Origin of the sequence: Helicobacter apodemus (assembly GCF_000765745.2) — a bacterium.
GTDB classification, from domain to species: domain Bacteria; phylum Campylobacterota; class Campylobacteria; order Campylobacterales; family Helicobacteraceae; genus Helicobacter_D; species Helicobacter_D apodemus.
Window position 1 is genome coordinate 57672 of the sequence record NZ_JRPC02000004.1, and the last position, 40434, is coordinate 98105.

Below are 40434 nucleotides of genomic sequence, written 5' to 3' on the forward strand. Positions count from 1 at the left end.
TACAGGAGTTACAAGCTCAATATGCCCCATACGTGAGCGACGAACTTTAGAGCTTGTTACCTCAACTCCACATTTCTCACATATCACGCCCTTATAGCGCATTTTTTTATACTTTCCACAAAGACATTCATAATCTCTAGTAGGTCCAAAGATTTTTGCACAAAATAATCCATCTCGCTCTGGTTTTAAAGTGCGATAATTAATAGTTTCTGGCTTTTTAACTTCCCCATTACTCCAACTTCTAATTTTCTCTGGACTTGCAAGGAGTAATTGAAAAGCGTTAAAATCGCTAGGTCTATCCTCCTCTTTAATAGTAATACTTTCGTTAATCCCCTCTTTATTTTTAACAAAAACATTCACATCAAGTGCTAAACTTTGTAATTCTTTAGTTAAAACATAAAAAGTTTCAGGAATTTCAGATTCCTTAACAGCCTCTCCTCTTGTAATAGCTTTATAAGCTTTAACCCTTCCTTCTACATCATCAGATTTAATTGTTAGCATTTCTTTAAGCGTATGGGCTGCACCATAAGCTTCTAAAGCCCAAACTTCCATTTCTCCAAATCTCTGCCCACCAAAGAGTGCTTTACCCCCTACTGGTTGCTGGGTAACAAGGCTATAAGGTCCGGTGCTTCTTGCATGGACTTTTTCATCTACAAGATGGTGAAGCTTTAACATATACATATAACCAACATTAACACGTTCTATCATTTTCTCACCGGTTCGTCCATCATAAAGCTCGGTTTTACCATCTGTATCAATCTTAGCAAGTTCAAAAAGTTTTTCAAATTCTTGCGCATTAACTCCTTCAAAAATTGGAGTAGCAAATTTCACTCCCTTACTCCAATCTCTCGCATAAGCTATTAACTCTTCATCACTTAAATTTTCTAAGAAAGCTTTAGAAATTTGCATATTAGAATGTTTCACAATTTCTTTTATTCTTTCTCGTAAAGTCGTAATCCACTTACTTTTTTCAATCTCAAAAACAGAAGCAATCTGCTCCCCTAATTGCTTCCCAACAAGACCTAAATGCACCTCTAAAATCTGCCCAATATTCATACGACTTGGAACACCTAAAGGATTTAAGACAATCTCAACAGGACGACCATCTTCAGTATAAGGCATATCCATTTCTGGGACAATATTAGAAACAATCCCTTTATTTCCATGCCTACCTGCCATTTTATCCCCAACTTTAAGCTTACGTTTAGTAGCAACATAAATTTTAACAAGCTTTACAACGCCACTTGGCAAAATATCATCTTTTTCAATAATAGAGAGCTTCTCTTCGTGTTCTTGGCTAAGATTCTTCTTTTGCTCTAAGAAATTACCTTTAAGGGCTTCATATTTACTTTGAATATCTTTAGAATAACTCTTAATCAAAGTAGCCATTGCAAAACGATTGACACTTTCAAGTTCCTTTTTAGGAATTACACTCCCTTTTTTATACTCTTTATCAGCAATTTTTGCATTACTTGTTAATTTTTCTTTAGACAAAATAGAGCTTATTCTTAGATTCTCTTCCCTATCTAGCATTAAGAGTTTATCGTGATGCTCTAAATCTAATCGCGCTTTCTCTTCCTCATAAGCAACAATAGCTCGCTTATCTTTATCATAGCCCTTTTTGGTAAAAATCTTGACATCGATAACCGTCCCCTCTAAAGAAGGGGGACAATAAAGGGATTTATTCACAACATGCCCTGCTTTTTCCCCAAAAATAGCACGCAATAATCTCTCTTCAGGAGTTGGCTTCACTTCGCCCTTAGGAGATACCTTCCCCACTAGAATCATTCCTCCACTAACATAAGTCCCAATCCTTACAATGCCGCTTTCATCAAGATGCGATAATTCTTCTTCTCGAATATTTGGAATATCTCTTGTAATCTCTTCTACTCCGTGCTTTAATTCTCTTGCTTCAATCTCTTTTTCATAAATATGGATAGAAGTAAAAGTATCATTACAAATTAACTTCTCACTTACAACAATGGCATCTTCAAAGTTATATCCATTCCAAGGCATAAAAGCAACACGAATATTTTTCCCTAATGCTAACTCTCCTTGGTCCATATTAGGACCATCGGCAATAACATCTCCTGCTTTGATAACATCTCCTGCTTTGATGATTGGTTTTTGCGAAAAGCAAGTATTTTGATTCGTTCTTAAATTTTTCTGTAAAGAATAATGATCAATAAAAGCTCCGCTATCATCTTCACCTAAGATATAAATATTCTTAGAATCCACTTTTTCTACAACACCATCACGTTTTGCTTTAATAGCTTCCCAAGAATCACGCGATACTATTTTTTCAATCCCTGTTCCCACTACTGGTGCTTCTGGAGCAAGTAAGGGCACAGCTTGACGTTGCATATTAGACCCCATTAAAGCCCTATTGGCATCATCGTGTTCTAAGAATGGGATAAGACTAGCCGCTACCCCAACAACCATCCTAGGGCTAAGATCAATTAAATCTACTTTAGAAGATTCCATTAAGATAATTTCACCATCTTTACGCACTTCTATAATATCCTCTTTAATACTATCATCACTCGCTAAAATGGTGCTTGCTGGAGCAATAACTGCACCCTCTTCTTGAGTAGCGGTTAAATACACAATCTCATTAGTTACTTTCCGATTCACAACCTTACGATAAGGTGCTTCAATAAAGCCTAATTCATTAACTTTTGCATAAGTAGAGAGCGTATTAATTAAACCGATATTTTGTCCCTCTGGGGTTTCAATAGGACAGATTCTTCCATAATGTGTAGGATGCACATCACGCACTTCAAATCCTGCCCTCTCTTTTACCAAACCACCCTCTCCTAAAGCCGACAATCTTCTTTTATGCGTTACTTCAGAGAGAGGATTGGTTTGATCCATAAATTGTGAAAGCTGTCCGCCGGTGAAAAACTCTAAAATAGTGCTTGTTATCATTTTAGAATTAACTAAATCGTGAGGCATAAGCTCTTCTAAACCACTACTAATAGTAGAGAGTTTATCACGGATAGCTTTTTGCATTTTGACTAATCCCGTGTGTAACTCATTAGCTAAAAGCTCACCAATAGCACGGATTCTACGATTTCCTAAATGATCCCTATCATCAATCCTTCCTTGCCCATTTTTAACATGCATTAAATAACGCACCGTTTTAATAATATCTTCATAGGTTAAAACCGTTACATAATCAGGCACATTAATATCAAGCTTATGATTCATTTTCATACGACCAACAGGCGTTAAATCATAACGTTCAGGATCAAAAAACAATTGCTGAATAAATTGTTTAGCCACATCTTTAGTAACTGGTTCTCCTGGACGCATAACTTTATAAATACGAATCATTGCTAAATCATTTTCATTATCAATTTTTTCTGTTTGTTTAAGGAGTTTAAGAGATTCTGCATCAGCAATAAAAGAGTTAATAATTGAAGCATCAACTCCAGCTGCTAAGTCATTAGCAATAATAAAATGATTAATATTTAATTCTTGAAGTTTTTTTAATTTACTCTCATCAAGTAAAGTAAGAGTATCAAAAAGAATTTCTCCACTCTCTTTATCTAAAATAGGCTCTGCTAAATAACGATTCATTAAAATATCATTAGGGTATTCAATCATATTGAGCTTTTCCTCCTGAAGAGTCTTAGCTTTTTTAGCGGTTAAACGCTTACCTGCTGCAACGATTAAATTTCCCTTTGCATCTTTAATATCAAACTCTACACGTCCTATAAATTCTTCTGGATTAAAGGGAATAAAATACTTCCCATTTTTACTTTTAATCTCCAAAAGAGGGTAAAACATTTTTAAAATATCTTGTTTAGAGTAACCCAAAGCCCTAAAAAGAATAGTTACAGGCACTTTTCTACGCTTATTGACACGGACAAAAAGCGTATCTTTAACATCATATTCAAAATAAAGCCAAGAACCTCTATCAGGGATAATCTGTCCGGTATAAACAAGCTTATTAGAAGCACTAGAAGACTCTTCTTCTTTGAAAATAACTCCCGGACTCCTATGGAGTTGATTAACAACAACACGTTCTACTCCATTAATAATAAAGCTTGTTCGCTCCGTCATTAAAGGAATCTCTCGGACAAAAATACTTTGCTCTTTTATATCTTTAACCCCAAGCTTCTCACCTGTTTTCTCATCTCTCTCCCAAAGCACTAAACGAATTTTTATCTTTAAGGGAATTGAGTAAGTTAAACCTCTCTCCATAGCCTCTCTAACAGTATATCTTGGTTTACCATATTCGCAACCTGCATACTCTAGACTAATTCTATTTTGCGTATCGTGTATGGGGAAAATAGATTTAAAAACCTTTTCAATTCCGGAATCTCCAGCTTCTTGTGCTTTTAAAAAAGCATCATAACTATTCCTTTGCAATTGCAACAAATTAGGAACGGCAATATTTTGAGGAATCTTTGTAAAATCAACTCTTAATCTATTTCCCGATTTTAAACTTACTGGCATAATTATTACCTCATATATCAATGTAGAATTTTGGAAGAAAAATGTTATAAAGGGACTAAAGCCCCCAAAGACTATTTAATATCGACTTTTGCACCTGCTTCTTCAAATTTTGCCTTGATAGCATCTGCATCTTCTTTTTTAACGCCTTCTTTAACAGTAAATGGAGTATTCTCTACGGCATCTTTAGCCTCTTTTAATCCAAGTCCTGTAACCTCTCTCACTACCTTAATAACATTAATTTTCTTATCGCCACTATTGGTTAAAATAATATCAAATTCTGTCTTTTCTTCTGCGGCTGCACCCTCACCTGCTACTGCAGCACCTGCTACAACAGTAGGAGCAGCTGAAACACCAAACTTCTCTTCAAAATCTTTTACAAGCTCTGCAAGCTCTATAACCGATAAATTCGCAATATACTCTAAAACTTCTTCTTTTGAAATTGCCATAGCATTCTCCTAAAATTTAAATTATTCTGCTTCTTTTTGTTTGCGTAAATTATCCAATCCCGTAACGAAATAACGAGCAGGAGCAGTCCAAATGGACAACAACATACCAATAAGTTCTTCTTTTGAAGGTAATTTAGAAACTGCTTCAATATGTTTTAAATCAACAATAACTCCTTCAAAATAACCTGATTTAATCACAAGTTTTCCATTAATAGAGCTAGAAAACTTACAAATTATTTTTGCAAGAGAAATTTGATCTTCACTCCAAACAAAAATATTATTGTCTTTGAGATCTAAACCTTCAATTCCAGAATTTTTTAAAGCAATAGTCGCTAAAGTATTTTTAATAACTTGCACCTTTGCATTAGATTCTCTTGCACTTTGCCTTAAAGCTTCAAGCTCTTTTACACTTAAGCCTTTATAATCGCAAATAGCAATGGCATTAGAACCCTTAAAATCTGCACTTAATCTCTCAATAAGAGTGGTTTTTTCTACTTTTGTCACTTTCAACCTCCTTTCAGACGAAAGACTTATATAGGGTAGATTTTAAGCAAAAGCCCCTATAGTCATTAGCCTAAGATAAAAACAAGAATAAATTATTTCATATCCATTAACTCTTGAGAATCCAAAGTAAGTGATGGACTCATTGTCAATGATAAAGTTGCATTTTTTATATATTTGCCTTTGGCAGTAGCAGGTTTTTGCTTATTAATGCTTTTAACTAAAGCAATAATATTTTCCTCTATTTTTTTAGAATCAAAACTTGCTTTCCCAACAGGTGCATGGATAATACCTTTTTTATCAACACGATAATTAACCTGACCACTTTTTGCATTACTCACTGCCTTGCTAATATCCATAGTAACAGTTCCAGTTTTGGGGTTTGGCATTAGACCTTTTGGTCCTAAAATCCTACCTACTTTTCCAACCAAAGCCATCATATCAGGAGTTGCAATAACCATATCAAAGTTTAAATCTCCACCTTTAATCTGTTCTGCTAAATCCTCATCTCCTACGACATCTGCACCCGCACTTTTTGCTTCATCTGCTTTTGCACCTTTTGCAAATACCGCAACACGAACTCTTTTACCTGTCCCATTGGGCAAAACAACAGCACCACGAATCATTTGATCAGCGTGTCTAGGATCTACACCCAAACTTAATGCAATTTCAATGGTTTCATCAAATTTAGCAGAAGCTAAATCTTTCACTTTTGCAGAAGCGGTTGTAATATCGTATATCTTTTTACAATCTACTTTATTAAGTAAATTTTGCATTCTTTTTGTTAATTTTTTCGCCATTTTTTATACTCCAACGCGTCTTTTTAATCTACAACTTCAATACCCATACTTCTAGCACTTCCTTCAACGATCTTAATAGCCGCCTCTTGGGAAGTAGCATTTAAATCATCCATTTTTGTCTTAGCAATCTCTAGAATTTGAGTCTTTGTTAATTTACCCACCTTATTTTTCAAAGGATTATCAGAACCCTTTTGAATACCTGCCACTTTTTTAATCAAATCCGTAACGGGAGGTTTTTTAGTAATAAATGTAAAACTTTTATCTTGATAGACCGTAATAATAACAGGAATATTAAAATCTCCCATATCCTTTGTTTTCTCATTAAAAGCTTTACAAAATTCCATAATATTAACACCACGTTGTCCCAATGCTGGACCAACAGGAGGTGATGGATTAGCTTTTCCAGCAGGAATTTGAAGCTTAAGCTCACCAATAATTTTTTTTGCCATAACTTATCCTTGTCTTTAGTGATTAAACAATTTTTTCCACTTGTGAATAAAGTATTTCAATAGGAGTACTTCGACCAAAAATTGAAACATTAAGTTTTAATTTTCTATGTTCCATATCATATTCTTCTACAATTCCTGTAAAATTCGCAAAAGGACCTTCAATAATCCTTACAACTTCACCCGCTTCAAAAATAATCTTTGGTTTAGGTGCTGCACGATTTTTTACTTTCTCGATAATATGACTAATATCTGATTCACTCAATGGCGTTGGTTTTTTTGCTTCCCCAATAAAACGGCTAACCTTAGGTAATGATTGAATAGTATGCCATAAAGCCGTATCAAGATCCACCCTAATAAAAACATATCCGGGATAGAGACTACGCTCACTAATCTTTTTTTTATTATTTTTAACTTCTATAATATCCTCTGTTGGCACGACAATATCTGTTAGTCTTTCCTGAAGATGATGCTCTTTTACAAGATTCTCAATCCCACGTTTTACAGATTGCTCACTACCAAAATATGTCTGAATTGCATACCAATACAATGCCATTAATAAATCCTAATTTATAAAATATTAGAAACAACACTACCAAGAATGAAATCTACCAATGCTAAGAACAAAGAAACTATTGTAACAACGATTAAAACAGAGATAAAAGCATTTCTTACCTGCTCTTTTGTAGGAAAAATTACCTTTGATAATTCCTCTTTAGATACTCTATAATAAGTAATTAATTTTTTCATGGTCTTGCTGTCTCTCTTTATTCCAAAATGGCAGGCCAGGAGGGACTCGAACCCCCAACATTCGGTTTTGGAGACCGACGCTCTACCATTGGAGCTACTGACCTATAAAAAGTTAGAGAAAAACTCTCTAACTTTTGAGCTTTACTTCTTTGTGGATTGTATGTTTATTCAATCTCGGGCAGAATTTCTTTAGCTCCAGTTTTTCCGTCTGTGTTTTTGCATTTTTTATGGTGCTATAATTAATGTCTCCACACTCAGAACATTTAAGTCCAATTTTTACACGATTACCTTTAGCCATTATCTAACCTATTCAATAATCTTTGTAACAACACCAGCACCAACTGTCCTACCACCTTCACGGATTGCAAAACGCGTTCCTTCTTCTAACGCAATAGGATTAATAAGCTCCACAGTAATTTTAATATTATCACCAGGCATTACCATTTCCACACCACTTGGTAATGTGATAGAACCCGTAATATCTGTAGTGCGGACATAAAATTGCGGTCTATAACCATTAAAAAATGGAGTATGTCTTCCGCCTTCATCTTTTGAAAGAACATAAATTTCACCTTCAAATTTTTTGTGAGGAGTAATGGAAGCAGGCTTACAAAGAACCATACCTCTTTCTACTTCTTCTTTCTTTGTTCCCCTTAAAAGAACACCAACATTATCTCCAGCCTCACCAGCATCAAGCTCTTTTCTAAACATTTCAACACCGGTTACCGTGGTTTTTTGTGTTGGACGAATACCTACAATTTCAATCTCATCCCCAACTTTTACAACACCTCTTTCGATTCTTCCAGTAACAACTGTCCCACGACCAGCAATTGAAAAAACATCTTCAATTGGCATTAAGAAAGTCTTATCTGTCTCACGTGCAGGAGTAGGAATATATTCATCAACAGCATCCATAAGCTTCATAACTTTTTCACTCCATTCACCTAAATTCCCTGATTTTGCTTCCTCTAAAGCCTTAAGAGCGGAACCTGCAATAATTGGAGTATCATCACCTGGGAATTCATAGCTTGATAATAGCTCTCTAATTTCCATTTCAACTAATTCAAGCAATTCCTCATCATCTACCATATCTTGTTTATTCATAAATACGACAATATAAGGGACACCAACTTGCCGTGACAACAAAATATGTTCTCTAGTTTGAGGCATAGGACCATCAGCTGCAGAAACAACTAGAATAGCTCCATCCATTTGTGCAGCACCTGTAATCATATTTTTTACATAATCAGCATGTCCTGGACAATCAACATGTGCATAATGCCTTTTTTCTGTCTCATATTCAATATGTGAAGTTGCAATGGTAATACCACGTTCCTTTTCTTCTGGAGCATTATCAATATTATCATAATCTTTCATCTCTGCAAGACCTTTTGTTGATAGAACAGCAGAAATTGCAGCACTTAAAGTCGTCTTACCATGATCAACATGCCCAATTGTTCCAATATTTACATGGGGTTTATTCTTGACATATTTCTCTTTTGCCATAGGTTTCTCCTAAAATTTTAAGTTTAAAATAGTTCTCATTTTACACTACTTTTACCAATTTTAACATTAAAAGAATTGTAACATTTTCTACAATTCTATCACAACTTTTGAAAAACTGGAGCCCATAAGCGGGATTGAACCGCCGACCTCTTCCTTACCAAGGAAGTGCTCTGCCACTGAGCTATATGGGCATTATCAAAATCTATTTTTATAGAATAGTGTTTGCTGATTAGAATGATTTCAAGTAGAATCAGCTCCCAGATATGGAGCGGGAAACGGGACTCGAACCCGCGACCCTCAGCTTGGAAGGCTGATGCTCTAGCCAACTGAGCTACTCCCGCAAGGCTATGGTGGTGAGACGTGGATTCGAACCACGGAAGGTAGAACCAGCAGATTTACAGTCTGCCCTCGTTGGCCACTTGAGTATCTCACCACAGATTGAACTGGTCAAACACTGAAAAATATATGGAGCTGGTAAAGGGACTCGAACCCCCGGCCTGCTGCTTACAAGGCAGCTGCTCTACCAACTGAGCTACACCAGCGACTAAAAAATTGTAATTCTACTACTTTTAAACTTGCTTGTCAATACTTTGTAAATTGTAGTAAAATGCAAAATTCTTAATTATTCATCTAAGAAATACTTAATCAAAATTTTGGAGCAAACTTTATGAAAAAACATAATTTACAACCTAGAGGTTTTCAAAAAAAATATCTTTCTCTTGTGGCTATTTTAGCACTTCACAGCATACTTTTAGCACAAAGTCAAAACGCAACTTTAGAAAATCAATCATCCTCTTCACAAAGACCTTTAAACCTTTCTATCCTACATAATCATACTCTCACAGACAATCAAGATTTTAAAGAAACATTTGATGAAGCAACTATCCGAAAATCCAATACTCAAAATATTTATGACTTTTTAAAATCTCACTCCCTTTTAAATATTAAGACAAATTATGGTAACCCCTATACTCAAAGTGTTGATTTAAGAGGATTTGGCATCAATGGGCATAAAAATCTTGCCATTATTGTTGATGAAATAAGATTAAATAATATTGATTCCTCTGCTATCTCTCTTTCTGCAATTCCCCTAGATTCTATCTCTAAAATAGAAATTATTCGGGGTAGAGGCACTACGAAATATGGCAATGGTGCAGTTAGCGGAATCCTAAAAATCACAACCAAAGCAAAAAATACTCTACATCTAAGTTATGCAAATTACGACACCCTAAACTCGCAATTCTCCTCCCATTATACTAGCGATACTTTAAATATTGGAGCATTTGGACAATACTATCACACAGAGGGTTCAAGAAATATTATGCCAAAATCTGAAGAAAAAGATGGGAGCTATAACAAAAATGGGGGTATCTCGCTTATTTACTATGCCGATAATTCCTTACTACTTAAAGCCCAAACCAACTATTCTAAATATGCGATTAAATACGCTAACCCCTTGAGTAAAGAACAATTTAATACAAATCCTCAACAAGCAGGGAATGGATTCACTCACCAAAGACGTTGGGATACATATTTTAATACGGGTTTAACCTATTTTGCTGATAATGGGTTTATAACAGATATTAATATTGGAGGAAGCTCTAATGAAAGCGAATTTATTAACTCTTCTAGTAAGCACAAAGGAAAGGGATTATATGCAAACTTCAACACCCAATACAAAAATAGCTCTTATTTTACAGAATTTGGAGTCGATGTAAAAACCAATCAACGCAAAAATGCTACTCTGCTTGCTGAAGTCAATGAATCCCTTTTGTATCTTTATGGAGAGAAATACTTACAAGACCTTACATTAAATGCTGGGATAAATACGCAAAGAGTTTCATCAAAAAACACCACCAAGCTTAGCAATAATCTAATAGGCGGAGAACTTGGATTAAACTATGCTTTAAACCCTCAAACTTCTTTTTTCACCTCTTATTCTCGAAGCTTTGTAGTCCCAAATGTAGATTTTATGTTTGATTTTAGAGGTAACCTCAACACCCTTATCCATACAGCAACTTTTGATACTTTTCAAATAGGCTCTAAAACTCTTTTTGGAATCCATGAATTAAGTGGGAATATTTTTTATATTTTAGGCAAAGATGAAGCTTATTTTGAACCCCAAACATTCCAAAACAAAAGCCTTAGTAAAACCCAAAGAATAGGCGGAGAGCTAAAATTCACCACACATTTTAGGGAAAATCTCTCTAGCACTTTAGCCTATGCCTATGTCGATGCTACCACGCAAGATAATGCAGGTTATAACTACAAAGGCAAGAATATTCCGGGCATTTCCAAACATATTTTTAATATAGCTACAAATTATTTTTTACTCCCAAACCTTAATCTAGGAATCTCTTATAAATATGCTTCAAGAGCTTATGATTACAATGATTTTAATAATGTTTTAGAAAAAATGCCAAACTTTCAAAGTCTTAATGTCAGTATCACTTACCGCTTAAAGGATTTTGAAGTTTATACTTTTGTCAAAAATCTTACACAACATAAAAACGCTATCAAAGTCAGCAATAGTTACTATCCTTATGAATTTGAAACAACTTTAGGTACAGGAGTGAAATACCAATTTTAATGGAAAGCCAACAAGAATTTTCACTCAAAGCCTATCTTACCTACAAATTTTTAAACTCCCTCTTTGTAGGGACTGCCTTAGGAACTATTTTTACCATCTACGCATTAATTCCTCCTAAAGTTTATTCTCTAGGTGGAGTTAGTTTAAGCGTTGTAGCTTGGCTTTTAACGCTCCTTTATGTTAAACTCATTAGTATAAAACCCTATAAAAGGATTCTTCTTTTTATCGAAATTCTACCCTTTTGCTATATTTTAGCTTTTCTGCTTTTTCCAAATACTTTTTATGGAGCTTTATTTATCTATGGGATTTATCAAATTAGCTTTATTTTTGGAGATTATCTCGTGCGGAGTGAAACATTTATCTTTTCACAAAAAACACTTTTCTCCTCTTTTGATAAATATAAGCAAGCAGGCTATTTATTAGGATTAATTGTCGCCTTTATCTTTTATAGCATCTTAGAATCTTGGGGCATAGAAGACAAACAAACACAAGTTTATAATATACATTTTCTTTTATTATTGCTACAAATAGGTGTCTTTATAACTTTATGCTTTGCACTCAAGGGTAAGTCTAGTAAAATTTAATGTTTATTCCGCCCTTTATTGGTTTTTTGGGGAAATTATAATAGCATTTTCAATCCCTTAAAAGTATCTCTTAGCAAGGCAGGCTATGGAATCTCAAAAATCTGAATTTCGAAAATATTGCAAAATAAGCTTAGAAAAACTCTCTAAAGCTCAAAACAAGATATTCTTAGATTCTAAACTCCAAAAGAATCTCTTAACAATCTTAAGTCAAGAAATACAGCATTTAAGAAAAAAAACAAAAAGACCTCTTAAAATCCTACTTTATTATCCTTTAGCAATTGAATTTAATGGCAAAAAAGTCTTAAAAACCCTAAGAAAGCAAAAAAATATAGAAATATTTTTACCTTTTATGGGGGATATCAGCTTTAAAATTGTAAAATTTAGGCTTCCATTGCACAGAGAAAAATTTGGAGTTTTGCAACCAAGCAACTCTTATAGAAAAATAAACCTTATAGATATAGCCATAATCCCTGTCATTGGAATAGATAATCAATTTAAACGCATAGGCTTTGGTAAAGGCATGTATGATAGATTCTTTAATACACAAAAAAAGATTCCAAGAATCCTCTTCATTTGTCGTGGGATTTTTTATTCCTCTTTAAATATTACACAATACCACGATATTAAGGGAAATTCCCTTATCACACCCTTTGTTGCTCTATGCCCTAAGGATAAGTATGATAACCTGGATGTTTGTAAGCTCCGCATTATCCGCACTTGTTGCTGGAGGCGGAAGTTACCTCTTTTCACGAAAACTTTTAGCGGCTAATTCTAAAACACTTTTAGAACAATACAAGGCTAAAGCAAAAGCTATAGAATATGAAGCCAACAAACTTTTGCAAGAATCAAAAATAAAAGCAAAAGAAATAGAATTAGAATCTAAACGGAGGTCCGAAAAAGAGAGTGTAAGAATTACCAAAGAACACGAAAACAATCTTTTAGAACTTGAAAAAATCAAAATAAAAGAAAATCAAAAATTAGAGAGGGAATATTATAAGTTAGAGCAAGAAAAAAATCTATTCAACAAAGATAGAAATATATTCAATGAAGAGCAAGAAGCCTTAAAGGTTTTAAAAAGCAAGTATCAATCTATGCTTCAAGAGCTCACACGATTGCTCTGCTCCATTACCCACCTCTCTAAAGAAGAGGCAAGAGAATTACTCTTTGAAAAGATTAAGGAAGAGGCTAAAATAGATGCTGCTAAACTCATACGAAAATATGAGGAAGACGCAAAAGAAGAAGCAAAAGCAAAAGCAAATTATATTCTAGCACAAGCCACGACTCGTTTTGCAGGAGAATTTGCCGCAGAAAGACTTACTCAAATCATTGCCCTACCAAGTGATGATTTCAAAGCTAAAATTATTGGCAAAGAAGGACGCAATATTAAGGCTTTAGAAATGACTTGTGGAGTAGATATTATTATTGATGATTCACCAGGAATTATTACCATTAGCTCCCATAATCTCTATCGCAGGAGTATAGCAGCAAAAGCCATACAAAACCTTATTGAAGATGGCAGGATTCAACCTGCAAGGATTGAAGAGGTTTATCAAAAATGCCTTGAAGAGTTTGAAAATAGTATATTAGAAGAAGGAGAGAGAATTACCTTAGATTTAGGATTAAATGGAATCCATACAGAGATTAAAAAACTCATTGGTCGTTTGCGTTATCGGGCAAGTTATGGACAAAACGCCCTTGAACACTCCTTAGAAGTTGCTAATTTAGCAGGAATAATTGCTGGAGAACTTGGCGGAGATTGTCTCCTTGCTATACGTGCTGGACTTTTACACGATATAGGCAAAGCAAGAACACACGAATATAAAGGCACACATGTAGAATTAGGAGCGGAAATCGCTAAACGTTATAATGAGCATCCCGCCGTCTTAAACGCAATCCTTGCACATCACGGAAATGAGGAAGCTAAAAGTATCGAAGTTTTTGCAGTATGTGCTGCTGATACTATCTCTGCTGCACGTCCTGGAGCTAGACGCGAAGTCTTAGAGAGCTACTTGCGTAGAGTAAGCGAAATGGAACAAATTGCACTTTCTAAAATGGGTGTATTACACGCTTATGCTATCAACACAGGACGGGAAATACGCGTGATTGTAAAATCCGAAGATATTAATGATGAGGAATCTTATCTGCTTGCTAGAGAAATCGCTAAAGAAATACAATCTCAAGTGCAATATCCCGGAGAAGTTAAAGTCAATGTTATCCGCGAAACTAGAGCTTGTGCCATAGCAGGATAATGATAAAGATAATGTGCGTAAAAACATTATTGATTTTCAATCGTTTTACTAAATAAATATAAAAGTGTATTGACAAAATATAAATTAACAAGTATATTAACAATCAAAGATTATTTTATAAAAGTTTCTTAAGGAGATAATTGCTTATGAAAAAGGTTAGCATTTTTTTAGGAGGAGCCATTTTAGCAATAGGGCTTGTAGCTTGTGGAGGCAACAAAGAAACAACATCTGAAAAATTAAAAGTAGGATTTACAGCTTATAAATATGATGACAATTTTATTGCTTTGTTTAGACAAGTAATTAATGATGAGGCAAGCAAAGTTGCTAATACCGTTGATTTACAAATGAATGACTCTCAAAATAGTCAAACCACACAAAACGATCAAATCGATGTTATGCTATCAAAAGGCGTGGATTCTTTAGCTATTAATCTTGTTGATCCCGCATCAGGAGCCACAGTTTTAGAAAAAATTAGGGCTGAGGGAGTGCCTGTAGTCTTCTATAACAAAAAACCTGCACAATCAGTTATAGATTCGTATGATAAAGCCTACTATGTCGGAATTGATCCTAATGCACAAGGAATAGCACAAGGCGAGTTAATTGCCAAATTATGGAAAGATAATCCAAATCTTGATTTAAACAAAGATGGAGTAATTCAATATGTTATTTTAAAAGGAGAGCCTGGACATCCAGATGCTGAAGCAAGGACTGTTTATTCTATCAAAGCTCTTAAAGATTTAGGTATAGAAGTTCAAGAGTTATACCTAGATACAGCTATGTGGGATACCGCTATGGCTAAGGATAAAATGGATGCTTGGCTATCAGGACCCAATGGAGATAAAATCGAAGTTGTTATTGCTAATAATGATGCAATGGCTTTAGGAGCTATTGAATCTATAAAAGCATTTAGAAGGTCTTTACCTGTATTTGGCGTTGATGCCTTGCCTGAAGCCTTAGTTAAAATCGAATCTGGGGAAATGGCAGGCACAGTTCTTAATGACGCTAAAGGACAAGGAAAGGCTACTTTTAATATAGCGATCAATTTAGCTGCTAAAAAACCTGCTACAGATGGAACTGATTTAGTTCTTGACAATAAAGTCCTATTAGTGCCAAGCATTGGGATCGATAAGAGCAATGTCTCCCAATTTAAATAAAACTTTAACAATAAACCACCTAAATTCAATAATGGGGACTGCAACCCCCCCTTTTTTCTCTATAAGATATAAGCTAAAAAGAGTAAATCTATGAAACCGACAAACTACTTATTAGTAATGGATAATATTTCTAAAGAATTTCCCGGTGTTAAAGCTCTTGATGGTGTCAATCTTAAAGTAAGATCTCACAGCGTGCATACTCTTATGGGGGAAAATGGGGCTGGCAAATCCACTTTAATGAAATGCCTATTTGGTATCTATAAAAAAGATAAGGGAAAAATTTATCTTGATGGCAAAGAGATTAACTTTAAATCCGCAAAAGAAGCTCTTAATAATGGCGTTTCAATGGTTCACCAAGAATTAAACCAAGTAACACAAAGAAATGTGCTAGATAATATTTGGCTAGGAAGATTCCCAATGAAAGGCCCTTTTGTCAATGAGAAAAAAATGTATGCACAAACCATTGAAATTTTTAAAGATCTTGATATTGATATAGATCCTCACTTAAAAATTGCAGATCTTTCTGTCTCACAAAGACAAATGATTGAAATAGCAAAGGCTGTTTCCTCTCACGCAAAGATTATAGTTATGGATGAGCCTACCTCATCACTTACCCAAATAGAAGTAAAACATTTATTTAGAATTATCAATAAATTAAGAGATAAGGGCTGTGGCATTATTTATATCTCTCATAAAATGGAAGAAATCAAAGAAATTTCCGATGATATTACCATTATGCGAGATGGCAAATGGGTATCAAGTCAATCCGTTGCAGAGCTTACAACAGAGCAGATTATTAATATGATGGTTGGTAGAGATCTTACAAATCGTTTTCCACCAAAAGACAATAAAGTCAAAGAAATCATACTTAAAGTTGAAAATCTCTCAGCCCTTCATCAACCCTCCTTAAAAGAAGCAAGCTTTGAGTTACATAAAGGAGAGATTTTAGGAGTAGCAGGACTTGTTGGCTCTAAAAGAACGGATATTGTAGAAACCTTATTTGGTATTAGAGAAAAGGCAACAGGCACTATTACCTTAAATGGAAAGCTTGTAAAAAATAAAACACCTAGTGAGGCTATCAAAAATGGCTTTGCGCTTGTTACAGAAGAGCGTAGAGTTACAGGCATATTTAGTATGCTAGATATTAAAGTTAATTCTATTATATCCAATATAAATTCTTACAAGAGCAGATTTTTAGGATTTTTAAACAATAAGCAAATGGCAAATGATACCAAATGGGTAATAGAGAGCATGAGAGTAAAAACTCCTAACCAAAGGACACAAATAGGAACTCTATCAGGAGGAAACCAACAAAAAGTGATTTTAGGTAGATGGCTTTTGACTAATCCAGAGATATTAATGCTTGATGAGCCAACAAGAGGCATTGATGTTGGGGCTAAATATGAAATTTATCAGCTTATGATAGAGCTTACTAAAAAAGATAAGAGTATTATTATGATCTCTTCAGAAATGCCTGAACTGCTCGGTGTTACTGATAGGATACTTGTTATGAGTAATGGTAGGGTTGCTGGTATCGTCAATACTAAGCAAACCTCACAAGAAGAAATACTCTCTCTTGCCGCAAAACATCTCTAAATTCAATATAAATAAAGGAAAGCTATTATGAACTTACCAAGGACGAAAGAAGGAAAAATTGATATTAAAGAAATTTTAATCCAATCTGGATTGTATCTTGTTTTATTGGCTATACTCCTTGCTATCATCATCAAAGAGCCTTCTTTCTTAAGCATTAGAAATTTTCAAAACATCTTAACGCAATCTTCTGTTAAAGTGATTATAGCCCTTGGAGTTGCTGGGCTTATTGTTACCACAGGAACTGATCTTTCTGCAGGTAGGCAAGTTGGACTTGCGGCAGTTATCTCTGCGACTTTATTGCAAGCCACAACTAATGTCAATAAAGTATTCCCCGAATTAGGTGAGCTTCCTATCTTGCTAGTTATCGGTGTTGTTGTTGCTATTGGAGCGATTGTAGGTGCATTTAATGGGGCTGTTGTAGCATTCTTAAAACTTCATCCTTTTATTGTTACAATGGGTTCTATGACAATTATTTATGGACTAAACTCCCTTTATTATGACTATGTTGGGGCTTCTCCTATTTCAGGATTTGACTTAAGATATACTAATTTCGCACAAGGGGCATTTAATATAGGGGGCTTTACTATTTCTTATTTAATCCTTTATGCAGCCATTTGCACGATGATTATGTGGGTTTTATGGAATAAAACAAAATTTGGTAAAAACTTATTTGCTGTTGGAGGAAACACTGAAGCTGCAAAAGTCTCTGGAGTAAATGTCGCGCTAACACTCATTATTGTTTATGCCCTATCAGGTGCATTCTATGCTTTTGGTGGGTTTTTAGAAGCTGGTCGTATTGGCTCTGCGACTAATAATTTAGGTTTTATGTATGAAATGGACGCTATTGCTGCTTGTGTTATTGGTGGAGTTTCATTCTATGGAGGAGTTGGAAGAATATCAGGAGTTATCATAGGGGTTATTATCCTTACAGTGATTAACTATGGCTTAACCTATATTGGTGTAAGCCCATACTGGCAATACATCATCAAAGGTGCTATCATCATCGTAGCCGTTGCCTTTGATTCTATGAAACACTCTAGGAGAAAATAATATTTTGTTTCTAAAGACATTGTTAGGGTTAATTTGCTTGTTTTACTATCACACAAATGATAGACAAAATGCCCTCGTGCATTCTTTAAAAGATTCTTAATTTAGCAAGATAATAATGCAAAGACTTTATACTTTCTTTGTTAATTCTTTAGTCAAACTCTATTTACAAAAATTCCCTATTACCAAGTTACCCAAACCCACCAAACTTGAAAATATAGAAAATATTATTCTTTTTTCCAATACTGCTTTAGGGGATACCTTGATGAGCACCCCTGCTATTATACAAACAAGAAAAGCATTCCCCCAAGCTAAAATCACCCTCTTTATCGCTAAAAAAATCTACCCTCTCTTTAGGGATTATGAGTATGTAGATAATTTTTTAATTTACAACAAAGGCTATAAAGGCTTTATTGGTAATATCCTTAAAATGCGCTCTTTAAAACCCGATTTGATTTTAATGTTTCATAGTAATGGACCACAGGATATACCAACAGCCCTTTTAAGCGGAGCAAAATATATTCTAAAAACTTCAAGAAATAATGCAATGGAGAATCTACTCTCTACTAAATTAACCCACTCTCCTGTGCATTTCATTATAAAGAGATTAGAAACCCTCTCCTTTGTTAGCTTAGAGAAATACGATAATATCCAAATGAAACTCCCTTGCAAATACCATAACTTTGTAGCCAAAAAAATAGGGGGGGGGGGAGGCAGAGAATAGGATTCCAAATGCGAACAAGCAAAGTTACTAGAGAATGGGGGATAGAAAATTTTGCCAACCTTGCAATTATGCTACTAGACTTTCAAGAAGATTTAGAGATATTCCTAAGTGGCACACAAACAGAAAAGAAATATTGCCAAAAAATCTATACCTCCCTTCCCCCAAACTACCATTTAAGAATCCATAATGTTTGCGGATTATACCCGCTTGATGAGCTACCCTATTTCCTTAAAAGCCTTGATTGCTTCATCACAGGAGATACAGGACCTATGCACCTATGTGGAGCATTGGAGATTCCAAGCATTGCTTTATTCTTAGGAGGAGCGCAACCAAAACTTAGTGGAATCCTACAAGATAGAGCAATCCATAAGGAGATTGAGCAACAATCCCCAATCACTCCCCACCAAGTCTTTGAGGCTTGGAAGAGTCTAAACCATAGCTCTTAAATCATTCATCTGGAGCAAAAAACTTGGATATTTCTTCTCTATCCATTCTTAGCTTACGCTTATAGGCGTCATAATCTTTAATACTATGCCCAATATCAAGCACACGATAGCCAAGTTTAAACATCTCATAACCCAAAACTTTACCCGCAGGTCCTAATGCAAAAACAAGCACCCAATCTTTAGGGAATTTAAGAATCTCTTCTTTAAGCACCCCAATGCTCTCATAAGCGTGTTTTGTCGCACCATAAATAGTAGCAATCTCTTGAGCTTCTTCAAAAAGATTGTATTGCACATTTGCCAAAACCTTATCACCGCACACCAAAAGAATTTTCTTATCAGCAAAAAGCTTTTTTAACCCTGCATAATGCGCTTTGAAATCATAATCTTTATATCCTGCATAGATTTGACTTAGCTCTGTTGCGCCATATTCTTTATTAGGAATAAGGTATTTTTTAATAATAGGGTAATTTTTCATTACCCAAGTATATTTAAACCACGGGCTACGAGCATTATCTGGGGGCATACGAAAATAATTATAACCCAAACCTATTAGAAGATTCTCATCCTCTGAAGTAATGATTGTTTCTAACGCCCTAGCAAGATTGGCATCGTATTTTTGGAATCCTATGCTTCCCCCATTCATTAAAATATATTCCCCATCACCAAATCGAATAAAACTTTTTTGCGTTTCTAGCAAAATTTGCAAAGTCTCAAAACTTGTTTTAACAATTGGAGGCTGAATTTTATCAAAATCGTTTTTAATCTCATTGGGTAATAAATCCGCAAAATTACTCAAATTAGGAAAACTTTGAATCTTGCTATCGATTTCTTTTAAATTATACCTTGCAAGATATCTTATATTGTTAATAAAAATTTTTAAGGAGTATCTCATCTACTTACCCCCTCCTACTTCTATCTTAACCAAATCCTTACAAATAATCGCATCACTACCGAGCAACCAAGTGGTTGGAGCGGATGATTTATGCGGATTCTCTACCTTGCTTGCAATAATAGTCACAGCCTTTTTATAATACTCTAAATCTATCTCCCAAGTGTGTGCGAGATAATCTCCTCTCCTAATATGGATAAAAACGCTCAGAGGATAAAATCTGTTGAAGTTTGTGCTTATTTATTTCACTTTTAATGGGGGGGGGGGGCATATCTTGTTTGATTTGTGAAGAAATATTTTGAAAATAAAGGGGATTTTGAAATTGGCTTTAAATATTCTTCCCTATATTCAAAAGCAGAGCTACAAGTGCTTCTAGGAAAACTAAGTCGCTTTAAAATGCTCCTTATTATCTTAGGTTTTTTCTCAAAATAACTTATTTTTTCTTTCACATCATCTATCTGCTCTTATGTGGCATAGGGTAAGCTAATATAAAAATATCTAAACTAAAGAGCATAGAACGCTCTTATGTCTCATACCAAGATTTATCTAGTAAAATTGGTATTTGCAAATGATATTCTAAGCTATTAGCAAAAGCATATTGAAACATCTGATTCCCTAAGCCACAGGTGATCTGCACAATTTTATACTGCATTTACACTCCCTTATTTACGATGGACTATGCCATTATTTCTACCACTTCCATCCTCTTCCATTCTATTATTCGCCCATTCGATGCAACTTTGACAAATCTTAAACTTCTCATATTTCTGCTCTAAAGATTCTTTATGCACATCCCCAACACTCACTTCATTTCTACTGTAAGTGCCTTGCATAGCACAACAAATAAAAACCTTGCCATTAGGTGCAATATACATTCCATTAAAAAAATGGCCAATGGCACACATATCTATTCTCTGGTATTTTTTCTTTATGGAATCCTCTCTCATCTAAAAAAATTTCATTAGAAAAATTGACATAATTAATAAAAGGCAAACAATCCTCCCACTTTTGCATAAAAAGCTCCATTTCCTCTTTCATACCTTCTACAAGCACACAATTAAGGTTAATTTCAACCCTGCTTCGCACTTCTAAAGCGTATTTTATAAATGCCCTTATATGTTCGTCTACTTTCTTCAAAGATGCTCCCTTATTGCCTTACAAGTTTCCTCTACTGCCCCATCAACACTAAATCTTATAAAGGAAATTCCGCTATCTATTAGCTTTTTACTCCTATCTTTAGTTAGCAAAGTAGCATTACTTGTAAAGCCAACCCTAGCTACCCCCTTATCTCTAGCAAACTTAATAAATTCATAAATCCTATCATCTAATAGCACCTCTCCTGGTCCGGTAAAATCAACTGCACAACCATTTTTAGCAGCATAAATAATGGCTTCTTTGACAATTTTAGAATCTAGATTCTTAGGTGTTTTAAAAAAATCGGTGCTTTGGGTAGGTTTATGGATTGGAGAGTGATAATGGCACATAATGCACGATAAATTGCAAGTATTATTAAGTGAAATCCCAATAGTCTGCGGGGCTTTATAAAAATATTTTAGTTTCTTTGTTAAGTCCATAAGGAGCGTATCTTTATCTATGTTATAAGGCTTAAAAGAATAGGAGAGATTAAAGAGCTTTCGGCTTTCTTTAAAAAGCACTTTTTATATACCTTAGCAGGAATCCCTGAAAAATCTCGCAAAAGAGGGTGAATCTTATTCCTTAACCCAACATCTAGTTGATTATTTCTATAAAGGCATTCGATAAAGTAATTATCCAAAGTTAAATCTTTTTTCAAAGAAAAAAACGCAAAACCATCAACTTCTACATACTCATTGGGTTTAGGATAATAATATAAATTATCCTCGCTATGTAGGGAATCATAGAAAAATTTTTCACAGACTTTACGCCCTTCTTTTTCTATTAACGGATAGTTAAAGGCTATCAATTGCCCCCCCCCCCCCGCAAGTAGTTTCTAGGATTCTTTTAATTCCATTATCGCATTTTGGAAATCCCCAAAAAACTCAACTACGCTAAATTCTTGTAAGTTTAAAGGATATTTTTCTAAATTTAGAGTGTCAATAACACTTTCAACACCAGTTTTATTTTTAAAATTTACGATTATTGTTTTCATATTTCTCCCTTTTAAAATCGCACATTATACCACATTCACATTCCCCCTAATTATCCCCTAAAGCCATTAATAGCCTCTACCACCACCTTAACTTCCTCATCATTCATCACAGGACTTATGGGGAGTGATAAGACTTCATTATGAATTTGCTCTGTGAGTGGAAAACTTAAATGGTTATACTGCTTATAGGCTTGTTGCTTATGCGGAGGGATAGGATAATGGATAAGGGTTTCTATACCTCTGCCCCTTAAATACTCTTGCAATCTATCCCTGCTCCCACACCGCACCACAAACAAATGCCACACATGCCCTTCCTCATCCTCACATTGGGGCAATATAATATCGCAATGATTAATATTTTGCCGATAATACTTTGCAATCTCTCTGCGTCTGTTATTATCTGCATCAAGCCTTTTAAGTTTGATATTTAAAAAAGCAGCTTGCAACTCATCAAGCCTTGAATTTAGCCCAGCATAGAGATTTTCATATTTAATATGTGAGCCATAATTCCCTAAGGCTTTTATTTTCTCTGCAATATCTAAAATGTTGGTGCAAACTGCTCCCCCATCACCCAATGCTCCAAGATTCTTACCCGGATAAAAGGAAAATCCACTTATATCCCCTAATGTCCCCACCCTTTTGCCTTGGTACATCGCCCCGTGGGCTTGTGCGCAATCTTCAATAATTTTTAAATGATATTTTTTAGCAATCTTCCACACCCTCTCCATAGTGACAACTTGCCCATAGAGATGCACGACCATAATCGCCTTTGTGTGTGAAGTAATTGCTGATTCTATCCTCTCTACATCAATATTATAAGTTTGCAAGTTAGGTTCTACCAACACAGGCGTGCAACCATTATCCGTAATTGCTAAAATAGAAGCAATATAAGTATTAGCAGGGACAATAATCTCATCCCCCACCCCAAACCCAAACGCCTTAATAGCAAGATTTAATGCATCTAATCCATTAGCACAACCTATAGCATATTTACTCCCACAATAATCCGCAAACTCTTTTTCAAAAGCATTATGTTGTTTGCCCTTTATATACCAACCACTTGATAATACCTCTTTAAAAGCTTTTTGAAACTCTGCTTCAAAGCGATGATTAATCTTTTTTAAATCTAAAAAGGGTATCACTTAAGCACTCCTTTGGCTAACAATTTGCTTCTTAAGCGATAATAAAGCCATAATCGGAATTTGTTTTTGGCAGATAGTGTGGGGGGGGGGAATAAGAAATTGTAGAATTTAATTCTAAAGGTTGTAATTGCATTGCTTCCCCCCAATTCACAAACATCACATTTGGTTCTTGTTTAAATAACCAATCTCTAATTTTAGGGCAAATCAAAAGTGGATTATGCGGTGAGAGGAGTTTAGCATACATAGCCAAAGACCCCTGAGAGCCAATAAGATTCTTACAAAGACTAAGGAGATATAAATCCAAATAGCCCTCACTTGGTGTATTAACATCACAGATTCTATACTTCCTATCTTTTAAAATAGGGGGGAAATGTTGCTTTACCCATTTTACATCATCACTAAAGATATAAAAGACACTTTCTGGTTGGATACTTTCTATAAGAGAAATTGCCTTTGTAAAATACTCTAAAGCAGTAGGCTCACCATAAACAGGATGAAATCCCGATAAATCTCCCCTACGCACATGCACACCACAAGCCATAGAGGAACATATCTCCTCTTTCACTTTAGCAAAGGCAGTGTCTCTTTGCTCACTCTCTTTGGGAATAAAATGTTGCCTAAAAAGCTCTTTAAAATACCCATCAAAATGCCGTCCCAAATATCCCCCCACATACAAAGGCGGGGAGAAAGTAATAATATTATCATTATTAGCAAAATAAAATCGCTTATAATGCTTTGCTTCCGTTTTTTCTGCTATTTTTATAGGGAGTGTAGGGAAAGCCTTAGGTATATCAAAACTCACATTATAGACTTTATCATAGCCATTGCTAGGATTATAAGCCCCTATTCCTTGCTCTTCAAACCAACTTAAATCATATTGCACTTCATAACCCTTAGCTTCAAATGCACTCCCAAGTGCAACAAAACTTATTTGACTACATATCCCCCCATCCACACGAATAATCACAAGATTATCTCTCACTCCTACCCCCTAAATACCCACAATACTACATTAAGGGCTAAAGATATTCCTAAAGCCACACAAGCAAAATTTAAAGATTTTTTATATTTTTGGTATTTATCAAAAACTTTGTCCGTCCCCATATATTGCATAAGGGCTAAATAATCCTTAAAAGTAAAATTATAACGCTCTTTTAAAACCCTAAAGCCCGCAGTATTCAAAAAACGCATAATTTGATGATACCCCCAAACTTTCCTTACATAATGCGGGGATTGCAATGCCATAAACCCTAAGAAAAATTCCAAAGTATCCTCATAAGGCTCTAATCCTAACTTTCCAATCTCCTCCTTAAAGACTTCTTTAAGTAACCCTATATCCTTAAAGGCTAAAAAAGTATCCATTAATAAGCCTATCTCTAAATCAACTCTTCTTAAGGTTATATCATCTTTAACGCTAATATTTTTCTCTTTAGCTTTAGGACTCATTCTCCGATATTGCACCAAAAACTCTTTTACAAACCCTACTTCACCTTGCAAAAGCAGTAAAATATGCATTTGGCAATCCTGTTGATTACACATTGCCTCATTAAGAGGATAAAGAGGAATAAATGCTTCTCTTTTAATACACATTCCCGGAGATGTTAAACAATTATCCTCCATAAAAAGATAATGTAAAAGCCCATATCGTGAATCTTCTCTAGGGAGAATAGTTTTATCTTTGAAATGGTTGTTTTCATCAATAACTTGTAATTTGGTATAAAGTGCAAGAACATTTTGTAAGCACATTTGGCGATACATAACCTCTAAGGCATTGGGATATAATTTATCATCACTAGCACAAAAGAGCAAAACTTCCCCATTTGAATGTTTAAAAGCAGTATTTAAACTCGCATTAATACCTTGATTAAATGTATGCACAATGAGTTTAATGCGGGAATCTTTAAATTTCTTTATCTCCTCTACATTCCTATCTGTAGAGCAGTCATCCACAATAATAAGCTCAAAATCTCTAAAGGTCTGATTTAACACAGATTCTATAAAATCCCCAACAAACTTCTCGTGATTAAAAGATGGGGATAAGATAGAGATTTTAGGCATCAACACTCTTGTTTATATTGGAGCAATCTATCCTGCTTAATACAATCAATGATCCCACAATCTTAAACCTTTAATAAGCTTTCTAAGTCCATTGAAGCAGCATTGTAATGCTTTGTATATCTCATTTTGCTTCAAAAGCTCCTTAAAATCAATAGTCATTTAGGGAAGCTCTATCCACTAAATGATTTATGAAGTGTATTTTAACTCTCAATTTTTACTTCAAATTCTCCAAAATCTATAAAGGGTAAATCTAATGGGGGAAGTTTTGCTATAGTTATCATTTGCTCCACTATGGGTTGCAAATAAAACTGCATTATAAGCACAGCATTATTTAATAAAGATTCCTTAAAAGCATTACCCACCTCAACAGTGCCAATCATTACTAGTCTAATATGAAATATCTCCATATCTCCTTGCTTAAAAGACAAATTTACATTTAATTGGATAACATATTCATTTTCAGCATTCTTTTTAGCAACTGCACTAATAGCCGAACCACAATCAAGGTCAATTTCCTCTCTTAATTCCTCTACGCGTTCAAAATCAAGTTTTTTAAACTGAATTGTTTTAATTTGAAAACCATTGGGTTGCATATTTATTGACTCCTTTTTAATCTTTTAATAAAAATATTGCTCTTTAGAGATAAATTTAAAGCAACTTGCTTTAACCTCTATTTATAGCCTAAATCTCTCTAAAATAATACACCATAATACCTTAAATATTGCTCTTTCTTTGCAATAATCTTAAATCCATCAATAAACTATCCCTAATCCTAAACTTAACTACTTCACCGCTAATTTACAATCCCCTAGCTAATAATATTACAATAGCAGTATTTAGCATAATGCCTTTGCATTGAGGCAAAATCTTCTTTAGAAAAGTTAAAATAATAATTCTTAGAATCCTCTCTTACAATCCTTGCCTTACACCTTTGATGAAACGCAACGACCTTTACATTATTTTTACGCACATCAAAATGGCTTTGCCTAAAACCTAGAGTATTGAAAGCAAACTCATAAATACAAAGTGCCGATTCTATAGCCACATAACTTGGTGAGGAATCTTTAATAATCCAACTTCCCCAACAAAAACTATCTTCTTTCAAATCATAGATTCTAATAGTGCCAAGGGACTCACCCCCTTGTATAATAAAATAAAACTCCTGCCCCAAAGCCTCACGCTTTTTATATTCTACTATCCATTGCTCTTGTGCTTGAACACCACCTATAATTTGTGTTAAGAATCTTGCTTTTTTATCATTGCGTAAAGCATAAATAAAAGCCGCATCACTTAGCTGCACCAAACGCAAGGCAATATGTTTGCCAAGGAGGGGAAAGGAATAGGTATTCATCACGCTACCCCTTTAGTTATGGCATTGATAATAAAGTTAAAGGATTTTTCTTTTGGGGATTTAAGAATATTATTTATTTTAGAATCTCTAAGGTATTTTTTAGATTTTTCACCCTGTTGGAAACCATACGCATAAAATAAAGCTTCTTTCTTATCATAGAAACAAATAAATGCACTATAACCAGTAAAGTTTTCAAAGCATTGCTTAGACTTAAGAGCATAAAAGGAATTATTAAAAATGCTTAAAAAAGCAACAAAAAGAGGACTATTTACCCCCCCCCCCCAACCTGCCAATAGGTGCAAGAGTAGTTTCTCTTTTAGAAATAAACTTATAAAAGGGTGGGACATCTTTATTCACAACAGCCCCTGCCCCAATGAGTGCGCCCTCACCAATAGTAACTCCCGGTAATATCACGGCTCCTGCCCCGATACTTGCTCCATTTTTGATAATTGTCCTTAGAAATTCTTTAGGATAGACTTTAGAGCGAGGATATTTGTCGTTTGTAAAGCTTACATTTGCACCGATAAAAACCTCATCTTCTATTAGGATTCCATCCCACACCTGCACACCACATTTTATCGTTACATTATTGCCAATTTTCACATCATTTTCTATAAAACAATGCGAACAAATATTGCAATTCTCCCCAATTACCGCATTAGGAAGCACCACGCAAAACTGCCAAATCTTTGTATTTGCACCTATATTTTTACTCTGCACATCAGAGAGAGGGTGTATCATCACTCCTTGCATTTAATCTCCTTAATGAATTCTATAAACTCCGCATAATCCCTAATATACTCACGCTCATCATAATAATCACTTGCTAAGACTACTAACCTACAATCATAAGAAAAGTTTTTCATCTCCCTCCACATATTTTTACCAATATATAAACCAACTTCTGGGGAGTTAAGCTTGACGCTCTCCCTTAAACTCCCATTATCAAGCACAAACTCACAACTCCCACATAAGCACAAAACAATTTGTTCTAGCTCCCTATGAGCGTGTCCGCCTCTGTCAAAAGAGGGGGAGGTATCAAAGATATAATACATTCTTTTCATCGCAAAGGGCATGTCTTTATAAGATTCTAATACGCCTAGCTTCCCTCTCTCATCACTAAAAATCCGCAAAGGCAATAAAGCATAATTCATTAAGCCACAAGAGGTAATTCTCTACATATTACCCCCCCCCCCCGCACTATCGTGCGGTATTGCTCATAATCGTTAATGTATTCATCTATATTATAATAACAATCGCTAAGCACGAGCAGCACGCAATCATCGCTAAAATCATACATTTGCTTCCATAACATTTTATCTAAGTATAGCCCTTGCTTTGGTGATTGCAAACTTATAACTTCTTTTGTAAATCCATTATCCACACATACCTTACAACTTCCTTTAATCGCAATAAGCAAAAATTGTGAATGCCTATTAGCGTGTTCTCCTCTTATAGTATCCTCACCAACACCAAAGATATAAAACACTCTTTTAATCTCAAAAGGGCAGTTTGCGTTATTTTGAAATGGCACAAGTGCAGAATCTTTATCCAAAAATACATTAAAATCTATAATTTCATACTTCACTACTCCCCCTCCTGATTAATTGTCTTTATTAAGCTTGCCGGATTCCCAGTAATTAAAGAATTAGGCGCAAAAGATTGCGTAACGACACTTCCCGCACCCACAACGCAACCATTTCCTAAACGCACACCTTTAAGAATACTCACATTATTGCCAATAAAGCAATGATTTCCTACAATAATATCCGCACTTTTGACCAACGCTTCATTATTCCTCTCTTGGATACTAAGAGCGTGAAAATCCGAATTAATCGCTTGAAAATTCACACCAATAAAACAATCCTCTCCTATTTCAATTTTACACTTATTGGCAATGAGGCAAAAATTATTATTAAGATAAGTTCCTCTTTTAATCACCAACCCCCCCCCCGCACATCAATGTGATTAGAGCCACTATAAAAGTAAAGTGAGGGGAAATATCCTAAATACACCTCATTTTCAATACAGATTTGCCCCCCCTTTAGGGTATAAAATAAGGTGGGCGAGAGTATCTCAAAATCCCCTTGAATTCTTGTATTAGAAAGTATATATTGGTAATACATCACCCTTATTTTTTGGTATAATTGGGAGATTTTCATTATTCCTCTCTCTTATACTTTATATTTTTGAAAATACCATTTTAAGGTTTTTTCTAATCCAGATTCAAAATTCTCTTCAGGTTTCCAACCTAGCATTTTCTGTATTTTACTAGAATCTATTGCATACCTCCTATCGTGTCCTGCCCTATCTTGCACGAAAGTGATTTGGTTTTGATAACTTTCTCCATTTGCTTTTGGTGCAGTAGAATCTAAAATAGAGCAAATTTGTGTAGCAATCTCTAAATTGGTGCGCTCACAATTCCCGCCAATATTAAAACTCTCACCAAAGTAACAGGAGTGAAACACTGCATCAATCGCCCTGCAATGATCCTCTACAAAAAGCCAATCTCGGATATTATGCCCATCGCCATAGATGGGAATTCCTTTACCCGCTAAAGCATTGCGGATAATGGTTGGGATAAGCTTTTCATCGTGTTGTTTAGGTCCATAGTTATTAGAGCAATTTGTGATAAAAGTCTTTAACCCATAAGTGTGATGATAACTTCTAACTAACATATCACTACTTGCCTTAGAAGCAGAATAAGGAGAATTGGGTGCATAGGGGGTAGATTCACTAAAATAGCCACTCTCTCCTAATGAGCCAAAAACCTCATCTGTGCTAATGTGATGAAATATACAATGCTCTTTGTCTTTTTTGGGTTTATTAGGAGTTTCAAACCAGCTTAAATACGCGGTATGGAGCAAATTAAAAGTCCCATTGATATTTGTCTCTATAAACGCACTAGGATTTTTTATAGAATTATCTACATGCGATTGTGCCGCAAAGTGAATAACAAAATCAATTGCATAATGTGTAAAAATATTTTCAATAAAATCTTTATCACAAATATCACCCTTTATAAAAATATAATTTTCATAATGTTCCACACCTTGTAGATTCTCTAAATCTCCCGCATAAGTGAGTGAATCTACATTGATTAAACGATAATGTGGATATTTTTGCAAAAAATAAAGGATAAAATTACTCCCAATAAATCCCCCCCCCCCAGTGATTAGGATACTTCTCATCACATACCCTCTAAAAGATTGCGTAGATATGCCCCATAGCCACTTTTATCCAAAATTTCGGCTCTTTTTAGAAGCTCATTTTCATTAATCCAACCATTATGATAAGCAATTTCCTCTAAACAAGCAATCTTATAACCTTGCCGCAATTCAATCGTTCGAACAAACTCCCCTGCTTCTAACAAACTATCGTGTGTGCCGGTATCAAGCCAAGCAAAGCCCCTCCCTAAGATTTGGGACTTAAGCCTTTTTGCTTTTAAATACGCAATATTAACATCTGTTATTTCAAGCTCACCTCTTAGGCTTGGCTTGAGGGATTTTGCGATATTAATTGCCTCATTATTATAAAAATACAAGCCCGTAACCGCAAAATGGCTCTTTGGATTTTTGGGCTTTTCCTCTAAATTCACAACCTCCCCGCTTGTATCTACCTGTGCTACACCAAATCTCTTGGGGTCTTTCACACGATAAGAAAAAATCGTCGCAATGCCTCTTTTTGCCTGCTCCCTTGCCTCTGCTAACATAGGGGAGAATCCTTGCCCATAGAAAATATTATCCCCTAAAATTAGGGCTATATCTGCACCCCCTAGAAAAGATTCTGCTAAAATTAGCCCTTGCGCTAAACCATCAGGGGATTCTTGAATACAATATTGTATCTGCATACCAAGAAAGCTACCATCACCAAAAAGATCTTGAAATCGCGCTATATCTTGGGGAGTAGAGATAATCAAAACTTCTCTAATATGGGCTAACATCAACACAGAGAGTGGATAATAAATCATCGGCTTATCATAAATAGGCAAAAGCTGCTTAGAGAGCATTAAAGTTGCAGGATAAAGTCTAGTCCCACTTCCACCGGCTAAAATCACGCCTTTCATTTATGCTCCTTTAAGCTCACATTGAAAAGAATTATAGCTTAAAATAATTCTAAAAAGAAATGCAATACAATAAGCTAAATCATAACAAAAAGGAGTTTTGGTGAAAAATATTTTTATGGTAGTTAAGAATATTTCAAGTGTGGGCGGGATTAATCGTGTTGTAAGCAATCTTTGTTATTTATTAGCCAAAGATTACAAAATTACGATTATTAGTTGCACAACTTTAGAAGAATCCCCAGCCTTTGAAATGCCCATAGGGGTTTGCCTTATTCATTTTAAGAAACTCTATCCCGACTTTTGCACCAAAAGCTTTTTAGATAAACTCAAGTTTTCCTACCGCTTCAACAAACTACTCCCTAAAGATTCACAAAATTTTGTTATCGTTCATCAGCTTTTATTCCCCTTCTTTAAAGCCAAAAACACTACTTATATCCGCCTCTATCACGGGAATTTCGAAACAGGTTTTAAGAAATATCTCCACAAACCCCCACTACTTCCACCTAGAATCCGCCTCTTTGATATTCTTATTATCCTAAGTGCTAAACAAATCCATCTTTTTTCAAAACTCCACCCCAATGTTAAAGTTATCCCTAATTTCTTAAATGATTTGCCTAATACTACCACCAATCACACACAAAAAGTGGTTTTATCTGTCGGGAGATTTTCCGAGGAAAAAGGTTTTTTGCGGCTTATTGATATTTGGTTTACCGTAACTAAAAACCCTCATTTAAAAGAATGGAAACTTCATCTTGTAGGAGATGGGGAGCTAAAAGAAAGAATTGTAGCAAAAATCCATTCTTTGGGATTAGAAGATTCTATTATCCTTAAACCCTTTACCAAAAATATCCAAGAAGAATATCTCCAGGCTAGTATCTACGCACTAAGTAGCCACTATGAAGCTTTCCCTATGGTGCTCTTAGAATCAGGCTCTTATGCACTTCCCTCTGTGAGTTTTGATGTGCCAAATGGTCCAAGTGAGATAATCCAAGAAAAAAGTGGATTTAAAATCCCTGATAAGAATTTGCAAGGATTTGCTCTAAAACTCCAATTACTTATGGAAAATACACATTTAAGAAAAAGGCTGGGGGAGGGGGCAAGAGAAATTGTGTTAGAGAGGTTTAGCAAAAAGGCAATAAAGCCCAAATGGCAAGAAGCCTTAAACATATAAAGAAACTTTCAATGTAGGGAAATCCTCAATGAGAAAATTAAATAAGAGGAATTTTCCATACAAAGGAATTTTATTTTAAAGAGAAATGATGAAAGTTTTATGTATCACCGATAAACAATACCGACAATCTCATAACCAAATCCTTGCTATTTTCGAAAAATACCTTTTAGAATACGCGAAAGTCGAGGTTGTTTATTTCCATAGGGATTCTAAAGCCTTACAAAAAGACTCCCATATCATCTTACCCTATGGAGCAAAACATAGGAATCTTATAAAATTCTTAAGACAATTAAATATAGAGCTTAAGACTTATGACTTTATCATTGTTCGGAATTTCTATCCTGTAGCCAAACAAATCTTAAAAGCCCATAATAAAGTGATTTTTTGGGAGACTTTTCCGCATGACTATCGTAGAATCTATGAAGCAAGAATAGCAAAAAAGGCAGTCTTTCGTAAAAGCCTAGAATATAAAATCAAATTTTTCCTCCACCAAAGAATCCTTAAGCAATGTATCGCTTACCTTACAATGACCCCTCAACTAGCAGAGTTTTTCCAACCTAATCTCCCCATTCCCATTTTCACGCTCCCTGGCGGAATAGACTTCAAAAACTGCGATAGAGAAGCTATAAACAATAATTTGCATACCTGCAATACTCCCCTTAAATTCCTCTATACAGGCACGATTGATAAAAATAGACAATTAGGGGAAGTTTTATTAGCTTTTATTGAAACCCAAGGAGATTTTATCTTAGATATTTTCACAGGAAGCACTAATGCAGAAGTGCAAAAAATACAATCCCTTATCACACAAGACAAACGAATTTCTTTGCATCCTCCCTTGCCACTTCTTGAGATGCTAAAAACTCTACCGCATTATGATATAGGTTTAGGGCTAATCCCAAATACCCCTCTTTATAGCGTTAGCTCCCCTTTTAAAACTATGGAATACGCAAGTGCTGGAATCATTCCACTTATTAATGATTTACCCGAATATGTAAGGCTTTTTGATAGCACTTGTGCGTTTTTTAGTGATTTTAATAAACAAGATATAAAAGCCACCCTCCAAAAGATTCTAAACACTCCACCCTCTAGCTTACAAGCTATGAAACAAGTGGTTTTCCAAAGGGCATTAGAATCTATGGATTATGCCAAACTCACCAAGAAGCTTTATAATTTTTTATGCTCCTTAAAATAGGCAATTTATCCTCTTAGGAATTACCCCCTATGCTATCTTGTTAAACTCTAGGATAAATTCACTCCCTTTTCCTACCTCACTCTTTAGCTCTAAATATGCTTGATGATAAGCAACAGCGGATTTTACAATCGATAATCCAAGTCCTGTGCCTCCTAATTGCTTACTGCGACTTTTATCCACACAAAAAAATCGCTCAAAGATTCTTTGGTGGAGATGCTCTGGGATACCAATCCCACTATCTTGTATGCTAAGTCTTATTTTCTCCCCTAAATTATGCAAAGAAACCCTAATAAAGCCTCCTTTTTTATTATATTTAATCGCATTATCCACTAAATTAAAGATAAGGTTTTCTACTAAGCTTTTCTCCCCTAAGATATAACCCTCTTGTAAATCTAAAAGAATTTCAACTTCATATTGTGTAGCAATCATTTTTAAATGCTTAACAACCTTTAACACATTGCTCTTTAAAGATATTTTTTGCTTTTGTAAATATTCTGCTCCCCCCTCATCAAAGAATGAAAGCTTTAAAATCTCATCTATCATTACAAGCAATCTTGTAGATTCTGCAAGTATTTTGTCGATAAATTGGGGTATATCCTCCTTTTTTACAAGATTGTTTTTCAACATTTCAGAGCTAGCAAGTATGGAGGTTAAAGGAGTCTTTAACTCGTGCGTTACATTAGCGCTAAATTCTTTTCTTAAATTTTGTGCGAGTTTAGTTTGTGTAATATCCCGAACAATAACAACCATTCCTTTACATTTATTTTTCACAAAAATAGGTGTAAAAATCACCTCACATTCAAAATTACAAAGTTGCATTTGCAAAGTCTTGCTTTCCTCTTGTTTATGTTTTTTAAAATCCCTTAAAAGATTAAGCAAGATTTTCAAAAAATGCGATTCTTTAAGCTCATAGATTATAGTGCAAGATGAGAGGTTTTTAAAATACTTATTAACGCTTTTATTGGTAGAGAGAATATCTCCGTGTTGGTTAAGTAAAATTAACCCATCACTCATATGTTCTGCTAATAAAAGCATTTCTTGCTGCTTTTGACGCAAATGCTTGAGTTGGGTTTTGATAATTTTGTTTTGGGATTTGATTTTTTTCACAAAACTATGAAGCTCAAAATACAGCGAATCTTTTTTTAAATCCTCTAAATTAGCTTTCAAAATAGGCTTTAAGATAGCCTTTGCTAAGACTTTAGCTAGAAAGAAACAAAGCAGTAGTGCTAAAAAGGATTCTACAAAGAAAAAGGGTAGGAGCTTAAAAAATAAAGCTTTAACATATTTTTGCTCTTTAGCCACTCTTAAAACAATCTCCCTTTCTTTTAAAAACACCGCATAATAAAGTGTTTTAGCCCCTAGTGTATTAGAATAACGGACACTTGTAGCCCCTCCATTAAGCAAGGCATTTTGGATTTCCTCTCTACTGCTATGATTTTCTAAAACTTTGCTAAAGCTATCGTAGAGAACATTGCCATTTTTATCGATAATGCTTATTCTATAATGGGAATCTTGAAGGGGTTTAACAAGCGATTCTAACTGGGTTAAATCCTGCGGTAATTGCTCTATTAAAGATTTGGATTGATTTTTTAAATCCTCTAAAGATTCCTTTTGAAAAAACGATTCTAAGCTAAAGAGCAAAAAGGCATTAGCAAGAAGCAAAAGGCTTAAACTTCCTATAAAAATAGAAAAAAAGATTCTTCTTTGCATCTTAATCTTTAGAAAACTTATAACCCATACCGCGTATAGTTTGGATATGATGACCAAAATCGCCTAATTTTTGCCGCAATGTTTTAATATGAATATCTAAAGTCCTGCTGTGTGTGCCATAATCATACCCCCATAAAGCCTCTAAAATCTCCTCTCTATTAAAAGCCCTTTCTTGATTTTTCAAAAATAACCCTAAAAGTTCAAATTCTTTTAAGGTAAGGGGAATAGGCTTATTATTAATCTTTACTTGATGATTAGTAATAGAATAGGTGCAATTTTTAAAAACAATTTCATCTTTATCCCCATTCTTCCGGCGCAAAATAGCACGAATCCTTGCTAAAAACTCCATAACACCAAAGGGCTTACTCATATAATCATCTGCTCCATAATCTAAGCCCTTAACTTTGTCAATCTCACTATCTAAGGCTGTTAGCATTAAAACAGAGATTTTTTGAGTATTAGGATTACTTTTTATCCTCTGTAAAATTTCAAAGCCATTCATCCCGGGCAATAAACAATCTAATACTAAAATTTGTGGAATAGAATCTTTCAAAGCAGATTCCAATTGTGTAAATTCACTAAAGCCTTTTGCTTCAATATTTTGAGATTTTAAGGCATAAAGCACAATGTCTAAAATAGCTTTATCATCTTCTAAAACATAAACCAAAGCATATCCTAAGTTTTAATACAATTTTAACATATTAACCAAATCTTCCCTCAATATACTCACGCGTTTTTTGCTTTTTAGCCTTATGGAATATTTTTTGTGTATCCTCATATTCTATCATCTCCCCAAGCAAGAAAAATGCGGTTTTATCGGAGATTCTTAATGCTTGTTGCATATTATGGGTTACGATAATAATCGTATATTCTTTTTTTAAATTTAAAATAAGTTTTTCAATCTTTGCAGTAGAAATAGGATCTAGCGCACTTGTTGGTTCATCCATTAAAAGCACTTCAGGATTAGTTGCTATTGCCCTTGCGATACATAATCTTTGTTGCTGCCCACCACTAAGGCTTAAAGCACTACTTTTTAATTTATCTTTTAAATCCTCCCATAACCCAACATCCTCTAAAGAAGTTTGAATAACCTCATCAAGCTTTGCCTTTTTCTTAATCCCGTGCGTCTTTGGACCAAAGGCGATATTATCATAAATACTCATAGGAAAGGGATTAGGCTTTTGAAAAACCATTCCCACTTTTTTACGCAAGGTATTAATGGGAACATCTTTATAAATATCTTTATTTTCAAAGAGTATTTTTCCTTTAATCTTACATTCCTCTATTAAATCATTCATACGATTAAGGCTTTTAATAAAAGTCGATTTACCACAACCACTAGGACCTATAAAAGCCGTAACTTTGTCTTTATAAATCTCCATATTAATGTCTTTTAATGCTAAAAAAGAGCCATAATAAAGGTTCATCTTTTTAATATTAAAACAAATTTTTTGCATTTTTATCCTTTAGTTAATCTTTTAGCTATGTAATTAGCTAAGAGGTTTATAATAAGCACGATTAGTATTAGCACCATAGCGGTAGTATAGGCTTCATTGATGTATTGCCCCTCACTAGAGATAATATACATATGCACACTAAGTGTTCGTCCAGAATCTGTTAATCCCGCTACTTTTGCCACACCTCCTGAAGTATAAAGCAAAGCGGCACTCTCCCCCACTACTCTCCCTATACCCAAAAGTATCCCTGCTAAAATCATAGGGATACTAGAAGGGAGAATAATGGCAAAAATAGTGCGTAACTTTCCAGCACCAAGTGCTAAACTTGCTTCTCTCAATTCTATGGGGACAGATTTTAGGGCTTCTTGAGAGCTTCTTAAAATCAGCGGTAAAATCATAAGACTTAAGGTTAATACCCCCGATAAAAAGCTTATTTTAAAGCCAAAATAAATCACAAACGCCAGATAACCAAATAAACCATAAACAATACTAGGAATCCCTAAAAGCGTATCAGAGGCAATTTTTATAACATAAAGGAGTTTATTTTTCTTGCTATTGTATTCATTAAGAAAAATCGCACCAAAAATCCCAATGGGGGTTGTTAAAAGCATAGAAAATACCACCATATTTAAGGTATTAATGAGTGCAGGGAGCATAGAGATATTTTGGGAGCTATATTCCCATTCAAAGAGAGTAGGAGAGAAATGCAAGATTCCTTTATAAAAGATAAATCCCATTAAAAGTATAAATATGCTTAAAGTGATGAATAATGCAAATTTTGTGAGAAAGCAAAGGCATAAAGAGAGTTTATCATAATGTGTTTTCATGGTTTTTCTTTGATAAGATTAAGGCTTGTATTAATAAGTAATATTAAAACAAATAATACCACCGCATTAACAATTAAGGCTTCCCTATGTAAATCTGTCGCATACCCCATTTCAAGTGCTATATTAGTTGTAAGCGTTCGCACTCCATCAATGAGGCTATGAGGGATTTGCACTTGATTACCTGCTACCATAATAACTGCCATAGCTTCTCCAATAGCCCTACCAATCCCTAAAATAATAGAGGATAAAATCCCGCTTCTAGCACTTAAAAGACTAACAAAAAATACACTTCGCTCTTTAGTAGCTCCTAATGCTAAAGCTCCCTCATAATAAGATTTTGGGACACTATCAAGGGCGGATTTAGAGATTAATATAATTGTAGGTAAAATCATAATGCTTAGGATTAAAGCAGCGGCTAAGACACTCTTTCCAGAAACCCCATTAAAAGCATCACTTATCCAAGGAACTATCACTACAAGTCCAAAAAATCCATACACAACAGAGGGAATAGCGCCTAATAATTCAATAGCGGGCATTACATAATATTTGGTTTGCTTACTCGCAAAAGCGGATAAATAAATCGCACTTAAAACACCAATAGGCACACCCAACAAAATAGCTAAAACACTCACATAAATACTCCCAATAATCATAGGGAATATTCCAAAAATCTCTTCACTAGGATACCAATTAAGACCAAAGATAAATTCTAAAAATCCTATGTGAAAAAGTGTAGGTATGGCATTACCAAATAAAAATATACAAATCATTATTACGCATAATATAGAAATACAGCCAAAGAGGGCAAATACTCCTTGTGCTATTCTTTCTTTTATCATTGAATTTGTTCCCAAGTAGTAATTTCACCTAAGAATATTTTTCGCACCTGCTCTTTGGTGAGATTAGTAATAGGGTTTTGATGATTAACAATAATGGCTAAACCATCGATTGCTAATACTTGAGGCTTAACACCCTTTTTAAGCTCACTTTCCTTAACCTCTCTTGATACCATTCCTATATCCGCAATCCCTTCTATTACAGAATTTACCCCGATAGTTGAATCTGATTGTGAAATTTCTATATCCGCATTAGGATTGATTTTGACATAGGATTCTTTAAGTTTTTCCATAAGTGGAGTAACCGAGCTTGAACCTGCAATAATTAATTTTCCACGAGGGTTTTTGCTCTTAAAATTGCCCTTTGATACAGAGATATACCCAGCCTTTTGTATGATAGGCTTTGCCTCTAGTGAAACCGTATAGGCAAGAAAGTCTTCTATAAGTGGGTTGCTTAATTTTGTTACGACATTAAAGTTTCTAAAAATAGTATAACTCTTGTTGGTGATATTTTCAACACTTGGGATTACTCCATTAATGCTAATGGGCTTAATAGAATTATTTAACGCTCCTAAGGAGATATAACCAATAGAATTTTTAGAGTTTGCAACGCTTGTTAGCATTATGCCGGTAGAATTTGTGATTTCTATCTTTTGAGCAATAGCATCAATTTTTTTGTTATTAACGCTTTTGTAGATTTCAAAAATATCCACAAAGGCACTTCTAGTCCCTGAACCCATTTCCCTTGAAATAGGATAAATATTTTCCGCTAAAGCATTAAGGGATAGACAAGCTAACAGCCATAAGCCTAAAATAGTTTTTTTCATAAGATAACTCCTTAATTAAAGTAATAACAAAAGTATAAAAAGGGAATGTAAAAAAGAATGTGTAAGTATTGTAAAAGTTTTGTAAAGTTTATTTCTGGAATATGATTCTAATAAATGCAATTAAAAATATTTTGCAATTAATCCCTCAAAGAGGGCATTTAAAAGATAGATACTTAGCCTTTTGCCTCTATGATACTTTAGGTCTCTTTAAGGGGTACTCACAACACCCCCTTTAAAGAATGCACCATATTAGGATTTATCATTACATTAATCCCAAGAAAAAATGCTCCACAGATATAGGCAATTACTTGGTCGGCTAATCCACTGGTTCTAAACCTTAAAGCTTTAGGAAGCACAAAATACTTTTTACTTTTAAAAGGCAAAAAGATTGGCACACCACTTAAAGTCATCATATCTCCAACTATATGCAAAAGATTACCTAGAATAAATCCAGAGACTAGAAATACTAAAGCATTTTCATAAAATCCATTTATAAATGTTCTAACACTCTCAAAATTACATAGCACCATTAATAAAAGGATTAAGATAATAATAAAAGGCAAACTATGTGTAAATCCCCTATGTCCAAAAATAGCATTCATTAAGTGAGATACCCCTATAAACATTCTACCTATTTTGGAATGTGGTTCATCAATATCGGGGAATATTGCTCCAAAGGCTACTGCAAAATAAAAGATTAATAAATGGTTGCTTTCAATAGGTATAAATGGCTGTATTATAAAAACACCTACTGAAGTTAAAGAGAGAGCAAAGGTAATATGGGTTTTAGCTAACATTTATTACCTCCAACATTATTCCCAAAGTCAAACATAAAACAATCCTTATTACTTTCTTTTATGGGTTTTTGTTCCATTTCTTTGCTTTATTGTAACACTTTTAGAAAGTAGAATCTCTTTTTTAGGTATTGAATCTTGTGAGATTAAGATATTAATAGCTTTATTATCAGTAAGTGTAACTCTTAATTCATATTTTTTTGCATAGTTACCTCCTAAAATTCTAAATTAGTTCTTTTAGTAAATAGCTCATAGCATTGTGGAGTTTTTGTATAAGATTGTAGAGTCATTGCAATAAAATGTGCCATTGCTTGTCCTTTATTTGTGGAATAGTTTGAAATCAATATTCTTCGTGTAATTCCCTTTTTGTAAGATTTTTTCGTATTGTTCTTATTCCACTTTTATATGCAGAAATAACTTCTTTTTTTGAAATTTGTAGAATTAAAGCAATCTCATCAAAAGAATACTCTCTTTCTTTTAGCTTTAGTTCCCAAAACCATTTTAATGGATTTGAGTCTTTATGTTTTCTAGCATATTTAAGATACATAAGTTCTTCTTTTAATGGTATTACTATTTGCCCCTCTTTTTTGTTATAATGCCTACCTTAATTTTAAGATTAAGGAATCTCTAATGAATAAACTAATGCTTAATCTCTCTATTAACTTTCATTTTAAAGGATTCTT

The 40434-nt window shown here is 34.5% G+C and carries 49 protein-coding genes and 5 tRNA genes (1 of these 54 cut by a window edge); 11 read left to right on the forward strand and 43 right to left on the reverse strand.

Translation table 11 applies throughout. The features are described from left to right. The 14 genes from LS72_RS02200 to LS72_RS02265 form a co-directional block, all read right to left on the reverse strand. Positions 1 to 4464, reverse strand: partial view of a DNA-directed RNA polymerase subunit beta/beta' gene (locus LS72_RS02200; protein WP_194145532.1) — the 5' portion only. The gene continues 4188 nt to the left of window position 1, outside the view; only the first 4464 of its 8652 coding nucleotides appear in the window; it begins with the start codon at positions 4462 to 4464; its stop codon lies off the left edge, out of view. A gap of 71 nt (positions 4465 to 4535) precedes the next feature. Then, entirely contained in the window at positions 4536 to 4910 is a 375-nt protein-coding gene (gene rplL, locus LS72_RS02205; RefSeq protein ID WP_034552246.1) for a 50S ribosomal protein L7/L12, read from the reverse strand. Positions 4911 to 4931: 21 nt separating this feature from the next. Then, positions 4932 to 5414 carry a 50S ribosomal protein L10 gene (gene rplJ, locus LS72_RS02210; RefSeq protein WP_034552249.1) on the reverse strand — a complete coding sequence of 161 codons (483 nt, stop codon included), beginning with the start codon at positions 5412 to 5414 and terminating at the stop codon, positions 4932 to 4934. 92 nt (positions 5415 to 5506) lie between these two features. Next, complete coding sequence (gene rplA / locus LS72_RS02215; protein WP_034552252.1) at positions 5507 to 6211, reverse strand: 50S ribosomal protein L1; 705 nt, start codon at positions 6209 to 6211, stop codon at positions 5507 to 5509. A gap of 23 nt (positions 6212 to 6234) precedes the next feature. Further along, positions 6235 to 6660 (reverse strand): 50S ribosomal protein L11, encoded by a 426-nt coding sequence (gene rplK / locus LS72_RS02220; protein ID WP_108911533.1) that lies wholly within the window; start codon positions 6658 to 6660, stop codon positions 6235 to 6237. A gap of 22 nt (positions 6661 to 6682) precedes the next feature. Next, entirely contained in the window at positions 6683 to 7207 is a 525-nt protein-coding gene (gene nusG / locus LS72_RS02225) for a transcription termination/antitermination protein NusG (protein WP_194145536.1), read from the reverse strand. Positions 7208 to 7227: 20 nt separating this feature from the next. After that, complete coding sequence (gene secE, locus LS72_RS02230; RefSeq protein ID WP_034553871.1) at positions 7228 to 7407, reverse strand: preprotein translocase subunit SecE; 180 nt, start codon at positions 7405 to 7407, stop codon at positions 7228 to 7230. A 28-nt stretch (positions 7408 to 7435) separates the two neighbouring features. Beyond that, positions 7436 to 7511 (reverse strand) — tRNA-Trp (locus LS72_RS02235). Positions 7512 to 7534: 23 nt separating this feature from the next. Beyond that, complete coding sequence (gene rpmG, locus LS72_RS02240) at positions 7535 to 7705, reverse strand: 50S ribosomal protein L33 (RefSeq protein WP_034553870.1); 171 nt, start codon at positions 7703 to 7705, stop codon at positions 7535 to 7537. A gap of 8 nt (positions 7706 to 7713) precedes the next feature. After that, the gene (tuf, locus tag LS72_RS02245) at positions 7714 to 8913 is read right to left on the reverse strand and encodes an elongation factor Tu (protein ID WP_034553869.1); all 1200 of its coding nucleotides are present in this window, start codon (positions 8911 to 8913) and stop codon (positions 7714 to 7716) included. 116 nt (positions 8914 to 9029) lie between these two features. Continuing rightward, a tRNA-Thr gene (locus tag LS72_RS02250) sits at positions 9030 to 9104 on the reverse strand. Positions 9105 to 9177: 73 nt separating this feature from the next. Further along, positions 9178 to 9254: transfer RNA gene (locus LS72_RS02255), tRNA-Gly, on the reverse strand. Between the two features lie 7 nt (positions 9255 to 9261). Then, positions 9262 to 9346, reverse strand: a tRNA-Tyr gene (locus LS72_RS02260). Positions 9347 to 9379: 33 nt separating this feature from the next. Further along, positions 9380 to 9455 (reverse strand) — tRNA-Thr (locus LS72_RS02265). A 125-nt stretch (positions 9456 to 9580) separates the two neighbouring features. On the opposite strand from LS72_RS02265, the gene LS72_RS02270 reads away from it, so the two are divergent. The 9 genes from LS72_RS02270 (at position 9581) to LS72_RS02310 (ending at position 19303) form a co-directional block, all read left to right on the forward strand. Then, positions 9581 to 11503 (forward strand): TonB-dependent receptor, encoded by a 1923-nt coding sequence (locus LS72_RS02270; protein ID WP_034553867.1) that lies wholly within the window; start codon positions 9581 to 9583, stop codon positions 11501 to 11503. Continuing rightward, positions 11503 to 12087 carry a hypothetical protein gene (locus tag LS72_RS02275; RefSeq protein ID WP_034553866.1) on the forward strand — a complete coding sequence of 195 codons (585 nt, stop codon included), beginning with the start codon at positions 11503 to 11505 and terminating at the stop codon, positions 12085 to 12087. The genes LS72_RS02270 and LS72_RS02275 overlap by 1 nt, the downstream gene beginning before the upstream one ends. A gap of 85 nt (positions 12088 to 12172) precedes the next feature. Next, positions 12173 to 12856, forward strand: coding sequence for a 5-formyltetrahydrofolate cyclo-ligase (locus LS72_RS02280; RefSeq protein ID WP_034553865.1), 684 nt, complete (start codon positions 12173 to 12175; stop codon positions 12854 to 12856). Then, positions 12765 to 14336 carry a ribonuclease Y gene (gene rny, locus LS72_RS02285; RefSeq protein WP_202978612.1) on the forward strand — a complete coding sequence of 524 codons (1572 nt, stop codon included), beginning with the start codon at positions 12765 to 12767 and terminating at the stop codon, positions 14334 to 14336. Before LS72_RS02280 ends, rny begins: the two co-directional genes overlap by 92 nt. Before the next feature lie 146 nt (positions 14337 to 14482). After that, complete coding sequence (mglB, locus tag LS72_RS02290; RefSeq protein ID WP_034553860.1) at positions 14483 to 15490, forward strand: galactose/glucose ABC transporter substrate-binding protein MglB; 1008 nt, start codon at positions 14483 to 14485, stop codon at positions 15488 to 15490. Between the two features lie 90 nt (positions 15491 to 15580). Beyond that, the gene (gene mglA, locus LS72_RS02295; RefSeq protein ID WP_034553859.1) at positions 15581 to 17086 is read left to right on the forward strand and encodes a galactose/methyl galactoside ABC transporter ATP-binding protein MglA; all 1506 of its coding nucleotides are present in this window, start codon (positions 15581 to 15583) and stop codon (positions 17084 to 17086) included. 27 nt (positions 17087 to 17113) lie between these two features. Beyond that, complete coding sequence (gene mglC, locus LS72_RS02300) at positions 17114 to 18136, forward strand: galactose/methyl galactoside ABC transporter permease MglC (RefSeq protein WP_052087285.1); 1023 nt, start codon at positions 17114 to 17116, stop codon at positions 18134 to 18136. Positions 18137 to 18251: 115 nt separating this feature from the next. Continuing rightward, on the forward strand, positions 18252 to 18857 hold the full coding sequence (locus LS72_RS02305) for a glycosyltransferase family 9 protein (protein WP_034553858.1): 606 nt from the start codon (positions 18252 to 18254) through the stop codon (positions 18855 to 18857). Between the two features lie 8 nt (positions 18858 to 18865). Beyond that, entirely contained in the window at positions 18866 to 19303 is a 438-nt protein-coding gene (locus LS72_RS02310; protein ID WP_034553857.1) for a glycosyltransferase family 9 protein, read from the forward strand. Position 19304: 1 nt separating this feature from the next. On the opposite strand, the gene LS72_RS02315 is transcribed toward LS72_RS02310, so the two are convergent. From LS72_RS02315 to rfbA, 21 genes are all read right to left on the reverse strand, one after another. Continuing rightward, positions 19305 to 20195, reverse strand: coding sequence for a GT-D fold domain-containing glycosyltransferase (locus tag LS72_RS02315; protein WP_034553856.1), 891 nt, complete (start codon positions 20193 to 20195; stop codon positions 19305 to 19307). After that, positions 20196 to 20321 carry a hypothetical protein gene (locus LS72_RS11505; RefSeq protein WP_269149269.1) on the reverse strand — a complete coding sequence of 42 codons (126 nt, stop codon included), beginning with the start codon at positions 20319 to 20321 and terminating at the stop codon, positions 20196 to 20198. Positions 20322 to 20715: 394 nt separating this feature from the next. Beyond that, complete coding sequence (locus tag LS72_RS11510; protein WP_269149270.1) at positions 20716 to 20844, reverse strand: hypothetical protein; 129 nt, start codon at positions 20842 to 20844, stop codon at positions 20716 to 20718. A gap of 10 nt (positions 20845 to 20854) precedes the next feature. Further along, entirely contained in the window at positions 20855 to 21097 is a 243-nt protein-coding gene (locus LS72_RS02325; protein WP_034555336.1) for an SPASM domain-containing protein, read from the reverse strand. Then, positions 21072 to 21329, reverse strand: a complete 258-nt coding sequence (locus LS72_RS02330; protein WP_034555338.1) for a hypothetical protein — start codon at positions 21327 to 21329, stop codon at positions 21072 to 21074. The genes LS72_RS02325 and LS72_RS02330 overlap by 26 nt, the downstream gene beginning before the upstream one ends. Next, the gene (locus LS72_RS02335; protein ID WP_034555339.1) at positions 21326 to 21766 is read right to left on the reverse strand and encodes a radical SAM protein; all 441 of its coding nucleotides are present in this window, start codon (positions 21764 to 21766) and stop codon (positions 21326 to 21328) included. The genes LS72_RS02330 and LS72_RS02335 overlap by 4 nt, the downstream gene beginning before the upstream one ends. 17 nt (positions 21767 to 21783) lie before the next feature. Next, positions 21784 to 22134 carry a hypothetical protein gene (locus LS72_RS02340; protein WP_034555340.1) on the reverse strand — a complete coding sequence of 117 codons (351 nt, stop codon included), beginning with the start codon at positions 22132 to 22134 and terminating at the stop codon, positions 21784 to 21786. A gap of 27 nt (positions 22135 to 22161) precedes the next feature. Next, the gene (locus tag LS72_RS10730; protein WP_194145533.1) at positions 22162 to 22320 is read right to left on the reverse strand and encodes a hypothetical protein; all 159 of its coding nucleotides are present in this window, start codon (positions 22318 to 22320) and stop codon (positions 22162 to 22164) included. Between the two features lie 50 nt (positions 22321 to 22370). Further along, positions 22371 to 23462, reverse strand: a complete 1092-nt coding sequence (locus LS72_RS02345; RefSeq protein ID WP_138154944.1) for a DegT/DnrJ/EryC1/StrS family aminotransferase — start codon at positions 23460 to 23462, stop codon at positions 22371 to 22373. A gap of 31 nt (positions 23463 to 23493) precedes the next feature. Further along, positions 23494 to 24444, reverse strand: a complete 951-nt coding sequence (locus tag LS72_RS02350) for an alpha-1,2-fucosyltransferase (protein ID WP_052087381.1) — start codon at positions 24442 to 24444, stop codon at positions 23494 to 23496. A gap of 2 nt (positions 24445 to 24446) precedes the next feature. Beyond that, on the reverse strand, positions 24447 to 25520 hold the full coding sequence (locus LS72_RS02355) for a glycosyltransferase family 2 protein (RefSeq protein WP_138154946.1): 1074 nt from the start codon (positions 25518 to 25520) through the stop codon (positions 24447 to 24449). A 200-nt stretch (positions 25521 to 25720) separates the two neighbouring features. Beyond that, positions 25721 to 26113, reverse strand: a complete 393-nt coding sequence (locus tag LS72_RS02360) for a protein-export chaperone SecB (RefSeq protein WP_138154948.1) — start codon at positions 26111 to 26113, stop codon at positions 25721 to 25723. 215 nt (positions 26114 to 26328) lie between these two features. Continuing rightward, the gene (locus LS72_RS02365; RefSeq protein ID WP_034555503.1) at positions 26329 to 26871 is read right to left on the reverse strand and encodes a GNAT family N-acetyltransferase; all 543 of its coding nucleotides are present in this window, start codon (positions 26869 to 26871) and stop codon (positions 26329 to 26331) included. Further along, positions 26871 to 27164: a hypothetical protein gene (locus LS72_RS02370; RefSeq protein ID WP_034555502.1), complete on the reverse strand. Its 294-nt coding sequence runs from the start codon at positions 27162 to 27164 to the stop codon at positions 26871 to 26873. The genes LS72_RS02365 and LS72_RS02370 overlap by 1 nt, the downstream gene beginning before the upstream one ends. Further along, a complete protein-coding gene (locus tag LS72_RS02375; RefSeq protein ID WP_108911861.1) occupies positions 27136 to 27612 on the reverse strand; it encodes an acyltransferase in 477 nt (158 codons plus the stop codon). The genes LS72_RS02370 and LS72_RS02375 overlap by 29 nt, the downstream gene beginning before the upstream one ends. Beyond that, complete coding sequence (locus LS72_RS02380; protein WP_034555875.1) at positions 27612 to 28025, reverse strand: sugar 3,4-ketoisomerase; 414 nt, start codon at positions 28023 to 28025, stop codon at positions 27612 to 27614. The genes LS72_RS02375 and LS72_RS02380 overlap by 1 nt, the downstream gene beginning before the upstream one ends. Beyond that, positions 28025 to 28459: a sugar 3,4-ketoisomerase gene (locus tag LS72_RS02385; RefSeq protein ID WP_138154952.1), complete on the reverse strand. Its 435-nt coding sequence runs from the start codon at positions 28457 to 28459 to the stop codon at positions 28025 to 28027. The genes LS72_RS02380 and LS72_RS02385 overlap by 1 nt, the downstream gene beginning before the upstream one ends. After that, positions 28459 to 28812, reverse strand: coding sequence for an acyltransferase (locus tag LS72_RS10735; RefSeq protein WP_194145534.1), 354 nt, complete (start codon positions 28810 to 28812; stop codon positions 28459 to 28461). The genes LS72_RS02385 and LS72_RS10735 overlap by 1 nt, the downstream gene beginning before the upstream one ends. After that, positions 28809 to 29033, reverse strand: coding sequence for a hypothetical protein (locus tag LS72_RS10740; RefSeq protein ID WP_034555560.1), 225 nt, complete (start codon positions 29031 to 29033; stop codon positions 28809 to 28811). Before LS72_RS10740 ends, LS72_RS10735 begins: the two co-directional genes overlap by 4 nt. A gap of 12 nt (positions 29034 to 29045) precedes the next feature. Next, complete coding sequence (gene rfbB / locus LS72_RS02395; protein WP_138154954.1) at positions 29046 to 30062, reverse strand: dTDP-glucose 4,6-dehydratase; 1017 nt, start codon at positions 30060 to 30062, stop codon at positions 29046 to 29048. Beyond that, positions 30062 to 30937 (reverse strand): glucose-1-phosphate thymidylyltransferase RfbA, encoded by an 876-nt coding sequence (gene rfbA / locus LS72_RS02400; RefSeq protein WP_034554485.1) that lies wholly within the window; start codon positions 30935 to 30937, stop codon positions 30062 to 30064. Before rfbA ends, rfbB begins: the two co-directional genes overlap by 1 nt. 100 nt (positions 30938 to 31037) lie before the next feature. Here rfbA and LS72_RS02405 point away from each other — a divergent pair, with 100 nt between their 5' ends. Both LS72_RS02405 and LS72_RS02410 read left to right on the forward strand, forming a co-directional pair. Then, on the forward strand, positions 31038 to 32105 hold the full coding sequence (locus tag LS72_RS02405; RefSeq protein WP_052087326.1) for a glycosyltransferase: 1068 nt from the start codon (positions 31038 to 31040) through the stop codon (positions 32103 to 32105). A gap of 88 nt (positions 32106 to 32193) precedes the next feature. Further along, entirely contained in the window at positions 32194 to 33300 is a 1107-nt protein-coding gene (locus LS72_RS02410) for a glycosyltransferase family protein (RefSeq protein ID WP_034554484.1), read from the forward strand. A 27-nt stretch (positions 33301 to 33327) separates the two neighbouring features. Here LS72_RS02410 and LS72_RS02415 read toward each other — a convergent pair whose 3' ends face one another. The 8 genes from LS72_RS02415 to LS72_RS02450 all read right to left on the reverse strand — a co-directional run bounded on the left by LS72_RS02415 (position 33328) and on the right by LS72_RS02450 (position 40298). Then, entirely contained in the window at positions 33328 to 35010 is a 1683-nt protein-coding gene (locus LS72_RS02415; protein ID WP_084590170.1) for a sensor histidine kinase, read from the reverse strand. A 1-nt stretch (position 35011) separates the two neighbouring features. Beyond that, entirely contained in the window at positions 35012 to 35677 is a 666-nt protein-coding gene (locus tag LS72_RS02420; protein ID WP_034554483.1) for a response regulator transcription factor, read from the reverse strand. 34 nt (positions 35678 to 35711) lie between these two features. After that, a complete protein-coding gene (gene pstB / locus LS72_RS02425) occupies positions 35712 to 36467 on the reverse strand; it encodes a phosphate ABC transporter ATP-binding protein PstB (RefSeq protein WP_034554482.1) in 756 nt (251 codons plus the stop codon). Positions 36468 to 36469: 2 nt separating this feature from the next. Next, positions 36470 to 37294 (reverse strand): phosphate ABC transporter permease PstA, encoded by an 825-nt coding sequence (gene pstA, locus LS72_RS02430; protein ID WP_034554481.1) that lies wholly within the window; start codon positions 37292 to 37294, stop codon positions 36470 to 36472. Beyond that, positions 37291 to 38133 (reverse strand): phosphate ABC transporter permease subunit PstC, encoded by an 843-nt coding sequence (gene pstC, locus LS72_RS02435; RefSeq protein ID WP_034554480.1) that lies wholly within the window; start codon positions 38131 to 38133, stop codon positions 37291 to 37293. Before pstC ends, pstA begins: the two co-directional genes overlap by 4 nt. Beyond that, a complete protein-coding gene (locus LS72_RS02440) occupies positions 38130 to 38957 on the reverse strand; it encodes a substrate-binding domain-containing protein (RefSeq protein WP_034554479.1) in 828 nt (275 codons plus the stop codon). Before LS72_RS02440 ends, pstC begins: the two co-directional genes overlap by 4 nt. A 218-nt stretch (positions 38958 to 39175) precedes the next feature. Then, on the reverse strand, positions 39176 to 39754 hold the full coding sequence (locus tag LS72_RS02445; protein ID WP_238700672.1) for a metal-dependent hydrolase: 579 nt from the start codon (positions 39752 to 39754) through the stop codon (positions 39176 to 39178). Between the two features lie 337 nt (positions 39755 to 40091). Further along, on the reverse strand, positions 40092 to 40298 hold the full coding sequence (locus tag LS72_RS02450) for a hypothetical protein (RefSeq protein WP_034555516.1): 207 nt from the start codon (positions 40296 to 40298) through the stop codon (positions 40092 to 40094). Positions 40299 to 40434 lie beyond the last annotated feature (136 nt).

Excerpts from the sequence above, each read along its gene's own strand:
- LS72_RS02375 (WP_108911861.1), bottom strand. The coding sequence starts at position 27,612 with ATGATACACCCTCTCTCTGATGTGCAGAGTAAAAATATAGGTGCAAAT.
- rplL (WP_034552246.1), bottom strand. The coding sequence starts at position 4,910 with ATGGCAATTTCAAAAGAAGAAGTTTTAGAGTATATTGCGAATTTATCG.
- LS72_RS02415 (WP_084590170.1), bottom strand. The coding sequence starts at position 35,010 with ATGCAAAGAAGAATCTTTTTTTCTATTTTTATAGGAAGTTTAAGCCTT.
- rny (WP_202978612.1), top strand. The coding sequence starts at position 12,765 with ATGATAACCTGGATGTTTGTAAGCTCCGCATTATCCGCACTTGTTGCT.
- LS72_RS02275 (WP_034553866.1), top strand. The coding sequence starts at position 11,503 with ATGGAAAGCCAACAAGAATTTTCACTCAAAGCCTATCTTACCTACAAA.
- mglC (WP_052087285.1), top strand. The coding sequence starts at position 17,114 with ATGAACTTACCAAGGACGAAAGAAGGAAAAATTGATATTAAAGAAATT.
- LS72_RS02355 (WP_138154946.1), bottom strand. The coding sequence starts at position 25,520 with ATGCCTAAAATCTCTATCTTATCCCCATCTTTTAATCACGAGAAGTTT.
- pstB (WP_034554482.1), bottom strand. The coding sequence starts at position 36,467 with ATGCAAAAAATTTGTTTTAATATTAAAAAGATGAACCTTTATTATGGC.
- LS72_RS11510 (WP_269149270.1), bottom strand. The coding sequence starts at position 20,844 with ATGCAGTATAAAATTGTGCAGATCACCTGTGGCTTAGGGAATCAGATG.
- LS72_RS10730 (WP_194145533.1), bottom strand. The coding sequence starts at position 22,320 with ATGAAAACAATAATCGTAAATTTTAAAAATAAAACTGGTGTTGAAAGT.
- pstC (WP_034554480.1), bottom strand. The coding sequence starts at position 38,133 with ATGATAAAAGAAAGAATAGCACAAGGAGTATTTGCCCTCTTTGGCTGT.
- LS72_RS02270 (WP_034553867.1), top strand. The coding sequence starts at position 9,581 with ATGAAAAAACATAATTTACAACCTAGAGGTTTTCAAAAAAAATATCTT.
- LS72_RS02315 (WP_034553856.1), bottom strand. The coding sequence starts at position 20,195 with ATGAGATACTCCTTAAAAATTTTTATTAACAATATAAGATATCTTGCA.
- pstA (WP_034554481.1), bottom strand. The coding sequence starts at position 37,294 with ATGAAAACACATTATGATAAACTCTCTTTATGCCTTTGCTTTCTCACA.
- rfbB (WP_138154954.1), bottom strand. The coding sequence starts at position 30,062 with ATGAGAAGTATCCTAATCACTGGGGGGGGGGGATTTATTGGGAGTAAT.
- rpmG (WP_034553870.1), bottom strand. The coding sequence starts at position 7,705 with ATGGCTAAAGGTAATCGTGTAAAAATTGGACTTAAATGTTCTGAGTGT.
- rplA (WP_034552252.1), bottom strand. The coding sequence starts at position 6,211 with ATGGCGAAAAAATTAACAAAAAGAATGCAAAATTTACTTAATAAAGTA.
- LS72_RS02335 (WP_034555339.1), bottom strand. The coding sequence starts at position 21,766 with ATGGACTTAACAAAGAAACTAAAATATTTTTATAAAGCCCCGCAGACT.
- LS72_RS02305 (WP_034553858.1), top strand. The coding sequence starts at position 18,252 with ATGCAAAGACTTTATACTTTCTTTGTTAATTCTTTAGTCAAACTCTAT.
- mglB (WP_034553860.1), top strand. The coding sequence starts at position 14,483 with ATGAAAAAGGTTAGCATTTTTTTAGGAGGAGCCATTTTAGCAATAGGG.
- rplK (WP_108911533.1), bottom strand. The coding sequence starts at position 6,660 with ATGGCAAAAAAAATTATTGGTGAGCTTAAGCTTCAAATTCCTGCTGGA.
- LS72_RS02360 (WP_138154948.1), bottom strand. The coding sequence starts at position 26,113 with ATGCAACCCAATGGTTTTCAAATTAAAACAATTCAGTTTAAAAAACTT.
- LS72_RS02310 (WP_034553857.1), top strand. The coding sequence starts at position 18,866 with ATGCGAACAAGCAAAGTTACTAGAGAATGGGGGATAGAAAATTTTGCC.
- LS72_RS02325 (WP_034555336.1), bottom strand. The coding sequence starts at position 21,097 with ATGTGTGCCATTGGCCATTTTTTTAATGGAATGTATATTGCACCTAAT.
- LS72_RS02280 (WP_034553865.1), top strand. The coding sequence starts at position 12,173 with ATGGAATCTCAAAAATCTGAATTTCGAAAATATTGCAAAATAAGCTTA.
- tuf (WP_034553869.1), bottom strand. The coding sequence starts at position 8,913 with ATGGCAAAAGAGAAATATGTCAAGAATAAACCCCATGTAAATATTGGA.
- LS72_RS02410 (WP_034554484.1), top strand. The coding sequence starts at position 32,194 with ATGAAAGTTTTATGTATCACCGATAAACAATACCGACAATCTCATAAC.
- LS72_RS02445 (WP_238700672.1), bottom strand. The coding sequence starts at position 39,754 with ATGTTAGCTAAAACCCATATTACCTTTGCTCTCTCTTTAACTTCAGTA.
- LS72_RS02440 (WP_034554479.1), bottom strand. The coding sequence starts at position 38,957 with ATGAAAAAAACTATTTTAGGCTTATGGCTGTTAGCTTGTCTATCCCTT.
- LS72_RS02380 (WP_034555875.1), bottom strand. The coding sequence starts at position 28,025 with ATGAATTATGCTTTATTGCCTTTGCGGATTTTTAGTGATGAGAGAGGG.
- mglA (WP_034553859.1), top strand. The coding sequence starts at position 15,581 with ATGAAACCGACAAACTACTTATTAGTAATGGATAATATTTCTAAAGAA.
- LS72_RS02365 (WP_034555503.1), bottom strand. The coding sequence starts at position 26,871 with ATGAATACCTATTCCTTTCCCCTCCTTGGCAAACATATTGCCTTGCGT.
- secE (WP_034553871.1), bottom strand. The coding sequence starts at position 7,407 with ATGAAAAAATTAATTACTTATTATAGAGTATCTAAAGAGGAATTATCA.
- rfbA (WP_034554485.1), bottom strand. The coding sequence starts at position 30,937 with ATGAAAGGCGTGATTTTAGCCGGTGGAAGTGGGACTAGACTTTATCCT.
- LS72_RS02450 (WP_034555516.1), bottom strand. The coding sequence starts at position 40,298 with ATGTATCTTAAATATGCTAGAAAACATAAAGACTCAAATCCATTAAAA.
- LS72_RS10740 (WP_034555560.1), bottom strand. The coding sequence starts at position 29,033 with ATGAAAATCTCCCAATTATACCAAAAAATAAGGGTGATGTATTACCAA.